Origin of the sequence: Saccharibacillus deserti (assembly GCF_013618475.1) — a bacterium.
Classification (GTDB): Bacteria; Bacillota; Bacilli; order Paenibacillales; family Paenibacillaceae; genus Saccharibacillus; species Saccharibacillus deserti.
The window spans coordinates 230686-288356 of the sequence record NZ_JABJVN010000004.1 but is presented as its reverse complement, the minus strand read 5'-3'; the positions used below and the strand labels follow the sequence as shown (position 1 = coordinate 288356).

General features: G+C 56.9%; 52 protein-coding genes and 1 pseudogene (2 of these 53 only partly in view). 33 read left to right on the top strand and 20 right to left on the bottom strand.

Features of this window, described 5'->3' with window-relative positions:
* The 7 genes from HOP44_RS13175 to HOP44_RS13145 all read left to right on the top strand — a co-directional run.
* Positions 1-113, top strand: partial view of a Bcr/CflA family efflux MFS transporter gene (locus HOP44_RS13175; RefSeq protein WP_172195885.1) — the final stretch only. 1093 nt of this gene lie to the left of the window's left edge; only the last 113 of its 1206 coding nucleotides appear in the window; its start codon lies beyond the left edge, outside the window; the stop codon is at positions 111-113.
* Positions 114-308: 195 nt separating this feature from the next.
* The gene (locus HOP44_RS13170; protein WP_172254047.1) at positions 309-1409 is read left to right on the top strand and encodes an acyltransferase family protein; all 1101 of its coding nucleotides are present in this window, start codon (positions 309-311) and stop codon (positions 1407-1409) included.
* 290 nt (positions 1410-1699) lie between these two features.
* Positions 1700-3082, top strand: a complete 1383-nt coding sequence (locus HOP44_RS13165; protein WP_172254045.1) for an amino acid permease — start codon at positions 1700-1702, stop codon at positions 3080-3082.
* A gap of 602 nt (positions 3083-3684) precedes the next feature.
* Entirely contained in the window at positions 3685-4326 is a 642-nt protein-coding gene (locus HOP44_RS13160) for a CBS domain-containing protein (protein ID WP_172254043.1), read from the top strand.
* Between the two features lie 18 nt (positions 4327-4344).
* Positions 4345-5148 carry a pyruvate, water dikinase regulatory protein gene (locus tag HOP44_RS13155; protein ID WP_172254041.1) on the top strand — a complete coding sequence of 268 codons (804 nt, stop codon included), beginning with the start codon at positions 4345-4347 and terminating at the stop codon, positions 5146-5148.
* A gap of 80 nt (positions 5149-5228) precedes the next feature.
* The gene (glpX, locus tag HOP44_RS13150) at positions 5229-6233 is read left to right on the top strand and encodes a class II fructose-bisphosphatase (protein ID WP_172254039.1); all 1005 of its coding nucleotides are present in this window, start codon (positions 5229-5231) and stop codon (positions 6231-6233) included.
* 330 nt (positions 6234-6563) lie between these two features.
* Positions 6564-7463 carry a cation diffusion facilitator family transporter gene (locus tag HOP44_RS13145; RefSeq protein ID WP_172254037.1) on the top strand — a complete coding sequence of 300 codons (900 nt, stop codon included), beginning with the start codon at positions 6564-6566 and terminating at the stop codon, positions 7461-7463.
* 217 nt (positions 7464-7680) lie between these two features.
* Here HOP44_RS13145 and HOP44_RS13140 read toward each other — a convergent pair whose 3' ends face one another.
* Positions 7681-8913 (bottom strand): MFS transporter, encoded by a 1233-nt coding sequence (locus HOP44_RS13140; RefSeq protein ID WP_172254035.1) that lies wholly within the window; start codon positions 8911-8913, stop codon positions 7681-7683.
* A gap of 158 nt (positions 8914-9071) precedes the next feature.
* Positions 9072-9677: a TetR/AcrR family transcriptional regulator gene (locus HOP44_RS13135; RefSeq protein ID WP_172254033.1), complete on the bottom strand. Its 606-nt coding sequence runs from the start codon at positions 9675-9677 to the stop codon at positions 9072-9074.
* A gap of 176 nt (positions 9678-9853) precedes the next feature.
* Between HOP44_RS13135 and HOP44_RS13130 the strand changes: the two genes are divergently transcribed.
* The gene (locus HOP44_RS13130) at positions 9854-10600 is read left to right on the top strand and encodes a spermidine synthase (protein WP_172254031.1); all 747 of its coding nucleotides are present in this window, start codon (positions 9854-9856) and stop codon (positions 10598-10600) included.
* Positions 10601-10857: 257 nt separating this feature from the next.
* On the opposite strand, the gene HOP44_RS13125 is transcribed toward HOP44_RS13130, so the two are convergent.
* From HOP44_RS13125 to sstT, 4 genes and pseudogenes are all read right to left on the bottom strand, one after another.
* A complete protein-coding gene (locus HOP44_RS13125) occupies positions 10858-12621 on the bottom strand; it encodes a TcaA NTF2-like domain-containing protein (protein WP_246369779.1) in 1764 nt (587 codons plus the stop codon).
* A gap of 105 nt (positions 12622-12726) precedes the next feature.
* A pseudogene (locus HOP44_RS23275) lies at positions 12727-12792 on the bottom strand (zinc-ribbon domain-containing protein); the annotation flags it as partial.
* Between the two features lie 30 nt (positions 12793-12822).
* Positions 12823-13668 carry a hypothetical protein gene (locus HOP44_RS13120; protein WP_172254027.1) on the bottom strand — a complete coding sequence of 282 codons (846 nt, stop codon included), beginning with the start codon at positions 13666-13668 and terminating at the stop codon, positions 12823-12825.
* Positions 13669-13888: 220 nt separating this feature from the next.
* Positions 13889-15118: a serine/threonine transporter SstT gene (sstT, locus tag HOP44_RS13115; protein ID WP_172254025.1), complete on the bottom strand. Its 1230-nt coding sequence runs from the start codon at positions 15116-15118 to the stop codon at positions 13889-13891.
* 649 nt (positions 15119-15767) lie between these two features.
* On the opposite strand from sstT, the gene HOP44_RS13110 reads away from it, so the two are divergent.
* A complete protein-coding gene (locus HOP44_RS13110; RefSeq protein WP_172254023.1) occupies positions 15768-16463 on the top strand; it encodes a hypothetical protein in 696 nt (231 codons plus the stop codon).
* 120 nt (positions 16464-16583) lie between these two features.
* Here the strand turns inward: HOP44_RS13110 and HOP44_RS13105 are convergent, their stop codons facing one another.
* Positions 16584-17237, bottom strand: a complete 654-nt coding sequence (locus HOP44_RS13105) for a TetR/AcrR family transcriptional regulator (RefSeq protein WP_172254021.1) — start codon at positions 17235-17237, stop codon at positions 16584-16586.
* Between the two features lie 202 nt (positions 17238-17439).
* Between HOP44_RS13105 and HOP44_RS13100 the strand changes: the two genes are divergently transcribed.
* From HOP44_RS13100 to rlmD, 5 genes are all read left to right on the top strand, one after another.
* Positions 17440-18198 (top strand): SDR family oxidoreductase, encoded by a 759-nt coding sequence (locus HOP44_RS13100; protein ID WP_172254019.1) that lies wholly within the window; start codon positions 17440-17442, stop codon positions 18196-18198.
* 208 nt (positions 18199-18406) lie between these two features.
* Entirely contained in the window at positions 18407-18889 is a 483-nt protein-coding gene (locus HOP44_RS13095) for a DUF2975 domain-containing protein (RefSeq protein WP_172254017.1), read from the top strand.
* A 10-nt stretch (positions 18890-18899) separates the two neighbouring features.
* On the top strand, positions 18900-19133 hold the full coding sequence (locus tag HOP44_RS13090) for a helix-turn-helix domain-containing protein (protein WP_172254015.1): 234 nt from the start codon (positions 18900-18902) through the stop codon (positions 19131-19133).
* Between the two features lie 179 nt (positions 19134-19312).
* On the top strand, positions 19313-19588 hold the full coding sequence (locus tag HOP44_RS13085) for a DUF7660 family protein (RefSeq protein WP_172254013.1): 276 nt from the start codon (positions 19313-19315) through the stop codon (positions 19586-19588).
* 914 nt (positions 19589-20502) lie between these two features.
* Positions 20503-21936, top strand: a complete 1434-nt coding sequence (gene rlmD / locus HOP44_RS13080) for a 23S rRNA (uracil(1939)-C(5))-methyltransferase RlmD (protein WP_246369808.1) — start codon at positions 20503-20505, stop codon at positions 21934-21936.
* A gap of 210 nt (positions 21937-22146) precedes the next feature.
* Here the strand turns inward: rlmD and HOP44_RS13075 are convergent, their stop codons facing one another.
* From HOP44_RS13075 to HOP44_RS13060, 4 genes are all read right to left on the bottom strand, one after another.
* Positions 22147-22899 carry an iron ABC transporter ATP-binding protein gene (locus HOP44_RS13075; protein ID WP_172254009.1) on the bottom strand — a complete coding sequence of 251 codons (753 nt, stop codon included), beginning with the start codon at positions 22897-22899 and terminating at the stop codon, positions 22147-22149.
* Positions 22896-23960, bottom strand: a complete 1065-nt coding sequence (locus HOP44_RS13070; RefSeq protein ID WP_172254007.1) for an iron chelate uptake ABC transporter family permease subunit — start codon at positions 23958-23960, stop codon at positions 22896-22898. The genes HOP44_RS13075 and HOP44_RS13070 overlap by 4 nt, the downstream gene beginning before the upstream one ends.
* Positions 23957-24880, bottom strand: a complete 924-nt coding sequence (locus HOP44_RS13065; protein WP_343059883.1) for an ABC transporter permease — start codon at positions 24878-24880, stop codon at positions 23957-23959. The genes HOP44_RS13070 and HOP44_RS13065 overlap by 4 nt, the downstream gene beginning before the upstream one ends.
* 118 nt (positions 24881-24998) lie before the next feature.
* Complete coding sequence (locus tag HOP44_RS13060) at positions 24999-26024, bottom strand: siderophore ABC transporter substrate-binding protein (protein WP_172254003.1); 1026 nt, start codon at positions 26022-26024, stop codon at positions 24999-25001.
* Between the two features lie 295 nt (positions 26025-26319).
* Between HOP44_RS13060 and HOP44_RS13055 the strand changes: the two genes are divergently transcribed.
* The 5 genes from HOP44_RS13055 (at position 26320) to HOP44_RS13035 (ending at position 31930) form a co-directional block, all read left to right on the top strand.
* Positions 26320-27282 carry a tRNA dihydrouridine synthase gene (locus tag HOP44_RS13055; RefSeq protein WP_172254001.1) on the top strand — a complete coding sequence of 321 codons (963 nt, stop codon included), beginning with the start codon at positions 26320-26322 and terminating at the stop codon, positions 27280-27282.
* A 164-nt stretch (positions 27283-27446) separates the two neighbouring features.
* Positions 27447-28862: an ATP-binding protein gene (locus HOP44_RS13050; protein WP_172253999.1), complete on the top strand. Its 1416-nt coding sequence runs from the start codon at positions 27447-27449 to the stop codon at positions 28860-28862.
* Between the two features lie 147 nt (positions 28863-29009).
* Positions 29010-29567, top strand: a complete 558-nt coding sequence (locus tag HOP44_RS13045) for a PadR family transcriptional regulator (RefSeq protein ID WP_172253997.1) — start codon at positions 29010-29012, stop codon at positions 29565-29567.
* Positions 29560-30315, top strand: coding sequence for a CPBP family intramembrane glutamic endopeptidase (locus HOP44_RS13040; protein WP_246369778.1), 756 nt, complete (start codon positions 29560-29562; stop codon positions 30313-30315). The genes HOP44_RS13045 and HOP44_RS13040 overlap by 8 nt, the downstream gene beginning before the upstream one ends.
* 91 nt (positions 30316-30406) lie before the next feature.
* Positions 30407-31930 (top strand): DEAD/DEAH box helicase, encoded by a 1524-nt coding sequence (locus HOP44_RS13035; protein WP_216667579.1) that lies wholly within the window; start codon positions 30407-30409, stop codon positions 31928-31930.
* A gap of 182 nt (positions 31931-32112) precedes the next feature.
* Here HOP44_RS13035 and HOP44_RS13030 read toward each other — a convergent pair whose 3' ends face one another.
* From HOP44_RS13030 to HOP44_RS13015, 4 genes are all read right to left on the bottom strand, one after another.
* The gene (locus tag HOP44_RS13030; RefSeq protein WP_172253995.1) at positions 32113-32994 is read right to left on the bottom strand and encodes an N-acetylmuramoyl-L-alanine amidase family protein; all 882 of its coding nucleotides are present in this window, start codon (positions 32992-32994) and stop codon (positions 32113-32115) included.
* Positions 32995-33006: 12 nt separating this feature from the next.
* Entirely contained in the window at positions 33007-34692 is a 1686-nt protein-coding gene (locus HOP44_RS13025; protein ID WP_246369806.1) for a VWA domain-containing protein, read from the bottom strand.
* 18 nt (positions 34693-34710) lie between these two features.
* Entirely contained in the window at positions 34711-35562 is an 852-nt protein-coding gene (locus tag HOP44_RS13020) for a hypothetical protein (RefSeq protein WP_172253991.1), read from the bottom strand.
* A 204-nt stretch (positions 35563-35766) separates the two neighbouring features.
* The gene (locus HOP44_RS13015; RefSeq protein ID WP_172253990.1) at positions 35767-36645 is read right to left on the bottom strand and encodes a prenyltransferase/squalene oxidase repeat-containing protein; all 879 of its coding nucleotides are present in this window, start codon (positions 36643-36645) and stop codon (positions 35767-35769) included.
* Between the two features lie 259 nt (positions 36646-36904).
* On the opposite strand from HOP44_RS13015, the gene HOP44_RS13010 reads away from it, so the two are divergent.
* The 8 genes from HOP44_RS13010 to HOP44_RS12975 all read left to right on the top strand — a co-directional run bounded on the left by HOP44_RS13010 (position 36905) and on the right by HOP44_RS12975 (position 46183).
* Positions 36905-38542: an ABC transporter substrate-binding protein gene (locus HOP44_RS13010; RefSeq protein ID WP_246369776.1), complete on the top strand. Its 1638-nt coding sequence runs from the start codon at positions 36905-36907 to the stop codon at positions 38540-38542.
* Positions 38539-39528 carry an ABC transporter permease gene (locus HOP44_RS13005; RefSeq protein WP_219915566.1) on the top strand — a complete coding sequence of 330 codons (990 nt, stop codon included), beginning with the start codon at positions 38539-38541 and terminating at the stop codon, positions 39526-39528. The genes HOP44_RS13010 and HOP44_RS13005 overlap by 4 nt, the downstream gene beginning before the upstream one ends.
* Before the next feature lies 1 nt (position 39529).
* The gene (locus HOP44_RS13000) at positions 39530-40396 is read left to right on the top strand and encodes an ABC transporter permease (RefSeq protein ID WP_172253989.1); all 867 of its coding nucleotides are present in this window, start codon (positions 39530-39532) and stop codon (positions 40394-40396) included.
* Positions 40393-41325: an ABC transporter ATP-binding protein gene (locus HOP44_RS12995; RefSeq protein ID WP_172253988.1), complete on the top strand. Its 933-nt coding sequence runs from the start codon at positions 40393-40395 to the stop codon at positions 41323-41325. Before HOP44_RS13000 ends, HOP44_RS12995 begins: the two co-directional genes overlap by 4 nt.
* Positions 41322-42095: an ABC transporter ATP-binding protein gene (locus tag HOP44_RS12990; RefSeq protein WP_172253987.1), complete on the top strand. Its 774-nt coding sequence runs from the start codon at positions 41322-41324 to the stop codon at positions 42093-42095. The genes HOP44_RS12995 and HOP44_RS12990 overlap by 4 nt, the downstream gene beginning before the upstream one ends.
* Positions 42096-42220: 125 nt before the next feature.
* A complete protein-coding gene (locus HOP44_RS12985; RefSeq protein ID WP_172253986.1) occupies positions 42221-43300 on the top strand; it encodes an aminotransferase class V-fold PLP-dependent enzyme in 1080 nt (359 codons plus the stop codon).
* The gene (locus tag HOP44_RS12980) at positions 43297-44523 is read left to right on the top strand and encodes an amidohydrolase family protein (RefSeq protein ID WP_172253985.1); all 1227 of its coding nucleotides are present in this window, start codon (positions 43297-43299) and stop codon (positions 44521-44523) included. The genes HOP44_RS12985 and HOP44_RS12980 overlap by 4 nt, the downstream gene beginning before the upstream one ends.
* 94 nt (positions 44524-44617) lie before the next feature.
* Positions 44618-46183: a WD40 repeat domain-containing protein gene (locus tag HOP44_RS12975; protein ID WP_172253975.1), complete on the top strand. Its 1566-nt coding sequence runs from the start codon at positions 44618-44620 to the stop codon at positions 46181-46183.
* A gap of 92 nt (positions 46184-46275) precedes the next feature.
* On the opposite strand, the gene HOP44_RS12970 is transcribed toward HOP44_RS12975, so the two are convergent.
* Together HOP44_RS12970 and HOP44_RS12965 are read right to left on the bottom strand one after the other, a co-directional pair.
* Positions 46276-47712, bottom strand: a complete 1437-nt coding sequence (locus HOP44_RS12970) for a sensor histidine kinase (RefSeq protein WP_172253974.1) — start codon at positions 47710-47712, stop codon at positions 46276-46278.
* The gene (locus tag HOP44_RS12965; protein ID WP_172253973.1) at positions 47696-49222 is read right to left on the bottom strand and encodes a hypothetical protein; all 1527 of its coding nucleotides are present in this window, start codon (positions 49220-49222) and stop codon (positions 47696-47698) included. The genes HOP44_RS12970 and HOP44_RS12965 overlap by 17 nt, the downstream gene beginning before the upstream one ends.
* A gap of 264 nt (positions 49223-49486) precedes the next feature.
* Here HOP44_RS12965 and HOP44_RS12960 point away from each other — a divergent pair, with 264 nt between their 5' ends.
* Both HOP44_RS12960 and HOP44_RS12955 read left to right on the top strand, forming a co-directional pair.
* Positions 49487-49669, top strand: coding sequence for a hypothetical protein (locus HOP44_RS12960; protein ID WP_172253972.1), 183 nt, complete (start codon positions 49487-49489; stop codon positions 49667-49669).
* 126 nt (positions 49670-49795) lie between these two features.
* Positions 49796-50263: a flagellar basal body L-ring protein FlgH gene (locus HOP44_RS12955; RefSeq protein ID WP_172253971.1), complete on the top strand. Its 468-nt coding sequence runs from the start codon at positions 49796-49798 to the stop codon at positions 50261-50263.
* A 272-nt stretch (positions 50264-50535) separates the two neighbouring features.
* On the opposite strand, the gene HOP44_RS12950 is transcribed toward HOP44_RS12955, so the two are convergent.
* Positions 50536-51528 (bottom strand): DUF4003 family protein, encoded by a 993-nt coding sequence (locus HOP44_RS12950; protein WP_172253970.1) that lies wholly within the window; start codon positions 51526-51528, stop codon positions 50536-50538.
* A gap of 253 nt (positions 51529-51781) precedes the next feature.
* Here HOP44_RS12950 and HOP44_RS12945 point away from each other — a divergent pair, with 253 nt between their 5' ends.
* Together HOP44_RS12945 and HOP44_RS12940 are read left to right on the top strand one after the other, a co-directional pair.
* On the top strand, positions 51782-52669 hold the full coding sequence (locus tag HOP44_RS12945; protein ID WP_172253969.1) for a fructose bisphosphate aldolase: 888 nt from the start codon (positions 51782-51784) through the stop codon (positions 52667-52669).
* A 297-nt stretch (positions 52670-52966) separates the two neighbouring features.
* Positions 52967-54670, top strand: a complete 1704-nt coding sequence (locus tag HOP44_RS12940) for a sensor domain-containing phosphodiesterase (RefSeq protein ID WP_172253968.1) — start codon at positions 52967-52969, stop codon at positions 54668-54670.
* Positions 54671-54812: 142 nt separating this feature from the next.
* Here HOP44_RS12940 and HOP44_RS12935 read toward each other — a convergent pair whose 3' ends face one another.
* Entirely contained in the window at positions 54813-55352 is a 540-nt protein-coding gene (locus tag HOP44_RS12935) for a pyridoxamine 5'-phosphate oxidase family protein (protein ID WP_172253967.1), read from the bottom strand.
* Between the two features lie 278 nt (positions 55353-55630).
* Between HOP44_RS12935 and HOP44_RS12930 the strand changes: the two genes are divergently transcribed.
* Both HOP44_RS12930 and HOP44_RS23005 read left to right on the top strand, forming a co-directional pair.
* The gene (locus HOP44_RS12930; protein WP_172253966.1) at positions 55631-56527 is read left to right on the top strand and encodes an SDR family oxidoreductase; all 897 of its coding nucleotides are present in this window, start codon (positions 55631-55633) and stop codon (positions 56525-56527) included.
* A gap of 378 nt (positions 56528-56905) precedes the next feature.
* Entirely contained in the window at positions 56906-57040 is a 135-nt protein-coding gene (locus tag HOP44_RS23005) for a hypothetical protein (protein ID WP_281367792.1), read from the top strand.
* Positions 57041-57098: 58 nt separating this feature from the next.
* On the opposite strand, the gene HOP44_RS12925 is transcribed toward HOP44_RS23005, so the two are convergent.
* A protein-coding gene (locus HOP44_RS12925) for a hypothetical protein (protein WP_172253964.1) crosses the window boundary here: on the bottom strand, positions 57099-57671 show its end. 963 nt of this gene lie beyond the right edge of the window; the window shows 573 of its 1536 coding nt (coding positions 964-1536); its start codon lies beyond the right edge, outside the window; its stop codon occupies positions 57099-57101.

The following is a 57671-nucleotide window of genomic DNA, read 5'->3' as shown; positions in this document are numbered from 1 at the left end:
TCGGCCTTGACGAGACGACGCCCGTGCCGATGGGGGCTCTCTTATTCGGGACGGCCCTGCTCGGAGCGGCTGCATTTTTCGCTTTGACCCGGGAGGACAAGAATCCTTTATAACGATCATTAAACCGCGCAGACTGAGTCTGTGCGGTTTTTTTGTGAAATCTTCCCGATTTTCTGAAAATTTCATTGACACTCGCCTTATCATACATTTACAATTCCTTCTAGGATTGATAGCGGAATCCAGTCGACCGGAGAGGGCTTGTCCTCGCAGCATGGCGGAACGAAAATGGGACACGGGGAGATGAAGAAATGATCGTAAGGAAAACGGAATACATACAAGAAGTAGGCCTGGTTCGGGTGGTCGCCTGCCTGAGCATCATTTTGCTTCATTCCATACAGTTTACGATCGGATTCGAATGGACCGAAGGCTCGCCCCTGTTGGATTATGCTTTGTTGACTGCAGCCGGTATTCTTGCTTTCGGCACGCCCGCTTTCGTTTTTATTTCGGAACTGCTGCTGTCCCGCTCCTATCCGGACCGCTTTCCCAAAGCTTTTTACAAAAAAAGAATCCTGATGATCCTTACTCCGTTTGTGTGTATGGCTGTTTTTTATGCGATTTTTGCGAATTATGACGATCCGGGCCGTCTCCCGTACGTCGTGGTGCTGAACTTGATGGGCGATTATCACGGTTGGTTTGTTCTGGTCGTCTTCCAGTTCTATGTGCTGCACCGGCTGTTCACGAAATTTCTGTCTCGGATCCCCGCCAAAGTCGTGCTGGCTGCGGCTTTTGTGATCAATGCGGCGTATCTGGCTTTCTTTAACTTCGTGAAACAGCCGTCCGGCGGCCGATTGATCTCGTTCGTCTGGGAGAGAGGCTACTGGGTTCCGTTTCTCGGCTGGATTTTCTATTTTTGCCTGGCTTATTACTGCGGGAGACGCTATGACGATTTTCTGGCGGCGCTCGACCGGTACAAGAGATGGATCGTAATCGGCACGCTGGTGGCCGCTGCGCCCGTGCTGTTCGTCAACTCCTTGAATGTGCTCGGTTTCGGTTCCAAAAGGGTCGATATGCTGCCGCTCAGCCTCATGCTGATTCTGCTGCTGTTTCTGATCGCTTTCAAAGTGAAGATCCGATCCAGGTGGCTTGATCTGATCGACAGCTGTTCATTTGGCATCTATCTGATCCATTACTTTTATCTGATGCTCTACAGCGGACTGCTGGATCGAACGGCCGACCTCGGCTACTTCGAAATCCCGCTCTTGTTTGCCGCCGCGCTGATTTCTTCGATCGTAACTGTTCTTGCGGTCAACAAACTTCCGTTCGGCAAGTATATCTTGGGCAGGGCGGGAGGAAGAACGGGTCGAAACGGTTCACCGGGTCTCGCAGCTCCTCAAAAGGCTCAAGGATAGCGGCGCGCCGGAAATATTTTTGTCTTTTTTTGCGGGACATGTAGGCTGAACGTTTTTTTGCGGGGTTTGATTTGAAAGGAAATCGGCTGAAGGTTTGTCTTTATTCAGTGTACAAATGTCCTTCTTACAGGCGATTCCGGGGCAAATGGCGTGATCTTTCCGGTTGTTTTTTCAAAATGCTTATCATAGAATTTGCTGGTGCGATTCGGCGGCGCTTTAGTGCATAATATCTCAAGCGCACGCCGGGTCCGGAGACATCGAAACAGCGAACTGACATGGGGGCATAAGGAATGGAAGAGAAACAATTGAGCCGGGGGCTGAAAGCCCGGCATATCGAGCTGATTGCGCTGGGAGGAACGATCGGGGTCGGCCTGTTCATGGGTTCTTCAAGTACGATCCAATGGGCGGGACCTTCCGTGCTGCTGGCCTACATGCTGGCGGGACTGGTCATGTTCTTGGTGATGCGGATCATGGGGGAGATGCTGATTGCCGAACCGGTGACCGGATCGTTCGCCACTTTCGCGCATAAATATATCCATCCGGTCGCGGGTTACCTGACAGCCTGGAGCTACTGGTTCCTGTGGGTGACGGTCGGCATGTCCGAGGTGACGGCGATCGGCATCTACTTCGGCTATTGGTACCCCGATATTCCGCAGTGGATTCCGGCGCTTGCCGGCGTAGGCATTATCGCGGCGGCGAACCTCGCGGCGGTCAAGTTCTACGGCGAATTCGAATTCTGGTTTGCGATGATCAAGGTCGTGGCGATCGCGGCGATGCTCATTCTCGGTACCGGCCTGATCTTCTTCGGCTGGGGCAACGGCGGCGTACCGGTCGGCTTCGAGAATCTGTATGCGCATGGCGGATTTTTCGCGGGCGGGTTAAAAGGGTTCCTGTTCGCGCTCTGTATCGTCACGGCGGCTTATCAGGGGATCGAGATGATCGGCATTACGGCAGGCGAAGCGGAGAATCCCAAAGTCACGCTGAAGCGCGCGATCAAAAATATCGTTTGGCGGATTCTTGTGTTTTACGTAGGCGCGATCTTCGTGATCGTGACCATCTATCCGTGGAACGAGGTCGGCGTGACCGGAAGTCCATTCGTGCTGACCTTCTCCAAAGTCGGCATCGTCGCGGCGGCGGGGATCATCAACTTTGTCGTATTGACCGCGGCGATGTCCGGCTGCAACAGCGGCATTTACAGCGCGGGCAGGATGCTGTTCACGCTGGCGGAGAACGGACAGGCGCCGAAATTTTTCGGAAAAATTTCCAACAGCGGCGTTCCGCGCAACAGTATCATGACGACGATTGGGCTGCTGCTGATCGGCGTCCTGCTGAACTATCTCATGCCGGACTCCAAGCTGTTTCTGTACATCTACAGCGCAAGCATTCTGCCGGGCATGGTTCCGTGGCTTGCGATGGCGATCGGACAGTTCCGCTTCCGGCAGGAGCATGCGGGCGAGATGGCCGGCCATCCGTTCAAGTCGCTCTTTTTTCCGGCGGCGAACTATTTCGTCATCGTCTTCCTGCTGCTGGTGCTGGTAGGGATGGTCATCAACACGGACACGCGAATTCCTCTTGCGGTCGGCGCGGGATTCATTCTGATTATGCTCGGCGCGTACTATTTGCTGGGGATGCGCAAGAAATACGGGAACGCGCACGGAGGTTCGGCCAAGTAACGGAGAAGTCCCCAACCACGGACATTCGCCGCTAAAGGAAAAAGATCTTATTCAGGATTATCGGGATCTGCCGATATTATTGCCGAGAGTACCGCGTATCAGCAGCAGGTTCAACGGACGATCTGGATTGTTCTGGCAGCAGCCATGGTTATTTCGGCTGCCGCAGGCAATGCATCCGATGTGCCGGGCGGCGTCCGTTCTTCGAAAGAAGGCGTCGAGGCGCTGGCGCGTTCGGCCGAGAAGTTCAAGCTGTAGAAATGATTCGGCTGCGGGGAACGGGGGAATCCGAAACCGGCAGTGACGGAAAAAGCGCCTTCGGGCGCTCTTTTTTGTGTAAACGGTTCATTTTGCTCTCACCAATCTTTTAAAGGCGTCATAATAGGTCTGATATAGTTGTATTTAGCGATAATATAGGTATAAAAAGACCTTTAAAAACGTATAAGTAAAATTAATATGATAATAATGCGTCATATATGTTTCATTTATATGATTAATGTCGTATTATATATCTACGCAGAGAGGCGCTCCGATTCTCCCGCAAGAACGGGAGCGGAAGTTCGAAGCCGCTTCTCGAAGCGAAAGCAGGAAAGCGGAGGGTAGCCGTGATTGAATTGACGGCAAGACAACTGAAGATCGTAGATATCGTCAAAAAGCAGGCTCCGATCACCGGCGAGCAAATCGCGGAGAATCTGGGGTCGTCCCGTCCGACGATCCGTTCGGATCTGTCGCTGCTGGTGATGCTGGAGTATATCGACGCCAAGCCGAAAGTCGGATATTTTCCGGGCCGTAAAGCGGCGGGCGGCGGAGACGGCGGCGACCGGATCAGGGAAGCGAAAGTCCGGGATATCCAGACCGTCCCGATCATCATCCGGGAGACGACGACCATTCAAGATGCGGTCGTTACGCTCTTTTTGCAGAATGTGGGGACACTCATCATCTGTGACGCGGAAGGCCGGCTGACGGGCGTGGCTTCGCGCAAAGACTTTCTCAAGGTGACGCTCGGCAATCCGGGTTCGGCTTCGATGCCGGTAAGCATGGTCATGACCCGTATCCCCAAAGTCGTGACCACGTCGCCGGATGAACCGGTGCTGGAAGCGGCGCACAAGATGATTATGCACGAGGTGGACAGTTTGCCGGTGATCAAGGTCGGCCCGGAAGAAGCGGGCGGCAGGCCGGCTATCGTAGGACGACTGACGAAGACGGCCATCGTTCAGCTTCTCCTCGACATCGAAATGACAAGGTAACGGGAGGATATGCACACGATGGGACAGGATGCGCCATTCATTACAATCTGCTCGGACTCCGTCGGCGACACGGCGGAAGCCGTCGTCCAGGCGGTTATTCACCAGTTCGAGCACCGGGACGTTTCGATCAAGCGCTACGGCAACGTCCGGCATGAGGACGAGCTGCGCAGGCTGATGGAAGAAGCGGCCAAGCACAAAGGCTTTGTGGCCTATACGCTGGTTCAACCGGAACTGCGCGAGACGATCCGGGAAGAAGCGGTCCGGCTGGACGTGCGCATCGTCGATATTATGGGGCCCATGATGCAGGCGTTTATCGATACCTTCAGCGGAGCGCCGCCGACGCGGCGTCCGGGCGTGCTGCGCCGAATGGACGAGAATTATTTCCGCCGGATGGAAGCGATCGAGTTTACGGTTGCCAGCGACGATGGGCGGGATCTCGGCGCGATGCTGGAAGCCGATCTCGTGCTGATGGGCATCTCGCGGACTTCGAAGACGCCGCTGGGCATTTTTCTCGCCCATCGGGGCCGGAAAGTCGTGAATTATCCCGTTGTCCCGGAGATCGCGCCGCCGCAGCAGCTGCTTGCGCTGCCGAGGGAGCGTCTGGTCGGTCTGACGATTGCGCCGGAAGCGATGCTTAAGATCCGTTCCGAGCGTCTGAAATCGATGGGTCTGCCGGTCGGTTCGCAGTACGACAGCCTGGAGCGGATCAAGGAAGAGCTGGAGTACGCCGAAGCGCTGTACGCCCGGCTCGGCTGCCTGGTTGTCGATATTACGGACAAAGCGATCGAAGAAACGGCCAGCCTGATTCTGGGCCATTTATAAACATTTATAAAGAAGAATCTATTTTTGAACGCGGGATACGGCCTAAGGCTGCCCGACGAACCGACTGGAGGGAATAGGAAATGGAACGTGAATTGACACTGGAAATTGTACGCGTAACGGAACTGGGTGCGCTGGCGGCGGCAAAGTGGGTAGGCCGGGGAGACAAAAACGCGGCGGACGGTGCGGCCACGACCGCGATTCGTTCGATGTTCGATTCCGTCTCCATCGACGGTACGGTCGTCATCGGCGAAGGTGAAATGGACGACGCTCCGATGCTGTATATCGGCGAGAAAGTCGGCAGCAAAGACGGCCCCGCCGTCGACGTCGCCGTCGATCCGCTCGAAGGCACGGAAGTCGTGGCCGCGGGACTGCACAACGCCCAGTCGGTTATCGCCATCGCGGAGAAAGGCAGCCTGCTGCATGCTCCCGACATTTACATGGAGAAGCTGGCCTGCGGGCCGGAACTGGCCGGCAAGTTGAGCCTGAACGATCCGGTCGAACTGACGCTGCAAAAAGCCGCGCATTATACCGGCCGCGCTTTGTCGGACTTGACCGTCATGGTGCTCGAGCGCGAGCGCCATGCCGATCTGATCGCCCGGCTGCGCGGCGCCGGCGTCCGGATCAAGCTGCTCGGCCACGGCGATGTGGCCGGCGCGATCGCGGCCGCGCTGCCAGGCAGCGGCGTGGACCTGTACCTCGGCTCCGGCGGCGCGCCGGAAGGCGTTCTGGCCGCGGCAGCCATGCGCTGCCTCGGCGGCGACATGCAGGGCCGTCTGCTGCCGGACGGGCCGTTCGAGAAGCAGCGCTGCGTCTCGATGGGGATCGAAGATCCGTCCCGCGTCCTGACGCTGACGGATATGGCCGGCACGGGCGATGTGCTGTTCGCGGCTACCGGGGTGACAAGCGGCGAGTTCCTCGACGGCGTTCGCCTGATCGGCAAAGACCGCGCCGAGACGCATTCCGTCATCATGCGCGCCAGCAGCCGGACGGTGCGTTATATCCGCAGCGTGCATTACCTGCCGCTCAAGCAGTTCCCGGCCGGATTGGCCGAACTGCCCGAGATCGGCCGGGCCGCTTCGCTGTAACGCTCCGCTGCCCTTTACAGGATTCGGGAGCGCTCGCATATCCTCTTCTTCCGCGGGGCTCCGCTTCGTGCGAAGCTCCGTCAAGCCGCCCGCGCGGCATCTCTGTGATCGACCTTATGGCCCCGCATTCCGATGCGGGGTTTTTTTTGGGATGAACCAAGGTATCGCTCCTTGCATCGTTGCCCAAGGTCAACAAAGTTTGGCCGCTAACAGACTATTAGACCGGGCTTACAACGTTCCCCCGCGGCTATAATGTTTCTCTAGACCCACTGCAAACCGGCTTGTTATGATGGAACAGGTTCAGGAGAAGCGGGTTTGGAGGCTGTGCGCATGGTAGATGTATACGAGAAAATCAAAGAAGGCGAGCGGGGGGCCTGGGTCAGTATTTTTGCTTATCTGATTCTGTCCGCACTCAAGCTGTCGATCGGCTATCTGTTTCTGTCCAGCGCGCTTCAGGCGGACGGATTAAATAATCTGACGGATATCGTGGCTTCGGTTGCGGTGCTGATCGGACTCAAGATTTCGCGCAAGCCGCCGGATGCCGACCATGCGTACGGCCATTTTCGCGCGGAAACGGTAGCGGCGCTGATTGCGTCGGTCATCATGGTTCTGGTCGGATTCGAAGTGCTGCTCGGCGCAGCCCGAACACTGACAGCCGGAAGCGGCGAAGCGCCGCAGGCCTGGGTGGCCGCCGTAGCCCTGGTGTGCGCGATCGCGATGTACGGCGTCTACCGGTATAACCGGGACCTGTCGCTCAAGACGGGCAGTCAAGCCTTGATGGCGGCGTCCAAAGACAATCTGTCGGATGCGCTGGTCAGTCTCGGTGCGGCGGTCGGGATTCTCGGTTCGCAGCTCGGCATGCCGTGGCTGGATGTCGTGACGGCGTTTGTCGTCGGCCTCATCATCTGCAAGACGGCCTGGGAGATTCTGCGCGATTCGCTGCACCGGCTTACCGACGGCTTCGACGAGAACGAACTGGCCGATATCCGAGGCACGATCGCAGGGGTGAGCGGCGTCGAAGAAGTCCGCGAAGTCAAAGCGCGTGTCAACGGCAGCCAGACCGTATTGGACGTTGTCGTCGAAGTCCCCCGCGATCTCAGCCTGGTCGAAGGGCACGATATTGCCGACCGGATCGAAGCGGAAATGAAAGACAAACACGGGATCAACTTTGTCAGCGTACATGTAGAGCCCATGGATAGGCGCACCGACAGAGAGGAAGCCGGCGAATAAGGACTTCTCCATCGCCGTGAGATTCTTGTTGGGCAGCCGTTTGGCGGTGCCAGGTGGCGCGGCCTAGCAAAAGGCTTCCGATTCCCCGCCGGGTTAATGGGGGATCGGAAGCCTTTTTGATTGGAAAAGCGGGGCAGCCCGCCGTAATTCGCGGCAGACCCTGCGCCGCAATCGGACCGGGTGCTGCCTGCGATCCGTCTTGACCGTCTGCTGGGTCTTACACATTCTCGACCGATTTGACTCCGGTCAACCGTTCGGCCCGTCTGCGGTCGCTTCGTCCGACGTACAGGACGAGCAGGAAGCAGAGGAAGAGCACGATCGCGGCGGATGCGTACGGATAATTGATATTCACATCGAACAGCGTACCGGCTACGATCGGCCCGGCGATATTGCCGAGACTGCTGTAGGAGGAATTCAATCCGGCGGCGAATCCCTGCTGATCGCCCGCACGGCGCGAGATTTGCGTGCCGATCGCCGGACGCAGAATATCGATTGCCAGGAATACGATAAAGGTCACCGTGACGATCAGCCAGTACTGATGAACGAACAAGGTCAGCAGCACGAACAGCGAAGCGGCGGCCAGACACAGCGAGATGACGAGCTGTTCGCCGAAACGGTTCAGCAGCCAGCCGAAAGCCGTGGCCTGGATAACTGCCCCGGCAATCGAACCGAACGTAATGATAATGGCGATGTCACGCGCGGTAAAGCCGAACTTCTGGTCGACGAACAGTCCGAATACGGTCTCGTAGTTGGCAAGTCCGAAAGCGCTGACGAATACGATGACAAGGCTCAGGAAATAAGGCGTCCGGTAGGAAGTCAGGAGCTGCTTGAGCATACTGTCGCGCGGACCGGCCGAAGAAGCGGCAATCTCGGCGCGGCGCTCCATGCTGAGCGACTCGGGAAGCACAAGCAGAGTGACCGCACCGGAGATCAGAGCGGCAATGCCGGCGGCGAAGAACGGGACGCGAATCCCGAATTCGACCAGAAATCCGCCGATGCCCGGGCCGATAATAAAGCCGGTCGTGATCGCGGCGTTGATGAAGCCCATACCTTTGGCGCGCTCTTCATCGGAGGTGATATCGGCCGTGTAAGCCATGACCGCGGGCATAATCAGGGCCGCGCCCACGCCGCCGAGAATACGCGAGACGAACAGCAGCCACGGCGCATTCGCCATGCCGAACAGGAATTCCGATATGGCGAAGATCAGCATACCGGCGATAATGACTTTTTTGCGGCCCAGTTTGTCGGACATGCGTCCGGCCATGGGCGAGCAGATCAGCTGCGAGACCGAGAAGGTGGCGACCAGCAGTCCCACGATACTTCCTCCGATATGGAGGGTGTTCATGTAGGTCGGCATGATCGGCACGACAAGCCCGATTCCGGTAAAAACGAGGAAAATATTGAACATGAGCAGCAGCAGGGCGGCCCGGTTGCGAAGCATTAAAGACATGAGAAAGGTTCCTCCGTATTCATTGTGTGGGTGAGGCAAGGATAATCAAGTCGGAAATTTGAAAGACTGAACGTTCGGTCTGTAAAAAAGCGGGCAACTGCGGACGGTGGATTCGATAGGCTCATGCGCTTTACTCCGACCTGTCGACCCGAGCCGCGCTACGTATGCGGAGCCTTGGCAAGACCGTTCAGCAGAACATCCACGGCGAGGCGGTACGTGCCCAGCGCTTCGTCGATGTTCGAATTCGAGCGCCGCGAGAGGCGGCTGAGCCCGATAACCAGTCCTTCGAGCACAAGCGCGAGCTTGGCAGAGTCGCCGGCTTTGAATTCGCCGCTGTCCATGCCGGACTGAATCAGATCCTGATTGAAGCGGAGATGGTCGGCCGTCATGACGGACAGCTTTTCCATAATGTCGCTCTCGATCTCGCCGCCAAAAAATTCGTCCGCCGCCTGGGTCAGCGGATGGTTGAGATCCTCGATCACGAGCAGCTCGGCGAAGCCGTGCATTTTCTCGGCGGCGCTCCCGTACAGATGCTGCTTGTCCCGCCATTTATCGAACCAGTCCCGATCCCACTCGTCGAGCAGGTACAGGAACAGACCTTCTTTGCTTTTGAAATGGTAATAGATATTGCCTTTGCTGCTTCCCGTCGCGGCGGTGATGTCTTCGATCGAAGTCGCCTTATACCCTTTTTGTACAAAAAGATGCCGGGCCGCTTCGGCGATGCGTTTGCGTGTCTGCTCGCTCTGAAGCTGTTTTTTATTCAAAATGACTAACCTCCGTTTACTGAACTTTCGTTCAGTATCTTATCATATCCGTTTCGGATTTGGCAATGGGCGAGACGTCTGCGCTTTTGCCGAACCGGAACTTTTTTTCTATAATGGACAGAATGGACGTACGGCCGTGCCGTGCAACAAGCGATTCAAACAGGAGGATGACGGAGATGAAGCTGCTGCACCGCGAACAGGACAGGGGAAGCGTCATTACGGTCCGCGAGACGGAAGAGTTATATGGAGAAAAAGGCCGCTTCCGCGTGCTGGAGTTCGCCAACGGAGACGCCCAGGGTGCGCTCGATCTGAACGACCCGGGGCGGATCGTGCTCGAATATCCGCGCGCGATCGTCCATCTGATGGCGCATAACGATCCTGCGTTCGGGCGGGCGTTCGTGATCGGACACGGGATCGGCACGATCTCGCGGCATTTTGCGGACAAGGCGATTCGCACGGCGGAGATCAGCGGGAAGATTGTCGAGCTGAGCCGTCTGTATTTTGGATATGAAGGACAAGCGGAAGTCGGCGACGGACGGAAGCTGCTGGAACGGGAACCGGACGGCCTGCTGGATTACGTGGTACTGGATGCCTTTACGGAAAAAGGCGTGCCGTGGCATTTGTTTACGCGGGGATGCTTCCAAACGGCGGCGGACAAACTGGATGAGCACGGCGCGATCCTGATCAACATGTTCGGCCGGGGGCGGCGCGATGTGCATACCGAAGCGGTCTGGGCGACGCTTGCGGACGTGTTTCCCCATATGAGGGGATTCGCGCTGCCGCAGGAAGATCCGCTCGATCCGATGAACCGGATTCTGGTCGGATCCAAACGGCCGATCGAAGCCAGAATGCGGCAGATGGCAGGCTTTGTCGAAGACGAGCCGGAGCGCGGGACGATACTGGATGACGATATGTTCGGCTGAAAGGAGGAGGAACCGTGACGAAGAAGCGGGAGAACCTTGTACGTGCCGGCAGGCAGGAAGGTTCGGTGTGGGAAGCCCTGCAGGCCGACACAGGCTGAAGGAAGCCGGAATAAGCGGCGCTGCGGGCGGAACCAACGAAAAAAGCGGGAAACCAAAAAGCCTTTACCCTCGGCAGGAGGGCAAAGGCTTTTGCCGGTTACGGCACGATATTGCGACCGACCGTGCGGCCGAGAGGGATTGCGGTGCCGAACTTCGGATTATTCGACTTCTTCGGTGCTGACCAGCTTGTGGGCTTTGAGCATACCGTCGATTACGCTCAGCGTGTAGACGGAATCGAAGCTTCTCGCCGTACCTTCCATATCTTTGTTGTAGATGATGTAAGATTCGCGAGTGTGCACGGTATAGGTTGAATCGCCGTTATCTTTGAATTCGTTTACGACGGCGCCTTCAAATGCTTCCGTAATCCCTTTCGACTCCAGATAAGGGATATAATCGGATGATTCTTTTGCGGCTGGCCCGTCTGGGTCCATATAAGGAGCGGCATAACTGAAATCTCGGTTATTGATGGCATCGACGGAAGAGGTTAGGTAATCGTTCATGAACGATTGGGCATCTTCCTGCGTAAACGCGGCAGATCCGGAAGCGGAGGCGTCTACAGGTGTGCTGCCGATCTCCGTGGAGCTGGGAGCGTCAGCTTTTTTGGCTGCGGCATACAAAGCGGAGCTTTCTTTTTTGAACTCGGCATTTTCCCGCTTGATATCTTGATCCGTTTCTTCAACATAAGCGGAGCTGTATCCGGTAATCCACCAGGATTTCTTGCCGCTTTGCGGAGCGATCTCAAGACGAATCGCATCGCTTCGCTCTTCGTCCAGATAGTCGCTATCCGCATACACATAACCCGCATCCACCGTCAAATAGTCTTGTTCAAAACGGATATTCGCCGGGTTGACAAAGACTCGGCCCAGCGCATAACGGCTGTCCGGATCGTTCTCCATTTCCCAGGTCAGATATTCGCCAAACCTTCCCTGCGGATCGTAACCGGTGAGCAGAGCCGGACTACCGGCATTTGTCGCTTTGACCCAACTTGTCATCGTCTTGAAGAACAGATCGGCCGCCTGCTCGGAAGCTGCCTGCTGCAGCATCGTGCCGACTTCATAATCCGTGTCTTGTGCGGCATCCACGGTCGCTTTACCGCTCAAGGCAACGCCGTAAGCATCGGTGGACGCCGTCAGTTCGATCTTCTGCGGAACCGGACGGAAGGTCGTATACTCGCCGGGTGTCCCGGTTACTTCTTTGCCGTTCAAAGTCACTTTCGTGTTTACAGAAGGAAAACGCAGCGTAAGGGCATTCGTCTTGGATACGTCGAATACGACATCGACCGGCTGTGGGTACTGATAGGCTTCTACCCGTCCGTCGTACTCTTGGCTGCCGTAAAGCCCGGTCAAAGCGCCACTGTAAGTGTAGGAAGACGGCCAGAGATTCTTAAGCATACCGTCTTCCGCTTTCAGTTCGCCGATCTTAATCGAACTTTTTGCCTCTTCGGCCGAATCGGAGCTTCGGGCGGCGATACTGACCGGAACGACATGCGCGCTCCAGCGGCTGCCTCTCCAGGAACGTTCTTCGGCAAACGTAATCCAATAAGGCGACAACTCGGCATCCGACGTTTCGAGTTCCTGTTTCAGACGGCTGCTAAACGAGTCGTCATCTCCGCTTTTTTTGGCGGTTTCTGCCAGCTGGATTGCATTCAAAATGCCTTCTTTGTAGTTTCTTCGCACGTCTTCATCTTCCAGCGAAGTCTTGAAGGTCTGTAGGCGGTCCGCGGCCAGAAGCGGAGAATTCGGATCGTCGAGATAAGCCGAGAACGCTGCCGTATCTTTTGCATCGAGAGCGACATTTAGCTTTTTGGCCAGCTCGTCGGGCGTGGACGGTCCATAGGTCATCCGCAGAATCAGATAGGCCGCGGCGAGCAGCAGTACGACTCCGCCGAGGCTGCCTGCAAGAATTTTGGTCTTTTTGGACATGGGGCGTTTCGGCTTCGCAGGCGGAGCCGGTTTTGGTTCAGCAGTGCTTCGCATAGCAGGCTGAACGATGGCTGGGGGCGGCGAAGCCGACTCCCATTCGAGCGTCGTTCCGCATTTTTCACAAAACTTCCATCCCGGCTCGGCCTTGGTTCCACATGTTGGACAATACATCAATCGATCATTCCTTTCGGTAAGGTGACATTACAGGAAATCGCCGAGAGTTGATCCCAGCATATTCTCGATTCCCGCCTGTACCTGAAGGTTGAAGGTGATGGCGATCGCGGCGAGCATAAGCAGTGTAAACAGAGCAACGAACGGAAGAATCCGCTCGGCTGAGACTCGGAACAGCTGTGCGGAAGCGAACATCGTAAGTGCCAGAGCGGACAGCATGACGACCGCCAGAAGAAGAAGACCCAAACGCATCGAGACGAACATCATCAGTGCACAGGCGATAAAGCCCGCACCTGCTGCAAGTTGGACCGAGCCCAGTTTGGTCAAACTTTCTTTGCCGGAAACTTTATGGGTGCCCAACCAGCTGCCGAGTAGGATGGCTCCACCTATCAATGCAGCCAGCGAGACCAGTCCGACTACAAACAGCGGGCTTATAATATTGAACTGCTCACCGGCTTCGCTGTAAGCGTCTCTCCACTCGGAGGGTGATCCTCCGCCCATCAGTTCGAACATGGTATGGACCAGATTGCGTTTGAACGACCAGGCCCACAGCATGAAGCCGATCAGTGAAGCGGCGAGTCCCATCAGACCGTAGCGCAGATCCGATTCTCCGTGCATGTGCAGAGCGGACATGGGGTTTTTTAGCAGACCGAGCAGGGTTCCTTTTTCAAACTTGGACAGTTCGCCTTTGACCAGAGTGCCGTAGTCTTTTGTGCCGGCATCACCGGGTGCGTAAGGCTGCTGCTGACCTGTCTGTGGCTGCTGTGAATCATAGAGTGGAGCAGACGTCGGCGGAGGCGGGGAAGAAGCTGGCGGCTGGCAGATGTGCGTTTCGCCTTCTTGGATTGGACTGCCGCATTTCGTGCAAAATGACATGAATTTTACCCTCCAAATGTTAGAGTACATAGACGGATGAATTTGCCTTTTTATATGTATTAAGGCACAATTTTTATACTATCATGTTGCTTGCTTGTAGACTAGTGCTTTATACACGTTAACCTGCCAAAAGTACGGGGCGAACGTCCCGAAAACGGGGCAAACACACATAAGGCTTCGGGAGGAAAACTCCCGAAGCCTTATGTGCTGGAAATTCGGCTCAGAATTTGCCGGTTGAAATTTTGCTGTCCTTGCGCTTGCGCGCCCGGTCGGCCGATGCGGTAAAGAGCACGTCCGAAGAAGAGTTCAGAGCTGTTTCGCAAGAGTCCTGCAGCACGCCGATAATAAAGCCGACGCCGACGACCTGAATCGCGATTTCGTTCGGGATGCCGAACAAACTGCAGGCCAGCGGGATCAGCAGCAGAGATCCGCCGGGAACGCCGGATGCGCCTGCGGCGGCCACCGCGGACAGAACGCTGAGCAGCAGCGCAGTGCCGAAATCGACCGGAATTCCGAGCGTATGCACCGCGGCAAGCGTGAGCACGGAGATCGTGATCGCCGCGCCCGCCATATTGACCGTAGCGCCGAGCGGAATCGAAACGGAATAGGTTTCTTTGTCCAGGCCCAGCTTCTCGGCCAGTTTCATATTGACCGGAATATTGGCGGCGGAGCTGCGGGTGAAGAAGGCCGTAATTCCGCTCTCTCTCAGGCAGCGGAGTACGAGGGGATACGGGTTGCTCCGGATCGTCGCATAGACGATCAGCGGATTGACGACCAGCGCGATGAAGAACATGCAGCCGATCAGCACGGCGAGCAGCCGGCCGTAATCGAGCAGGGATTCCAGGCCGTTCTCGGTGATCGAAGAGAACACCAGTCCCAAGATGCCGATCGGAGCCAGGTTGATAATCCATCCGACAATACGGACCAGGGCGTCGGAGAGACTTTCGATGACGTCTTTGACCTCTTCCCGCGAATGGCGCAGCGCCGCGCCGAGCAGTACCGCCCAGGCGAGAATCCCGATATAGTTCGCATTAATCAGGGCGTTGACCGGATTGTCGACGAGGTTGAGCAGCAGGGTCTGCAGCACTTCCGTGATCCCCTGGGGCGGGGTGAGGGCTTCGGAAGGTTTGACAAGCGACAAGCTGACCGGAAACAGGAAGCTGATGGCGACGGCCGTCAGTCCGGCCAGGAAAGTGCCTGCCATATACAAGACGATGATCGATTTCATATTGGTCCGCTGGCCCTGACGGTGCCTGGAGACGGCGGCCGTGACCAGGAGCAGAACCAAAATCGGAGCGATGCCTTTGAGTGCCCCGACGAACAGGGAGCCGAGCAGAGCAATCCATTTGGCGCCCGGGAACACCAGAGCGAGCAGGATGCCGACCGCCAGGCCGATCAGGATACGTTTTACCAGACTGATTCGATTCCATGTTGAGTACAAGCTGCGCATAAGTTCCCTCCGCTATCGAATAATGCCATGCCCCGTCTTTTTTCGGTTCGTTCCGAAAGAGAGCGAGTTATAGATTTTATAGTTTAACACGGAAAAGCGGTGGTGTCTGTATGCGAAAACGTTTCGACTGAAAAAAAGAGGGTCTGCCGCCTGCGATCAGTTCTTGAAAACGAAAAATCGCCCTTGTTCAAACGCGGCCAAGCCTGCGGAATGCGGGGATTAAAAGAAGAGATCAAAAGAAGAGATCAAAAGAAGAGGGCTGCGCTTCGCGGACTCCTTTTTTTTGCACACAGCTGTGAGGCCATAAAAAAGGAGTCCATTGTTCAGAAAATGTTCATTAGGGGGTGATACAGTGAAAGTGCTGTACCCGGTGGAGGAACGGCACGTTTCTCCGACGGTCCCCTCAAGGCAGACTTTTCCCCGCGATCCATCCTTTCGTTACAGCCGAAGGCATTCGCGTCTCCTTCTCCGCGCGGATGTCTTTTTGCTGTGCGGATTCGAAGATTCTTCCCGGATCGGCGATCTTTTTCCGGAAGCTTGCTTGCCAAGATGCGCAGATACGGGTAATGAGGAGTAGAGCCGCAGCCGCATAAGCGGGAACCGGCTGAGCCGACCCTTCCCCCCATTCCCAGAGAAAGGTGTGACCGCCATGACCCGCGTTTCCCGAGTGCTGCTGCTCGTCGTCTGGCTGGCCTTCATCGTGTACGCGCTGTTTTTTGCGCCCGGAGCGGACGGTGGGGAAGATCCGTGGCTCCGTTCCCTACTCAGACTGCAGTCCGATGAACCTTCGCTGCTGGCCGTGTTTACCCTGCTCGGTCTGTTTCCGCTGACGTTTGCCTGCATGCTGCTGCGCCACGATGACCGCAAGGTACCGGCCTGGCCGTTCGTACTGCTGTCTTTCGCATTGGGCGTGTTCGCACTGCTGCCTTATTATATTCTGACTTCGGCGACGCATGCCGGTTCGCACGATCTGCGTCTGCCCGAGAAGCTGCGCCGCACGGCCGAATCGTCGGTCACGCACGCCGTTCTCTTCGTGCTGACGCTGTCCGTCATGGTCTGGGGACTTGCCTTGGGCGACCTGGGCGTATATGCGGAAGCGTTCCGTACGTCGCATTTCGTTCATGTCATGACGATCGATTTCGGTCTGCTGACCCTGCTGTCCGTCTATGCGATCTATACGGGATCGCGCCGGCGTTCGCTGCCTCAGGCGATGGCGCTGCTCGGCTTGATCCCGATTCTCGGTCTGCTCATTTACGTCTGGATGACGCGCATGGATGAGAGCGTATCGCCGTATGTGCCGTCCGAGACCCGCATGAAGAACCGACGCCGCGCCAAGAGCGGATAAACGCAGCCGCTCCCGGGGCCGTAACGGCATCGATCGGATCCGAATCCGCCCTGCTTACGCCGGAACTTTTCCGGTGAAGCGGGGTTTTTGGCATGTCCGGATTCCATACACGCCTGCCGTTTACGCATCCGTTTCGCTTCGGCTGGCGCCGCCGGTGCGGTATACGACGTCCGTCGGCAGACTGCGGATATACTCCAGCAGCTGCCCGGCCATATACTCCGGCGTATAGGCGTAGCCGCCTTTGATCCACTCCAGAATCATGCCCCAGATCGCGTAGGCCTGATAACCGGCGTACAGTTCGCGGTCGATCCGGGGATTGTGGCCTTGGGCTTCCAGATCGTGCAGGCTCAGCTCTTTGATGACGCCGCAGATCCGGTCCGCCAGGCCGGGCAGCGCCTGCGATTCGACGATCAGCCTGTAAAAAGCGGCGTGGCGGTGCACATGTTCGAAAATTTTGATGCCCGGTGCGGTCAGTTCTTTCAAGGCAAAAGAATCGGATCGCAGATAGGGTTCCCGGAACGAGGCGATCAGGTCGACCATGGCGTCTTCGACCGTTTCGGCCAGCAGCTGTTCTTTGTCCCGGTAATGGTTGTAGAAGGTCCCGCGATTGAGGTCGGCGCCGCTTACCAGATCGGTAATCGAGATTTCCTTGAAGTCGCGTTCGTGCATCAGGGCGATCAGCGTTTCTTTGAGCGCCTGCTTGGACTTGCGAACCCGGCGGTCGGTCTGCGAGAGAGGCCCGCTGCCCGCGGAATCCGTGAACCGATTTTTCATCTTCGTGCCTCCTTGATTGTACGTACGCAATCGTGCCCGCCTTCTAATGAACATTTGCCTGCTGGCCTGTCCATTAATGTACAAAAGCGCTTTCTTTTACCGATTGTAGGTGCTGTCTATGATTGATTATACTAAATTTGCCGACATTTAATGAACATTTGTTGACGAACGATACTCAAATAAGGAAACGGGAGGCCAAACGATGAAACTTCAGGGCAAAACGGCAATCGTAACGGGCGCGGCATCGGGCATGGGACGCAGCATCGCGATCCTGTATGCGGCGGAAGGCGCCAAAGTGGCGGTATCGGACATCAATCTCGAAGCGGCGGAGACGGTTGCGCAGGAGATCAAGGATGCGGGCGGCGAGGCGTTTGCGATCAAAACGAACGTCACTTCCGAAGACGATATCCGGCAGCTGATCGACCATACGGTAGAAAAATACGGCACGCTCGATATCCTGGTCAACAACGCGGGCATCATGGACGGCTTCACGCCGGCGGGCGATCTGACCGACGAGCTGTGGGAGCGCGTCTTCGCGATCAATACGACCGGTCCGATGCGGGCGATCCGCAAAGCGCTGCCGATCTTCCTCGAAAAAGGCCAGGGCGTCATCGTCAACGTCGCTTCGGCGGGCGGATTGAACGGCTCGCGCGCGGGAGCGGCGTACACGGCGTCCAAGCACGCGGTGGTCGGCCTGACCAAAAACGTCGGCTTCCAATACGCGGTCAAAGGCATCCGCTGCAACGCGATCGCTCCGGGCGGCGTGGCGACCAATATCTCCGCGACCATGGGCCAGCCGAACGAATTCGGGATGGAGCGCGCCATGATCGGCATGGGCATCAACCCGCGGATCGGCGAAGCGGACGAGATCGCCAAAGTGGCGCTGTTCCTCGGCTCCGACGATTCGAGCTTCGTCAACGGCGTCACGCTGACGGCGGACGCGGGCTGGACGGCTTACTGAGTTTACGTTCGCCTACACTTTCCTTAAAAGCAGACTGCAAGCTAAACTTCTCTTTGATCCGGGCAGGAGCTCCGTACAGTTCTCCCTGCCAATCAAAGAGATTTTTTGTTTCAAAACAATATTATTCGATAATTATTTATTGCAAAACGATAAATAAAACGATAAACTCAAAGCAAATCCAATCCAATTGACAAGTGAGGGAAAGGTTATGCAGCGAGGAATCACACTTTTTCTGAAGGCGGCCGTCATCCTGATCGGACTGCCGATTCTGGCCATTTATATTTTCGTGGTGCCGGAGATCGGGAATTTTGCGGCGGAATTGTATCCGGAGAGTCCTTCGATCCGAATCTGGGTCTGGACCGACCTGTACGCAGCGTCCATTCCTTTCTACTGGGCGCTGGTCGAGTCGTTCCGGCTGCTGGTCCATATCGAGCGCAGGCGAGCGTTCTCGGATCTGGCCGTGCAGGCGCTCAAAAAGATCAAGTACTGCGGAATGGGCGTCGGCGGGCTGTTTACGCTGGGCATGCCGCTCTTCTATCTGATGGCGGAACGCGACGATGCGCCGGGAATCATCGTGATCGGGATGGTGATCGTATTCGCGTCGCTCGTCATTACCGTGTTTGCGGCGGTGCTCCAGAAGCTGCTTCAGGAAGCGATCGCGATCCAGCTTGAAAATGAATTGACGGTCTGAGGTGAAACCTATGGCGATTATTATCAATATCGATGTCATGCTGGCCAAGCGCAAGATGAGCGTCACCGAACTGTCGGAACGGATCGGCATTACGATGGCCAATCTGTCGATTCTCAAGAACGGCAAAGCCAAAGCGGTCCGGCTGTCGACGCTCGAAGCGATCTGCAAAGCGCTCGACTGCCAGCCCGGCGATGTGCTCGAATACCGGGCGGACATGGACGAAGAAAACGAAGAAGCGAAGTAACGACCGGGGCGGCTGCCCCGCAGGGCTTCGGCGCCCGGGCTTTTCCTGAAGGCAGACAAGTCCCTTTTCGCCAGATGGCGGAGGGGCTTTTTTTGCGGAATCCTTTTTTTACCTGCAATCCGTACATCTGTCAGCCGATAAGTGAAGTAGGACAAGCTCAAGCATCAGGAGGGTTAGAGATGAATATTCACGAGGAATTGGCGGCCGTCACGGGACGGGAAGGCTTTATCGAATTCGTACGCCGGCTGACCGGGGATCTGGAACGGAATTCCGAAGATTGGGCGAACCTCACACTGAAAGACTATCTGGCGGGGATCGCTTCCTGGGTCGAGGACGGTGCTCACGGGCAGGAGGAGACGGAGATCGGGGAGCCGGGATCGTCCGCAGCGCGCCGGTCGGAAGCGGAATGGGAGCGGTTGGCGTTTCTGCTATTTGCGGCGGGACGTTACGAGTAGGCACAACGGCGGCCGGGTCCGTGAGCGGTACGGGCAGCCGTTAACCGAGTAGAGCGCTTGGGGAATCTTTTTCGCAGGAGCACATACGCAAACGAACCGGACTTTCTCGGAAGGCGGGCAGCTTGGAGTTTGCGCATGTGCGGCGGAAACAGGTTCTTTTTTTGCGGTAAAATGGTATAGTGAACACGGAAACGATGCGGACGGACGTTGGACAAGCGATGCGAGCAGTATCCAATTTTAATATAGATGGAGAGTTAATGATAATGAGCGAAAAAAAAGAAAAATCGACGGCGCCAAGCCGTAAGGAACGCAGGATTCTAACGGCCAAAGAAGAGAAGAAAAACAGCGGCTCCGGCAAGAAGAAGAAACCGGCAGCCAAACGCAGCGCCAAACCGGAAAGCGCCAAAAGCGGCTCCGCTTCCGCGGGCAGCCGTCCGGCGCAGGGCGAGCGTACGGAATTGTCCGGCGCGCAGCGCCGATTGGCCGGGGGAGCGGGAAGCGACCGCGGCGCACGCGGCGGTTCGGCAGGCGGAAGCCGTTCTGCGGGGCCGCGCCCGGCCAAGCCGGCGGAATCGGGCCAGCGCCTTACGCCAAGCGAGCGCTACGAGAAGCGTCAAAGCGAACGGACCGCAGGCGCGCCGGTGACCGGCAGCACATCCGGCAAACCGTACGCGGGCGACAAAGGCAGAGGTCCGACATCGGGCCAACCGTATGCGGGCGGCAAAGTGAAAGAAGCCCGCAGCGCGGCGCAGCGCGGCGAGAAACCGTCGACGGCAGCGGGCACCCGTCCGGAAGCGAGCGGGTTCCGGGGTTCGGCCGGCGCGAGAGTCCAGGGCCTGCCCAAACCGGCGCAGCCGCACAGCGCGGCCGCCGTGCCGGGCAAGAAACCGTACGCAGGCGGGGCATCCAAACCGATGTCCGCTGCGTCGGATGCCGAGCAGGTGAAGTTGGGCGACGTCATCGTCGTCACGATCAAGCGGATCGGGATCAACGGCGAAGGCGTCGGCTACTTCCGCCGCAAAGCCGTGTTTATCGACGGCGCGATTACGAACGAAGTGGTCAAAGCGGAAGTGCTGGAGACGCACGAGAAATTCCTCAAGGCCAAGCTTGTCGAAGTGGAAAAGCAATCGCCTGACCGGGTAGAGCCGCCTTGTCCCGTATTCGGGATCTGCGGAGGCTGCCAGATCCAGCATATTTCGTATCCGGGCCAACTGCGCGCCAAGCTTGAAATCGTGCGCGAAGCGTTCAGCCGTTATGCCAATCTGAACGATCTCAAGATCAAGCCGACGCTTGGCATGGACCGTCCGTGGGACTATCGGAACAAGGCGCAGCTGCAGGTGGAGCGCCGCGACGTGAAGGGCTCCAAGAGCGAAATCGTCGCCGGTCTCTATGAGATCGGCAGCCACGAGATCGTCGATATCAGCGGCTGTCCGATCCAGCATCCGCAGGTCAACCGCGCGATCGACCGCGTCAAGGCCGTGCTCGGCGAGCTGAATACGCCGCTGTCCAAAGGCGACAGCCGCGGCGGGCGCAGCGATATCAAAGACAGCGGCACGCGCAAAGGCGTCCGCACCATCGTGGTGCGCAGCGGCTTCCAGTCCGGCGAGATCCAGGTCACGCTCGTCACCGAGACGGCGGATCTGCCGCGTCAGGACGAACTGATCGAGCGTTTGCGCCTCGAACTGCCGGAAATGAGCGGTTTGTCGATCAACGTGAATCCGCTCAAGACGCCGCTGGTCTTCGGCGAGCGCATGATCCATCTGTGGGGCAGCGAAGCGATGAACGAATCGCTCGGCGATCTGAACTTCACGCTGTCGCCGCGCGCGTTCTTCCAGCTCAACCCGGAGCAGACGGTCAAGCTGTACGAGACCGTCCGCGCCGCGGCCGCGCTCACCGGCAAGGAAACGGTCGTCGATGCCTACTGCGGCACCGGTACGATCGGTCTGTGGCTGGCGCCTTACGCCGCCGAAGTCCGCGGCATCGAAGTGCTTCCGGAAGCCGTCGCCGACGCGGCGCGCAACGCCGAGCAGAACGGCCGGGATAACGCGACCTTCTTCGAAGGCGAAGCCGAAGACCTGCTGCCGCGCTGGGCCAAAGACGGCCTGCGTCCGGACGTGATCGTCGCCGATCCTCCGCGGGCCGGCCTGGACCGCAAGTTCCTGGAGACGATTCTGCGCGCGAAGCCGAAGAAATTCGTCTACGTGTCGTGCAACCCGTCCACGCTTGCCAAAGACTGCAAAGTGCTGCTCGACGGCGGCTACGAGATCCAATCGGTACAGCCGGTGGATATGTTCCCGCAGACGAGTCAGGTGGAATGCGTGACGGTGCTGGTTCGAAGCGAAGCTTAAGGAGACTCGATCCTCTGTGCGCAGGCACCGAGGATCCGGAAGTATAAGCCAAAAAAGGAGCGTCCGCTAATGGACGCTCCTTTTTTGTTCATCTTCAATCTTTTGAGGGATTCTGATTCCGGCTAAAGCCTTTCGAAGAAAGGCACATCGGAAGCATCGGCTAACGAATTTCTCCCGCAGTCGCCATTCTTCCAGAACGAACAGATCTCCTCAATACACCGCAATCGGCCCATAAGGCCCCTGAATAATCTCGATCTTCGTCTCGAAAATATCCGTCAGAATCTCCGGCTGCATAATCTCCGCTACCGTTCCGTAAGCCGCGATCTGCCCGTTTTTCATCGCACAGATCCGATCCGAATATTTGGCCGCGAAGTTGATATCGTGCAGTACGGTCAGGATCGTCCGGCCAAACTCGGCGGCGGCGTATTTCAGATGCTCCATCATCTGGACGGAACGCGCGACGTCCAGATTGTTGAGCGGCTCGTCGAGCAGCACGTATTCGGTCTCCTGGCAGAGCACCATCGCGACATAGGCCCGCTGCCGCTGGCCGCCGGACAGCTCGTCCAGATACCGGTGTTCCAGCGCCGTCAGATCCAGAAAGTCGATATACTTGGAGACGATTTCTTCGTCCTGCTGCGTCAATCGGCCTTTGGAATACGGAAATCGTCCGAATCCGGCCAGCTGCCTAACCGTAAGCCGCGTCACGAAATGGTTCTCCTGCCGCAGAATGGTCAAGATTTTCGCCAGGTCCCGCGATTTGGAGGTGGCGATATCCAGATTGGCCACGCTGATCTGGCCTTCGTCCAGATCGAGCAGCCGGCCGATCATCAGCAGCGCCGTCGACTTTCCCGCGCCGTTCGGCCCGATCAGCGACGTCAGTCCCGCTTTGGGAATTTGGATATTCAGAGGGCCGATCTGCACGTCGGACGTATATGATTTTTTGACATTTTCTATCCGGATCATAGACTACCCCTTCTCAAGATCACGCTTAAAAACAGGATGCCGCCGAACAGCTCGATGATGATAGAGACGACCCCCTGCGCGTGGAACACGTGATTCATAATAAAGTATGCGCCCGTAATGATCACAAACGCGATCGCAAACGCCATCGGGAACACATAGCGGTGATCGTACGTCCGCGCGGCCTGGTAAGTCAGCGTGGCGACCAGGAATCCGTAGAACGTGAGCGGTCCGACCAGAGCCGTCGAGACCGCCATCAGAATCGAAACGAGGACAAGCGTATAGATGACGCCCGCTTTGTGCCGGCTTCCGAGAGAAGTCGATACTTCCCTGCCCAGCGACAGCAGATTCAGGCGTCTGGCGTGGGCCAGCAGCAGAGCAGCCGTGACGACGACAATCGGAATCGCAAGCGGGAAATAAGCGGCATCCGCGTTATTGACCGAAGCGAACAGCCGGGTCTGCAGCAGATCGAATTCGGATGGGGCCAGTACCCGCCGCATGAATGCGGAAACGGAGCCCAGACCGGTACCCAGAATGATTCCGACCAGCAGCAGAATCTGCAGGTTCCCGTACTTGCCGGACAGCAGCCAGCCGTACAGGATCAGACACATCACGACCATGGCGGCTACCTGATAGAGAAAAGAATCCACCCCGCTAAAATTCACGAAAGCCGCAGCGCCGAAGAAAAAAAGCGTGCCGGTATGGATCGCGGAGTAGAGAGCTTCAAAACCGAGCAGCGACGGCGTAATGATCCGGTTGTTCGTAATACTCTGAAAAGAAACGGTCGCAAGGCTCTGGCAGACGGCCGCGATCAGCATAGCGACGATTGCGACCGTTCTTCTGCGCACAACCGGCACAAAAGAAGGCGAGGTCACGGGAACCGGATTGTTATAGACCAGCAGCCCGTAAGCGGCAAGAAGGCCCAACAGCAGCAGCGTGACGAGCAGGATCCAATACTGCTTCGCTTCTTTGGGCGTACGAAAAGCTCCGGCCGCTCTTCGCCTGCGGGGCAGGGCGGCATCGGTTCCGACGAGAGGCGGATTGCTTGGTATGAGTTCGCTCATCGCGGGGTTTGGGGGGACCTCCTTTGCTTCAATAAGATCAAGATAAATACGACCGAACCCACCGTTCCTAGAATCAGGGAGACCGGAATTTCGAAAGGCATAATCAGCACCCGCGACAGGATATCGCAGGCCATGATCGTTCCCATCCCCAGCAGGCACACCCAGGGCAGGTTGCTCCGCAGGTCGTCGCCTCTGAACATGGACACGATATTGGGCACGATCAATCCCAGAAAAGGCAGATTGCCGATCACCGCCGCAACGATGCCGACCGCAAGCGAGATCAGGGCCGTACCAACGAAGATGATGCGGTTATAATTCATACCCAGACTGGTGGCTACATCCTGGCCCAATCCGGCGAGCGTCAAACGGTCGGCGCATATAAAAACCAGCACCGTGACCAGCACGATCAGCCATAGATACTCGTACCGTCCCATTTGAACATTCGAAAAAGAACCGATATACCAGCTCTCGATATTCTGGGTCATCTGGAACAGAAGTCCGATAAACGTAGAGACGGCGGAGATTACCGCTCCGAGCATCATGCCGATAATCGGCACGATCAACGAAGACCGCAGCCGGACTCTTCGCAGCAGCAGGAAGAACAGCATCGTCCCGATAAAAGAAAACAGGATCGCGCCCGTCATCCGCAGCAGCAGGCTTGGCGCCGGGAACAGCAGATACACAAACAAAAGGCCCAGGCCCGACCATTCGATCGTTCCCGTCGTCGTCGGCTCAACCAGGCGGTTCTGCGTCACCAGCTGCATGACGAGTCCGGCCATGGCCATCGCGGCGCCGGTCAGCATCAAGGAGGCCGTTCTCGGAACCCGGGTAGTGAAAAACATCTCCCGGCCGTCGGCTTGTCCCTGTATATCGTAAACGCCGGTAAACAGAGAAATCGCGCCCAAAGCGAGTACCGCGATCAGGGCAGCGACAAAAGGCCAAGTCCATAATTTGTTGGAAAGATGCCGGGTTTGAAAAGATTCAAACCCGGCCGTTTGGGGCGCTGCATTTTTTGCCACGAAGCCGTGCTCCTTTTGGTTACTTGGCTAAAGCTGCCGAAAGGTTGTCGAACAGCTCGATATAAGTCTGGATCGACTCGTTGACGTACGTGTCGTTCGGCGCGTATACGATATGTTTTGCCGTGATGGCTTTGGTGTTTTTGAGGGCAGGAGCTTGATCGATGACATCCTGGGCCGGAACGGCATCGGTTTCGCTGGAGATCGCGGCATCGCGGTCCAGTACGAAGATCCAGTCCGGATTGCTCTGCGCGATCGCTTCGACGGAAATGTCGTCCCCTTCGTGGTCGGAAGACGCGGCATCGACTTCCAGCGCCGGAACCCAACCGAACATTTCGTACATCGGTCCCCACACCCGTCCGGAATGCGGCGCCGAGAATCCGATTTCTCCGGCAGAGACGACAACGCTCATCACCGTGTCTTTTCCGTTGTAAGCCGTTTTGGCTTTTTCGATCGATTCGTCGAACGCGGCATTCAGCTGATCGGCTTCTGCCGTTTTGCCGAAAATTTTGCCCAGGCTGGCCGTCGAATCTTTGAGTCCGTTCACGAGGTTCGTTCCCGGCGATTCCGAAGCATCGGAGACGTCGAAGCTGAAGTCGACAACGGTCGCATCGGGCACCAGCTTTTTGATATCTTCGTAGTAGTCGGCGAATCTCTGACCCACAATGACCACATCCGGGTTCAGCGACGCCAGCAGTTCAAGATTGGGTTCCCGGTGATTTCCGATATTCTGCACGGCTTCGTCTTTGACATAAGACGAGTCGGCCGGCATGACGTCCTTGGGTACGGCGGCCAGTTTGACGCCCCAGTCGGACAGCGTTTCGAACGTGCGGTTATCCAGGGCAACGACCGTTTTCGGATTTACCGGAACCTGGACTTTTCCGTGGATATCCGTAATCTCGACAGTGGACGGAGTCTCGGCAGCCGGCGTTTCGGCAGCAGCCTTGGGCTGGGCGGCGGGGGTACTGGAGTTCGAGCAGGCGGTCAGCGACAGCATAAGGGCGGTGATCAGAACGGACATCAATTTCAATACGGCGGATTTTTTCATCATAAACCTCCAAAGGATAGGGTGTAAGAACGGCGGATCTCGATCAAATCGGGATCCTATGTATAGGCACGGATAAGCACAATCGGGACCGAAATGAATAACCCCCTCTATCGTGAAACAAAATGAAACAAATTACATATGATAACGATTATCATTATCACGATAGAATTTATTATAGCAAAATCTTTCCGCGAATCAACCGATCGGCGCCTATTATTTTTAAAAGGGGTGTATATTTTTTGCGGAATTGATATGATCGTTGAGTCAACGATCATACGATAGAGAGGTTTTTCACATGACATCGAATTTTTGGCAGAACCTGCCTCGTCCCTTTTTTATTCTGGCTCCGATGGAAGATGTTACGGACGTCGTATTCCGCCATGTGGTGAGTGCGGCGGCGAAGCCTGACGTTTTCTTTACGGAGTTTGCCAATACGGAAAGCTATTGTCATCCGGCAGGGCGCCACAGCGTGCGCGGCCGCTTGGCCTTTACGGAAGACGAGCAGCCGATCGTCGCCCATATCTGGGGAGACAAACCCGAATATTTCCGCCAGATGAGTATCGGCATGGCGGAAGACGGCTTCAAAGGCATCGACCTCAATATGGGCTGCCCCGTGCCGAATGTGGCGGAGAACGGCAAAGGCAGCGGCTTGATCTGCCGCCCGGAGCTGGCCGCGGAGATTATTCAGGCTGCCAAGGCCGGCGGTCTGCCGGTCAGCGTCAAGACGCGGCTCGGTTTCAGCTCGCTAGGCGAGTGGCGGGACTGGCTGACCCATATTCTGAAGCAGGATATCGCCAACTTGTCTATTCATCTGCGGACCCGCGACGAAATGAGCAAAGTCGACGCGCACTGGGAGCTGATCCCGGAGATCAAGCAGCTGCGCGACGAGATCGCGCCGCAGACCTTATTGACGATCAACGGCGATATCCCGGACCGGCAAAAAGGACTGGAGCTTGCGGAGAAATACGGAGTCGACGGCATCATGATCGGGCGCGGGATTTTTCATAATCCGTTCGCTTTTGAACCGATCGCGAGAAAGCACGAACCTCATGAACTGCTCGATCTGCTGAGACTGCATCTGGACCTGCACGACCACTATTCCGCAGAGCTGGAACCCCGGCCGTTCAAAGCGCTGCCGCGCTTTTTCAAGATTTATATCAAAGGCTTCCGCGGAGCGAACGAGCTGCGCACGAAGCTGATGGAAGCCAAGTCGACGGAGGAAGTAAGGGCGGGTTTGGCGGAGTTTGAGAGCCGATAAAGATATTCCGTTTCTTTTGTCCGACGATCCATAATTACCAAAAAAATGGTCTATGCGTTTGAATTTACATGGTATACTTGAGCCTAAGTAAACGGTAAATTTTAGGCGCTTTTTTCGTTCATGCACCAAAATACTTCACGAAGTGCAAGAGGAGGCGTATCCAAGTGATCGAATTCGACAGTCCGTTACGATCTTTGACACACTCGATCAGCGGCAGCCATATCCTGTATTTGTATGAAGATGTAGAGCATTATATTGACAGTGCCGCGGCTTATGCGATGACCTGCTTGAATCAAGGGCATCAAATCCTGATCATAGATAACGAGTACTGCATAAAGGCGATCGAACGCAAACTTGCGGAGTCGTGGATCGACGAAAAACTCGAGTATGTCCATTTTGTCGATAACTTTGATTTTTACCAGCTTCACGGCGAATTTCAAAGCTGTTTGACGCGCCGGCACTTTGAAGCGATTATGCAGCCTTTTCTGGATGACCGTCTGTCGATCCGGACCTGGGCTCATGTTCAATGGAAGCCGCAGCCGCATATTCAGGCCAAGCTGGAAGAGTTCGAAGTGATGGCCGATTGCAGCGTCAAAGAGCAGAATCTGATCTCGGTCTGTGCCTATGATGCCACCGAAATCTCCGCTTCCCTGCAAATGTCTTTGATGCGCTCGCACGAATATCTGATGACGGACCGGGAATTTATTGTCTCGGGGCTGTACCTGAATTCAAGCTCCGAACGGATCATTCATCCTTCCCTGGCTCTTCAGGAAAAGCTGCTGCTCGAACAAAAACAGCTGTTGATCGGCAAAGAAGCCGCCGAACGCGCCAACCAAGCCAAGAATGAGTTTATTGCTACAATGAATCACGAAATACGGACGCCCATGAACGGAGTGTTGGGCATGGCCGATCTGCTGGCCGAGACGGAGCTTGATGAGGATCAAGCGGTTTACGTCGAAGTTATTCGCCACAGCGGGGCGTCTCTGCTGCAAATCGTAAACGATATTCTGGATTTCTCGAAGATCGAATCGGGTCGTCAAGTGATGCTGGAAGAACCTTTACGAATCCGCGAATGTATAGCCGAAGTGGTCGATCTGCTTCAGGTTCCAAGGCTGGACAAGAATCTGGAAATCGACGTCGCAGTCGCGGAAGAGGTGCCCGAAATGCTGATGGGCGATTCGAATCTGATCCGGCAGATCCTGCTGAACCTGCTCGGAAACGGGATCAAATTTACGGAGCGGGGGCGTATCGGAGTGTTCGTCTCCGTAGTCCCGGGCAGCGAAGAGGAGAACCGGAAACGGCTTCAATTCCGAATCTCGGATTCGGGCATCGGTATCCACAAGGCCCATTGGCGAAAAGTGTTTCAGCCTTTCTATCAGGTGGATAAAGGTCTCAGCCGCCGGGCACAGGGAACAGGGTTGGGGCTTGCGATTTCCAAGAAACTGGTAGAACGGATGAATGGACAGATCGGGATCGAATCTTCGGCAGAAGCGGGCACGACGATCGTCTTCACGGTGGAACTGGACGAAACCTTTTCCCGCCTTCCGCACGAAGAACATCCGGGAGAGGCTATGCCGTAAAGCGTTACCCTTCTATAACGAATAGGACTTTCCAGGCAGTCCGAGGACCTTCAAGCGAAGGTCCTTTTTTTGTGTTGCGATTTTCGATGAGCTGATTTATGATGGATGTAATATATATCTCAAAGATACATTAAATGAGGAGGCCCTATGAAAAGAACCTCTACCACCCAATTCGCCATACTCGGCCTGCTTCGGATCAAGCCTATGAGCGCTTACGAACTCGTGAAATTTTCCAAGGAAAGTATCGGTTTGTTCTGGAACGAATCCTACGGACACATCCACAAAAGCATCAAGCAGTTGGAGGCGGAAGGTTCCGTGTCGATTGTCGAAGAGTCCGAGACGGGCAGGCGCAGGATCGTGTACGGCGTGACGCCGCGGGGATGCGGGCAGTTGGATGCCTGGTTGACCCAAACTCCGGAAGAGTCCGTAATGCGAAACGAGCTGTTGATGAAAATGTTCGTCTCGCAGGAGCGGCAGATTCCCCGGTTGACCGCTTTTCTCGAAGCGGAGTTGGAAGAAAGCGAGCGGTCCATTGCGATTCTTGCGGCGATCAAAGCAGGGGTTCCAAGCGGGCAGGGCAAATCATCGCAGCTCTGGCTGCTGACGCTCGATTACGGCGAACGGTATATGCGGATGACGATGGAATGGTGCCGGCATGCTTTGGAAGTCTTACAGTCTACGGAGAAGGAGGACGAACATGGATAAGAGGCTGAATTCGGGCGGCGAAGAAAGGTTGGATTCCAAACGGGTGGGCACGATTCCGATTCTGCTGATTACGCTTGTCGCGATTGCGTGTGCGCCGCTGCTGCTGTGGCTCAGAAGCGCTGCGCCGCTTGCCGTGGATCTGTTCCGAAACGAACGGTACAATCTGGAGGTTGGTTATCAAATCACGGTGCTGGCGCTGGCTGCGCTCATGATCGGGCTTGTATACGCGCTGACAGGGAGGGAAGGACTTGCCTACTTGAACCTGAACAGGCGGGACGGGGCGATCCGGCCCGAACCGTGGATCGGCATCAAACCGAAAGAAAACGAGTCGTGGAGACATCTGGGACTGAACTTTGCTGTCGTCATTACGCTGGTCACCGCCATCGTGATCTACTTCCAGGTCGTGCACGGAAAAAGCGTCAGTCTGGAGCTGTTTCCCGGCCTGCTTCTGATTCCCGCGTTTGCACTGGCGAACGCGTTCTCGGAAGAGATTCTGTTCCGGTTCACGTTCGTCGCCGTTGTGGGCAGATACCGCTTTTCTCCCTACTTGGCGCAGGGATTGGGAGCCGCCGTCTTCGGCACCGTGCATTACTTCGGCAATCCGGGCGGAATCGTAGGCGTGCTGATGGCGGCCTTTATCGGATGGTTTCTGGCCAAATCGATGCTGGAGACGCGGGGGTTCTTCTGGGCGCTGTTGATTCACTTTTTGCAGGATGTCGTGATATTCAGCGCTTTATTTGCGGGATAGCAAAACGCCAGTCCTCATTTTCCCCGATCTGTGGTACGCTTATCGGATATCCGCAACAGCACCAGGCGAGACCGAAGGAGTTAAATCAAACATGAACGAGAACCAACCGAACAACGAAACCGTAAACGGAACCCATACAGAGAACGAACAAACGGCTCCGGTCGAAGCTGCCCAAGTCCCTTTTTCCACTTACGGGCTCAGCGAAGAAATTCTCCGCTCGCTCGACACGCTCGGCTACCCGTCCGCGACGCCCGTGCAGCAGCAGGTGATCCCGCAGGCGCTGGCAGGCAAAGACGTAACCGTCAAATCCCAGACCGGCAGCGGCAAGACCGCGGCTTACGGGATTCCTTTGTGCGAGCTGCTCGACTGGGAAGAGAGCCGTCCGCAGGCGCTGATCCTGACGCCGACGCGGGAGCTGGCCGACCAGGTCAAGGAAGACGTCATGAATATCGGCCGTTTCAAACGGATCAAGGCGGCCGCGATCTACGGCAAGCAGCCGTTCGACCGGCAGAAGCGCGAACTGATGCAGCGCAATCACGTCATCGTCGGCACGCCGGGACGGGTGATGGACCACATCGAGAAAGATACGATCGATCTGGAACGCATTCAATACCTGGTGATCGACGAAGCCGACGAGATGCTGAGCATGGGCTTTATCGAGCAGTTGGAGAAGATCATCAAGCAGCTCCCTACGGAGCGCGTAACCATGCTGTTCTCCGCAACGCTGCCGAAAGACGTCGAGAGTCTGTGCCACCGCTATATGCGCAGCCCGGTCGATATCGAGATCGGTTCGGCCACGGACAAGCGGCAGACGCAGATCCAGCATAAGCTGTACCGGGTCGGCGAGAAATCCAAAGCGGCGCTGCTGCAAAAAGTGACGGTCGTCGAAAATCCGGACAGCTGCATGATCTTCTGCCGCACCAAAGACAATGTGGACGCGGTAGCGATCCAGTTGGAGCGTCTCGGCTATCCGGTCAACAAGATCCACGGCGGCATGGAGCAGGACGACCGCAACCGCGTGATGAACGAGTTCCGCGCCGGGCAGTTCCGCTATCTGGTGGCGACCGACGTCGCGGCGCGCGGCATCGACATCGACCGGATCACGCATGTCATCAACTACGATCTGCCGATGGAAAAAGAAAGCTACGTCCACCGCACCGGCCGTACGGGACGCGCGGGCCAGAGCGGCACGGCGATCACTTTCGCGACGCCGTTCGAAGACAAATTCCTCGGTTCGATCGAGCGCTATATCGGATTCGAGCTGCCTCTCGCCGAAGAGCCTTCCGCTTACGCGGTGTCCGAAGCGCAGGCGGCGTTCGACCGCAAGCTGCGCGACCGGCCGACAGCGAAGAAAAGCCGGGGCGAAGAGCTGAACGCGGACATCATGAAGCTGTATTTCAACGGCGGCAAAAAGAAAAAACTGCGTCCGGTCGACTTCGTCGGCACCATCGCCCGGATCGAAGGCATCACGGCCGAAGATATCGGGATCATCAGCGTCCAGGAGACGGTGACCTACGTCGATATCCTGAACGGCAAAGGCGCGAAAGTGCTCAAAGCGATGCAGGAGACGACGGTCAAAGGGAAACTGCTGAAAGTGCAGAAGGCAAGAACGTAAAGAAGAACACTGGGGGAGCATTTACAGTGCTCCTTTTGTTTCGAGATTAAGCTGCGTTTTCGCGTTTTTCTTACCTGCCATTAAAAAAGGCACCCCCATTCTCTTCAGAACAGATTGTCTGAAGGGAATGCAAGGGTGCCTTTTTGACGAAGCGACAAAAGAAAGAGACTTACTCCGGGGAGTTACGAACCTGGCGGCAATGTTTTGGCTGCATAGTAAGCATCCAGGCCCTTTTTAATACCGGTCGCTATTTTTTGCTGATAATCGTCTTGACTCAGCTTCAGATCTTCATCGTGGTTGCTCATGAATCCCATTTCGACAAGAACCGAAGGGATGCTCAGCCAATTAAATCCCGTCAAGTCGTCGCGCGGAACGAGACCGTTCGGCTTTACGCCCGTTTCCTTAACGATGGCGGACTCCAGAAAACGGGCGGCCGTCAGACTTTCATCCGAAATATCGTGCGTATACGGGCTGTCTCCCGATGGATACAGCAGCGATAAGCCGTGAATCGCCGGATTTCCGCTGCCGTCGGCATGCAGGCGAACCATCAAATCCGCTCCCGAGCTGCTGCAGAATCCTGCTCTTTCTTTATTCGACATATCCACTTTGTTTGTTTCCCGAACCATGATAACCTCGTAGTCTTCTTGAAGAACTTTTTTTAACTTCAAGGCAACTTCCAGGTTCAATTCATATTCCGGCTTTCCTGTTGCAGTGCCTCGGGTTCCGCTGGATACCTTCGCTTTCATCACGGAACTTCCGGGAGCGATCGGTTCTTTATCCGGATTCCCTGAGCCCTGGTGGCCGGCCTCCACGCAGAGAAGCGGGCGCTCGGCAGGGAGATCGCCCGAAATCCCTGTCGCGTTCTCGGGCTTTTCCGGGGAAAGGGGCTTAGGTTTTGCTTTTGATTCGACTGCAGCCGGGAAAGTTTGTTCCTGCTCAACCGAATCTTGGACAGCCGGCGCTTTCAGATCGGCTGACTGACGTACCGGAGCCGCACAGCCTGATATCGTCAAGGTCAGACTCAGCAGACAGAGGAAGGGAATAGATCTAAATTTTCTCAACATCGATACACGTCCTTAATTGAGAGTCCATGGATTTCCGCTGTACTTGCTTTGTTCTCCTTTACCGCATGCTTTTCCCGGATCATTCGCGTTTTCGTAAATCGAGCATTCGCCGCGAGTAAATTCGCTGACCTGCCACTGGGACGAAGAAGGATCTTGGGTCATGACATAGGTGTTCCGATCGGCTTCGTATTTCGATCGTTCTTTTTCTCTGAAGCTAAAAAATTTGAAGTATTCGATTTCGTAAGATCCGTCCGGGCGCTGATGGACCGATTCGATTCTCGCATTTTGGATAGGATCGACCTTTTTAGGGTTTTTGGTATAGTCGTTTTCGATCCTGTCTTTCAAATCCCGGTAAAAAGCAGAATCGAATTTCACATTGTCGCTGACCATCCCGAAGTCCGGTTCATTTACTGCGCGCGTATAGTTCGTTTGATAATCGGACAAAGCACTTTGGACAGCAATGAATGTTTGATCCAGTTTTCGAGTAAAGATTTGTTCGTCTGTTCGTGCTGTGTAGTCGTGAGATTTCATGTCCAGTACAAACGAAAATTCCTGTCCGTCGACTACCTGACGGGAAGGCGTATACGTTATTTTATACTGTCGGGTATAACGCTCGAAGACATCGGAATAAATATGCTGCAGTTCCTGCTGAAGATCGTCTTCTTCGGAAATGGAAAAAGATTGTCCGCCTGTCTGGAGAGCTATATCGGAGAGGTCCGTTTCGGCGTCTCCGAATCCTATGGTATAAATCGGAATGCCCAGCTGCTTGGACAGTTCGATGACGGAATAAGCCGAAGCTCCATAGCCGGAATCGTAACCGTCGGTGAAGGCGATAATATATTTTGGACCGGACACTTCGTTGGTACTATAGAGAGCTTCGGTCAGCGAATCGTATAAAGCCGTTTCTCCGTTATCCGATTCGTAGTAAGCCAGCTGATTTTCCACTTTCGCCAGATCGGAAGTGAAAGGAAGATCCGGTTCCGAAGGAGCGTAATTCGAGAAAGAAAGAATTTCGAACTGCCCATTAAATTCTTGGGGAACGCTTTGAATAAAGTTGATCGCCGCACTGCGCACTCGTTCGATCTTGGTGGCAGAGTCATACGCAGACGCCTGCTTGGCCATGCTGCCGCTCTTATCCAATACGAGATTTACGCTGACGTTGTCGCTCGGGCGGACAAAAGCAAAGTCGGAGACCGGTCTGTCGTCGATCTTGAACATTTTGGCGCTCAGTCGGTCGTCCCTCAATTCATTTTCAAAATTCTCGTCGGAAAACAATGAAAAATAAACATCGACTTTACCATTGGCATAATCGCCAGAGTCCACCTGATTGATCCGGATGTAGGCGGGAGCGGCAGATGTTTCGACCGCTGCCGTTTGTTCCGGCTCACGTTGGTCGGAGTCGGTAGAAGGGCTGGCCGAAGGAAGAGGTGCGGGTGCGGGATCGGGATCGCTTTTGCTTTCCGCTGCCGAAGAGACTTGGGGTCCGGCCGGGAGAAACGAAAAGTCGCTTTGCCACATCCATAAAAATGCACCTGCCAGAACAATTACGGCGGCTAGAGAAGCAATCAGCCACTTGAGCAGCGGTGACTGAGGGAGTCCAATTGGATCCGCAGATGCCGGTTCTTCTGTCGGTTTTCCACATTTCCCGCAAAAGCGGGCATTTGGCACCAGAGCGTCACCGCAGTTAAGACAAAACATCGCTGTCACTCCCTGTATTTAAGGTAAAAGGGACTCGAACTCTGAAAAAAGAGTGGATAAGCTGCCGAGTCTGAGATCTTCCAAAACGCCGTCGATATAGTAACCCGAAATGAAAATCAATGCCGTAATTTGAAGCAGAACGGCAGCCGTGACGAATAGCAAAACTTTTGCCGCAGGAACTTGAAACAGCTGCAGTGAGACATGGATCGTGATATACAACGCAACGAGCAGCAAGACTCCGAACAGAATTAGGCCGATTTTTAACGAAACAAACAGAACAAGTCCGGCTGCGATAAGCATGATTCCGGAGCTGAGCTGGGCGGCACCTATTTGGGCTACACTGTTTTTCCAGTTCGCTTTTCGTGTACCCATCCAGCTGCCGAGCGCAATCATAAAAATGACTAAGGCCAGCAGACTGCCTATGGAGATCAATAGCATCGGCTTGAGGATCGGCAGATTTTCGTCTAAGGTTTGTCGGATTGTCGATAATCCTTCTCCTAAGAAAGTTGTATTGAATAAGTCGCTTCGATTTAGACTGTAGCGATAAAGCAGCCAGTCGATCACATTTCTTTTCAAGGAAAAAGTCCAAAACAAAATCCCTGCCAAAAACAAGCCTATTCCAGTTAGCCCGTACGAAAGATCCGACTCTCCGTTTAACTCAAGAGCTCTCATAGGGTTTTTCAAAAGAGAAACCAACTTCCCTTTTTCCAGTTTGGGCAGCGGTTCGCGAGTGTAGGGGCGTGGTTCCGTTTGAAATGGCTGCTGGACGCTAGGTACAGGTGATGCCGTAACGACCTCAGCGGCCTGCGGCGTACAACGGTGCGGTTCGTAATCTTTCAATTCAACCCCGCAGTGAACACAAAAACCCATGTTATCCTCCTTTTTAGGTAAATATACCTAAGTGTTTATTTATTTCTTATATTGGGCTTTCTTATATTAGCATTTTATAGATTTGCTTGCTATATAATTCGTGACATTTGGAGCAGTTAATTGCCTGGAGGAGGAATAAAGCCCTAAATAGAGTGGATGGAAATAATAAAACAAGCCATTCCCTTTTAATGAGAATGGCTTGTTTCAATAGCGTTCACTGTTTAAAAAAGACGACACTTCGCCCACGCCCGCCAAGGCTTCCAGCAGGGCAAACGTCTCGCCGCCCCACTCGCCGTTTGCATCCCAGACCTGCCGTCCGATCCGGACCCGCCCTTCGTCCAGATAAGGCTTCATGCGTTCCAGCGCCTCTTCCGCGAATCCTGCCGGAAGGGGCTTATTGCGCTTGGCGGACCATTCCTTCAGGAAGGCCAGTCCGCGCAGCAGATCGTATTCGAAAAATCTCGGAAAACACGGCTTCAGCCAATCTTCGTTGATGACTTCTCCGCTTGATTTCGAACAGACCAGCCGATGCTCGATCAGGTAGCGTGCGCCTTCATCCAGAAACTCTTTTTCCCGCTCGGTAAACGGACGATCCGTGTATCGAAGAATCGCTTCGAGCGGAGGAAGGGAGGAGACGATAGAGCTTTTGCGGGAATGCAGGTAGGCGCCGGGATCGCAGTTCAAACCGCCGTCCGGCAGCTGATGCTTCAACAGCCATTCGCGAATCCAGGGCATCTCGTCGTCGAGATCGCAGCCGTAGGCCTGCAGGATCTGGTAGAATACGGCCAGCTCGCAGTGGCAGCAGTCCCATTTGTCCAGATCTTGGCTAAGAACCGGTCCGTCGCGGTCTTCGATCACAAACACCGGCCATACGCGGGTACGCAGCAGCGTTTGGGCTTGAACAATGGCGGATTCCGGAATAAGCCGGACTTGGCCCATCTCATAGAGGGCGGCCATATGCCACCAGGCGCCGTCCCACTTGTGTCGGCTGCCTTCGTCGTGCGGCGGTTCAAGAGATGAAGTCGTCTTCAGGAAACGGATCGAAGCTTCGGCTGCGGCGGAAACGGCGGGTCGTGCGGTCATGGGAATTCTCCTTTGGCGGTTGAAGGTTTTTTTCTCAGTATAAAGGATTTCAGCGGAACCGTTTGGGAAGCTTTGTTTTCCAGTCTCTGGATGGGTATGCCAGATGCTGGTTTGTTCTTGAAAATGCCGTATTCATGAAAAGGTTTTTATTTTTCATAGACGGCTTTTTTTGTTTGACAGGGTATGGAGTTTGGCACATAATCAATCCATACTAAATTCGTCAGAATTATGATGGGTACAGAAAAAAGGGGGATTTAAGATGTCTCGATTCAATCAAGCGGGAGGAAAAAGATTCGGGTTCGCGCTGCTGTTCATGCTGCTTCTGGCGGTGGTAGCCGGATGCTCGGGAGCGGGCGGGAATTCGACCGCGCAGACGGGCGGCGAATCTTCAACCGCAAAGCCCGCGGGCAGCGCGGAAACGGGGAAGACCGAGGCCGAACCGGCCCAGGCGGCGGAAGGCGGAACGTTCACTTATGCCCGTCCCGCATCGGTCACCTCGTTCGATCTGCACAACGAGATTACGGCGAACAACGCGTTTGCGATCGATAAAGTGTTCGAGCCGCTTGTCTCGTTCGACAGCGAAGGCAAGATCGTCGATTGGCTGGCGGAATCGCATGAAGTCAGCACGGACGGCCTCACGTACACTTTTGTATTGAAAAAAGGCCTGAATTTCTCCAATGGCGACGTGGTTACGGCCAAAGACGCCGTATTCTCGCTCAACCGTCATTTGACCGTCGGCGGGCCGCTTGCGATCTCGGCCAAAGTGGACAAAATCACGGCGAAAGACGACCGGACGCTGGTCGTTACGCTCAAAGAACCGTATACGCCTTTTATCTCGGAGATGTCCAACTTCTCCAACGGCATCCTGCCGGATAACTTCGGCGGCGTGCCGGAAACGGAATTTTTCAAAAAGCCGGTCGGAACGGGCCCCTTCGCGGTAGACAGCTGGGACCCGGCAGGCGACGTCACGTTCGTCAAAAACCAATATTACTGGCAGCAGGGCAAACCGCATCTCGACAAACTGGTGTACAAGCTGATCCAAGACGACAGCCAGGCGATCAACCAGCTCAAAGCCGGCGAAGTGGACGGCATTGAATCGCTGGCGCTCCAGAATGCGGAAGAGATCAAGAGCGGAGACGGCACCGGCGTGGTAACGAACGGCAGTTGGGTAACGGAGCAGCTGTTCTTCAATACGCTGGACGAACATTTCTCCGATGTCCATGTTCGCCGCGCCATCGCGCTGGCCCTCGATCGCGACGGACTGACGAAGGCGCTGACTTTCGGTTATGCGCAGACGGCGAACTCGCTGCTGCCGGCAACGATTCCGTACAACTCGAACGATACGCTCAAGCCGCTGAACTTCAATCTGGACGAAGCCAAGAAAGAGCTGGCCCTGTCCAAATTCCCGAACGGCTTCGAGACGACGCTTCTGGTCGCGTCGGGCAATGATACCCGTGCGCAGGAAGCGCAGATCATCCAGGCGGCGGCGCAGTCGATCGGAATCAAAATGAAGATCGAATCGGTCGAACTCGCCGCGTTCCGCGAACGGTTCTTCGCATACGACTTCTCCGCAATGCTCAACAGCGGACAAGCGGACTCGCCGGAAGCGAACTCGATTCTTGCGTTCCAGACCGATCCGGACGGCTTCAGCAAATCGTACTGGACCCATTACACGAACGGCAAAGTCACGCAGCTGCTGCGCGAAGGCCAGAAGACGGCGGACGGAGACGACCGCCAGGCCATCTACGGCGAACTGCTTCAGATTCTCGCCGATGACGTTCCGTATATTCCGCTGTACTACCCGGATATTCTGAAAGGCGTACGTTCTTCGGTGGAAGGGCTGACCGCTCTGCCGAACGGAAGCCTGCGCTTCGAAGACGTCCGCATCGCCCAATGACGAAGACAAGTCCGACAGCCCGCCGAAAGGCGGGCTGTCCGCCTTCTTATCGGTGGCTTGCGATCGCCGCGCTGCGCGCCCTGATCGTTATCGCATGCGTCACAACGGCGGTGTTCTTCCTGATCCGGATCGTACCGGGCGATCCGGCCAAAATGATACTCGGCGAATACGCCACGGCCGAGTCGATCGCCGCGCTGCGCCGTACGCTTGGGCTCGACCTGCCGCTGTGGGAACAGTTCGTCCGCTTTCTGCACACGCTGCTGACCCGGGGCGATACCGGCCTTTCTATCGTATCCGGCGTTCCGGTCCGGCAGCTGATCGCCGAACGGGCACCGGTGACGCTGCTGCTGATCGCCCTGGCCTGTCTGTTGGCTGCGGCCGTATCGCTTGTACTTGCGGTGGTCGCGGCTACGAACAAAGACAAACTGCTCGATCATCTGATCCGTATTTTCCCCGCGATTACGCTTGGCATGCCGGTATTCTGGGTCGGGCTGCTGCTGATCCTGCTATTCGGCGTACACCTGCGCTGGTTCCCGGTCGGCGGAATCGGCGAAGGCTGGACCGGGATGCTGTACAGTCTGGCGCTGCCTGCGATTACGGTCGCTTTTTCCCAGATCCCGACGCTGGTTCGCTCGCTGCGCGCCCAGATGCTTGAGGTGCTGGAGTCCGACTTTGTCGTTACGCTGCGCGCCGCCCGGATTCCGCGCCGGGTCATCTTGTTCAAACACGTGCTGCGCAATTCCGCACTGCCGACGCTCATGCTGTTCGGCGTGAACTTGTCTTATCTGATCGGCGGAACCCTGGTGGTCGAGCAGGTATTCGGGATCAAAGGCATCGGGAGTCTGCTGTTCACATCCATTTCAAGCCGGGATTTCCCGGTCATTCAGGGTATTGCGCTGTACTGCGCGTTCGCCGTCGTCGCGATCGGTCTGCTGATCGAGATCGCCGCCTGGCGGCTGGACCCGAGAACGAAGGAGAAGCGATAAGATGAGCCACCGTTCGATATCGCCGGAAGCCGGCCCGCTGCCCGCAGGCCGGGGGTGGAGCCGGGTGCGCCGGACTCCGGCGCTGCTTGCGGGCAGCTTCATGATGCTTGTCCTGATTCTGCTGGCGGTTTTCATTCCCTGGATCAGTCCCTACGATCCGATCGCCCAGGACTTAAGCGCGTTTCTCCGTCCGCCGTCCGCCGACCATTGGCTGGGCACGGATCAGCTCGGACGCGATCTGTTTACCCGTCTGATCTACGCCGCCCGGACCGATCTCGGAATCATGGTACTGGCGGAGATCATTCCTTTTTGCCTGGGGATTACGGTCGGTATGCTGGCGGGCTATTACGGCGGTTGGGTCGACACGATCGTCTCGCTGGTAACGGATACTTTCATTGCGTTTCCGTTTTATCTGATCGTGATTATTGTCGCTTTTGCCAGCGGGGCGGGCGCGCAGGGGATCTATATCACGTTCATGCTGGTCGGCTGGATCGTGTTCGCCCGCGTATCCCGGGGGCTTGCGGCTTCGCTGAAAAGGCAGGAATGGATCGCGTCGGCGCAGACCCTGGGATTGCCCGGCTGGCGGATTCTGCTGCGCCATCTGCTGCCGAATATTCTGCCGCAGGCCGTCGTGGTGCTGATGACGGACATGGTCGGCGTGCTGGTCGCGATCGTGACGCTGGGTTATCTCGGTATCGGAATCGCGCCGCCCACGCCGGACTGGGGAACGATGGTTGCCGACGGCCAATCGTTCATGACGACCGCCTGGTGGCTGTCCGCGATGCCCGGCTTGGCCGTCGTTTATACGGGGATCGCGCTGTCGCTGATCGGCGACGGCTTGGCGGACCTGTGGAGGAGGAAATCATGAGCGAACGCGAAATTCCGGCTCGGGCAGACCAAGCGCCCGATCGCAACACAGCCGCGGCGGAACATGCAGGTACCGCAGAGAACAAACCGGGAAGTCCCGAGAACGGTGGGGGAAAGGAAACCCCGACAGCTTCAGCCGCCGATCCGATTCTGGTGGTCGATCGGCTGACGCTCTCGGTCGCTTCCGGACAGAATCCTGTTCAGGACGTCAGCTTTTCGCTCGGACGGGGCGACAGTCTGGGAATCGTCGGAGAGTCCGGATCGGGCAAGTCGCTGACGCTGCGCGCCGTTCTGGGCCTGCTGCCTTCCGGCGTGAAGCGGACAGGCGGCGAAGTGCGGCATACCGTGCGCAGCGCCATGGTCTTTCAGGACCCGAGAGGAGCGCTCGATCCGCTGTGCCCCGTCGTCAAGCAGGTGGCGGAAGCGGTCCGCTACCGGCAGGGCAAGAACCGCCGGGAAGCCCGGGCAGAAGCGCTCAAGCTGCTGGGTCTGCTCGGGCTGCCGGATTCGCTGAAACGGGAAGACCGTTATCCGAATCAGCTGTCGGGGGGGCAGTGCCAGCGGATCGTGATCGCGTTGGCGCTGGCCTGCCGGCCGGATATTCTGCTCTGCGACGAGCCGACGACGGCGCTCGACGTAACGGTGCAGCGGCAGATCATCGATCTGATCGTACGGCTTCAGCGGGAGCTGGGCTTTGCGCTGGTCTTCGTGACGCACAATCTGGCGATCGCGGCGGAAATATGCACCCGGATCGCCGTAATGCGGCAGGGGCGCATCGTGGAGGAAGGAGCGGCGGTTGACGTTCTGGTCCGGCCGCGCGATCCCTATACGCAGATGCTGATCGAAGCGGTGCTGCCGCTGCCGGAATTTGCATCCGAATCTGAACCCGAAGACCGGACCCGCGATTCCGGAGAAGGAGGCACGCGATGAGCACGGATTTGAAGTTGGAAAAGGTAAGCGTTCGCTATGGGACATTCACCGCGCTGGATACGCTCGATTTGGATCTGCCCGCGCGTACGACGCTCGGACTTGTCGGCGAGTCCGGTTCCGGCAAGTCTACGCTTGCCCGCACAGTCGCGGGCCTCATCGTTCCCGACGAAGGCGTGATGCGTCTCGGCGGCCGGATCCTGGCAAAGCGCAGAAGCCGCGAGCAGCGCAAACAGATCCAGATGATCTTCCAGAATCCCGATGCTTCGCTGAATCCCCGGCATTCCGTCCGGCAGATTCTGTCCGAAGCGCTGACCTTTCACCGGATGACGCGGGGACGGACCGATACGGAGCGGCGCTGCCGGGAACTGCTCGAGCGGGTGCAGCTGGTACCGGGTTCGCTGGACCGTTATCCGCACGAGTTCTCGGGCGGACAGCGCCAGCGGATCGCGATCGCCCGCGCTTTGAGCGTGGAACCGGAGCTGCTGATCGCGGACGAGCCGACAAGTGCGCTCGACGTTTCGGTGCAGCGCAGCGTACTCGGATTGTTCCGCGAGATCCAAGCCGAGCTGGATCTGACCCTGCTGTTCATCTCGCACGATCTGGGCGTTATTCACGCGGTCAGCGATAACGTTGCCGTGATGCGGCAGGGTTCGCTGGTCGAGATCGCATCCAGGGAACGGTTCTTCTCCCGGCCGGAAACGGCTTACAGCCGCGAGCTGCTGGCGGCGGTGCCGAAGATGCCTGCGGCCGCTGCGGGAGCGACGAAGTAAGGCGGCAAGGCGAATAGGGCCGCAGAATGACTTGGCCGAAAAAGAACGGAAAAGAAATCGATTCGACCAGGTGCTTGTTGAAGAAGATACGTCTCAGAGAAGCAAAGACAGAACGGGGGAGAATGATGGATACTTTACAACCTTCAAACGGCGGTTCTTCGGGTTTTGTGCCGCTGTCACGCGCCGAATACGACACGCTGACGACGCAGCTTGCGAAGCTGCTGCATACGGAATATCCGCCGGTCATTGTGCCGGGCGAAGCGATTTTGGGTATCGAGGCGATTGCGGCAGGCATCGCGGCGCCGGGCAGGCGTTTTCTGAATGTGGTTACGGGGCCTTACGGAACGCTGTTCGGCGAGTGGCTGGAGCGCGGCGGAGCCGACGTGGAAGAACTGCGGGTGCCGTTCGATGAAGTCGTGACGGTCGAAGCGGTAGAAGAAGCGATCAAGCGGACTTCGCCGGACGCCATTTCATTCGTGCATGCCGAGGTGATCACCGGAGGATCGAATCCCGCCCGTGGGATTCTGGAACTGGCGCGCCGTTACGACCTGATCACGGTCAGCGATTCCGTGTCCGCGGTCGGCGGCGAAGCGCTGCGCATCGACGAATGGAGCGCGGATCTGGTAGCGATCGGAGCGCAGAAAGCGCTCGGCGGGCCGAACGGCGTCAGTGCCGTCGCGGTTTCTCCGCGCGGATGGGCGTTTATCGAGTCCAATGCCCGCGCGCCGCGCAGCTCGATCCTGTCGCTGCTCGACCTGAAGCCGCCGCGCGAGGGCGAAGCGTTCCGCGTGCCGCCTTATATTCCGACGCTTGAAGCACGGGCTTTGATCGCGGCGCTGGAAGCGGTCGAAACGGAAGGGCTGGAACAGGTCATCGGCAGGCATGAGCGGGCCGCGGAATCGGCTGCCGCCGGACTGCGGGTTCTTGGGCTGGAAGGCTGGCAGCGCAGTCCCGAGCGGCGCTCGACGCTGACGACGACGGTACGGATCGGCGGCGAACCTCGCCTGCAGATTCCGCGGCCGATCGGTATTGTCGCTCCGGGCGACGGCGAATTGAACGGGCAGCTGCTGCGCCTCAATCATTTCGGAGCGAACGCTTCGCAGGCGGCGGCGGAAACGGCGATCTCGGCGCTTGCCGGCCTGCTGGAACTCGAGGCGTCCGAAGCGCTGCAAGCCGTGCGCCGCGTATGGGAGAAACGGCCATGATTCTCCAGCGGCCGGTCCGCAAAAGCTTCCGGAATATCGCGATAGCCGGTATTTCCGGCCGGCGGTTCGATATCGGAATCGAACGCGGCCGATTCGTATCGGTCCAAGAAGCCGCCGCGCAGGCTCTGGCTTCAAGCGGCTCCGAATCCGGCATCGCAGCTCGATCCTCGCACGAAGAGCTTCGGCTTCGGACTGCCGCCGAAGAAGTCGACGGTACCGGCCTGTGGATCTCGCCGGGGCTGATCGACCTGCACACGCATATGGCCTGGACCGATTTCGATCATGCCGACCAGGCGAAGCGCGATTCCGCCGAGGTCGAAGCGATGCAGGCCGACGCGTTCGAAGCGACGCTTCGCACCGGCGTCACGACGGTGCGGGACGCGGGCGGGCTGCTGCCGGCAGCGGCGAAGCGGCTGATTCGCAAGCATGGGCATCCGCTGCGCGTGCATAACGGCAGCCATATGTTCGGCGCGGCCGACGCGCAGGGCCTCGATTACCTGAAACGGAAGATGGACGAAGTATTGGCTTCCGGTGCGGATTGGATCAAGATTATGGCGACAGGCGGCCTCGGATCGCCGACGGAGCAGGTGACCGATCCTACTTTGTCGGACAAGGAATTCGCGTTCCTTGTCCGGTACGCCCACGAGCACGGGCGCAGAGTCTTCGTGCATACGTGGGGAGGGGTTACGGTGGATTGGGCTGCGGAAGCCGGAGTCGAATCGATCGAACACGGCATGTTTGTGACGCGGGAGCAGGCGGACCGCCTGGCAGCGCGCAATGTGGCGTGGGTACCGACCGCTTCGATCTACCGGATTGCCGCCGACCCCGGCGGGGTACTTGGGCTGCCGCCCGTTATTCGAGAGCGGGCGATGCGCGCGGTGGAAGCGCATGCCAAAGCGGTCGGGTACGCCAAGCTTGCGGGTGTACGTCTGGGCTTCGGTACCGATTATGCGACGCCGGCCCTGCACGGACGCAACCTGCAGGAGATGGACACGCTTGCTTTGTACGGCCTGTCCCGCGCCGAGATCTGGGAGTCGGCGACAACCGGGGCCGCCGAGATTCTCGGCCGCGCCCACGAACTCGGCCGGATCGGCGAAGGCCTGCTCGCCGATGCCGTCCTGTTCGCCGCCGATCCTCTGGCTGCGCGCGGCGAAGAAGAGCTTCGGGGCAGTATCGTATGCGTACTGACCGCTGAAGCCGCGGATGAACTGGCCGGCGGTTGACCGTTCTTCCGGGAAGCGCACGAACACTTGATTGTGCGATAGGAAGCCGATTGCCGCGGAATGGAAACCTGTGAAACGGAGGATATTTTTGCTTATGAGCCAGGATGCAAGAATAGGCAGACTGCCGGCTTACTCGGAAACGAAAACACAAACCGAATACGAAACGCTGCTGGGGCAAATTCCCGGTCTGAAAAGGTTGTCGGAGCGCCAATGGGTGTACGAGCAGGAAGATCGCTGGATGGCGATCGACGTCTCGCTTATCGGAGAGGAAGGGGATATCCTCGACGGCGAAGGCTGCAATGTACTGGATACGCATGTGCCGTGGAGCTCTCTGCGCGGACACGGCGCGATGTGGGCGTACACACAGCTGCGGCTCCGTCTGGCGGCCGTCTTCGGCTGGAAAGTGCTGGACTCGCAGAGCGGCGACGTCTACAATCCTCTGCCGCTCGAATATCCGCTGCCGCTGCCCGTGCTGTCGGGCACCGCCGCCAAAGGAACAGTGCCGACAGAGCCGATCTCGTGGATGGCGGACAAAGCCGCTGTGCAGTATCGCAAAAAAGACCGGATCGCCGCCAAGTCGGAGCCCCGCTCTTCCTATTCGGCTCTGGTACCGCTTGACGGGGAACGGGTGCTGCACGGCTGCAAGGGCGGCTCCTACGTGAGCAGTGTGCCGGGCATCCAGATTCGCGGCGGAGAGCAGTTGGACTGTCTGGAGGAAGTGACAGGAATCGGACGCGTGTTTGCGCTGCGAGAAGACGGCCGCCGGCTGCTGGCCGACGGACCGCTGTCGCAGGGAAGAAGAGCGCATATCGCGATCTGCGGATTGCCGCCGCTTACTGTACTGACTCCGGTGCCCCTGCCGCTCTCGCCGCCTTTTGCCTGGATCCCGGACACGCCTGCATTCATCGCGGCAGTGCCGAGACCGAACCTGGGCGAAAGCGACATCGGATACGGACCGCCTTCCGCTCTTGTCGGGGGAAACCGGCTGCCGATCTCCGCCGAAGCGGTGGATAGGCATGCCTGGCTGCGCGATGCGCTGAATCCGGCGGTGCACCAACTGATCGAAGTCGACCCGGAGCGGCAGGAATGGCGTCCGCTGCTCGGCCGGGCGCTGTTTGCCGAAGTGTTCGGGAACTATGCAGGTTCCACCGCCGAAGAGCTGGCCGTCTCGCCGGACGGCCAAAAGATATATATGACGGACCATTATCATACGGTCGCGTGTTTCGACAGAACCGGGAACCGTTTCGTCTGGACCGCCGGGCTGCATGACAGTATGCGCGTGTACAGTCTCGCGCTCAGTCCGTGCGGACGATATCTGGCGGTCGGCGGGTTGGCGGACGACCGGCACAGTCCGGAATCGTTCTCGCTGCTGCACGCGGAGACCGGCGAATTCGTATACCGGCTGCCCGTGGCCGAGACGTTTCGCAGTGCGGTCTATGCCATCGCATGGCACCCGGAAAGCCGTTACCTGGCACTGGGTCTGGCGAATGGCAGAGTAGTCGAAGTCGGCCTGGACGGAGACAGCCGTTCTTTTAAGGGACTGAAAGGCGGCGTCCGGGCGATCTGCTTCCAGGGAGAACACATGCTGGTGACGGGAGCGGAAAAAGCAGTGCGAATATGGAATACGGAAGAATCGCGCGGAGATTCCGGACAGCTTTGATCGAGGTAGAGATCGGTTGAATTGAGATCGGGCTCTGCCGCATATTGCGCAGCAAAAGAAGCGAACCCGCCGATCGGGTTCGCTTCTTTTTGTTAGAGGAGTGACCGGTGCTCGGCCGGGTCGGCCGGATCCAACGGATCTGCGACCGCCAGAGGCAGCGTCACCGTCACGGTCGTGCCGATGCCGTATTCGCTTTCGATCTTGATCCGTCCGCCGTGCAGCCGGACGATCTCTTTGCTGATCGCAAGGCCCAGACCGCTGCCGGACATCTTGGAACTGCCTTTGTAGAAGCGCTGGCCGATGCGTTCGAGATCGGCGGCCGGGATGCCTTCGCCGTCATCCTGCACGCATACATGGACCTGAAGATCCGAACAAGCCGCGGTCAGCCGGACTTCGCCGTTCAGGTCGGAGAACTTGATGGCGTTGTCCAGCAGATTGACGAAGACTTGTTTGAGCCGGTTCAGATCGGCATGCATCGGCATCGGTTCTTCCGGCAGCAGGGTATGCAGCTTCACGCCGCGTTTGTTGCCGGAGTGGGTGTACTGCAGATCAAGCTGCCGCAGCAGGCTGTTCAGGTCGACGGGAACGGAACGCATCCGGATTTCGCCGGACTGGTATTTGGAAAAATCGAGCAGGTCTTCGACCAGACCGATCAGCCGGTCGGTCTCGCTTGTAATGACGCCAAGGCCGAGCATCGTCGTCTCTTCGTCGTCCAAACCGCCGACAAGCGTCTCGCCCCAGCCTTTGATCGAGGTCAAAGGCGTGCGCAGTTCATGGGAGACCGTCGAGATGAAGTCGTTTTTCATCTTCTCGCTTTTGGACAATTCGTCGTTCATATGATTGAGCGAGTCGGCCAGGGTTCCCACTTCGTCGTTATATTTGCGAATGGCTTTTACGGTGAAATCGCCGGTTGCCATCTGCCGGGAGATCACCGTCAGCTCCTTGACCGGACCGACGATCCGGCGGGCGATAATCAGGCTGAGCGCGACGCCGAGCGCGAGCACGGCCGCTCCGATTCCGATCGACCAGCCGATCAGCTTGACCACTTCCCGGTACAGCGGCTCGGCCGAAACCGAGAAGCGCAGGGTGCCGATCACTTCGCCGTAGCTGACCAGCGGGCTGGAGATCGCCATGATCCGCTGCCGAAAAGCCTGGGAGTAGCCCGAGTAGCTGCCGACGCCGCCCTGCTGGGCGACCCGTACATCCGAGGTGCGAATACGCTGGTTCGAAGAGAACCCGTAGGAGTCGACCACGGTCCGGCCTTCGAGATCCAGCACCTCGACCCGGCTGCTCTCGCCCGGAACCAGGTTTTCGAGAATGTAGCGGGCCCGCTCCTGCAGCGTGTAACCTTCCATGAACTGGTTGGACAGCGTAGCCGCCGTAACGGCTCGGGATTGGACGATCTGCCTGGCACTGTCAAAATAGTAGGTCGAAACCGCTGCGGCGAAGATGGCTTCAAGCAGCAGAATAATGGTCAGCAGCAGAAGGCCGATCTGGAGCAGGAGACGCCCTCTAATGCTTTTCAACATGGCTGTACGCCTCCTCTTCCGTTTCGCTGTCGGCATCCAGCCCGGCCAGCGATCCGACTTCGGCTGTACTGAGCCGAAGATTCTCGTAGATCTCGGCCTGTTCGCCCGTTAGCTCGGGATCGGAGTCCGGGAGCAGGGCGATCGTGATCGGCGACGAGCGGCCGGGGACGACGGAACCCGTGCCGGCGCCTCCCAATACGACGTAGGGGGTCTGGCGGCTCTCCAGCATAGGCTGCAGGCGGCCCCATTCTTCCGTCGAGAGCTGGCGAAGCGTCAGCAGCACGGCTTCGCCGCCGATCGTCTCTTCGGCGTTGCCGGAGTCGGGTTCGCTCTGCGGCGCATAGACGAATCGCACTTCGTCTGCCGCATCCGGATTGCCCTGAGGAAATTCGATCCGGTACTTGCCCTGCCAGCGATTCGGGATACGCAGGTCGTATCCCCACTGCCAGAAACGGTCTTCGACGAATATCATCCGGCGCTTGCCGTCCCAGCGGTAATAGGAATCGCTCCACAGCTGCGGCGTGCCCGCCTTCTCATCGGACACGGGCATCTCGTTCGGCAGAGCGACTTCCAGGATTCCGTCGCTGTCGAGATCCCGATTGGCCGCCGGATAATCGATCCACCATTTTTGCCCGGTGGAAGCGAGGTTGGGGGTGGGATCGGGTTCTCCAAGCTGCAGATCCTGTCTCGATGCGCGCGTATCGTATGTCTTTTTGGAGACGGAGAGGATATTCGCCAGACGTCCGTCGTCCCAGGCCAGCAGCAGGGTATAGCCGGAACGGGTGGTGCCCAGCACCTGGGCGAACAGCCCGGTCCGGGTCTCGGACGCGAGTTCGATCCGCATATTCAAGATGGCGCCTTCCGTCCGGCGTTCCGCGATTTCGACCAGCTGCCCGTCTTTTTCTCCCAAAATTTCAATTCGGGAGCGGGCATTCTCGATATTCTCAGAGGGAGGGACGAGGGCAATCTGACTTAAACCGTTTCCGATCAGATCGCCGGCCGCAATCTGGTCGTAGGATCGGTGCAGAATCGCTTCGCTCTTCGGGCCGGAGAACGAATAGACGTACAATTCCTTGGGCAGCCCGGTTCCGCCTCCGTCGTAGCCCAGCAGCAGCTGCGCAGAGGACTCGTTTAGCAGAGGCTTGATCGCCAGGTAATCGAGGTTGATTCCGCTTCCGGTAATCAGGTCGGCTTTTTTCCAGGCTCCGTCTTGCTGGCTGAGAATGAGAATATTGACTTCATAGTCCGTATCGGGTTTTTTGTAGGAAACGATCAGTTCCTTGGCTCCGTCGCCGTCCAGATCGGCAAGGCGGATAGCGCTGCCCTGATCGGACTGTCCGGGGGTCGTCAGCTGGTAGCCGGCCGGTAGAAAAGGCTGCACGGCACGATACAGCGACTGTTCTTCTCCCGCGAGGTTGGGCGCATGCAGCAGATCGCCCGGCGAAGCGATCCGGCCGCAGCCGGCAGTCAGCAAAATCAGCAGCAGGCCGGCGATTTTGAGTGCATTCATAGGCGGTTCTCCTTACGATAATGAGGCTATTCTTGTTTATCGGCATATAGGCCGGAAATACGACAGGTATAAGGGTCGGCGGTTCATTTTCGCAGTTAAAAGGGGTCAGGTCAAGAGGAAGCCGAGAAAAAAACGGCAGCGTAAGAAAAGGAGAGGAGAAGCGGTAAAAAGAAGGCCGAAAAAGGCTTGAAACAAAGAAACGGAACAGGGGGTCAAACGGACAGCGGCCGAGAATCCTCCGATCGGATAGGCAGGGGGAGCGATTTGATATTCGAACCCGAATCGCAAAGGTTCGAAAGCCGGCTGGAGCTTGGAGAACGCAAGGTCGGAGCGAGCCTCTATTTCTCCGAGCGGGAAGAAGCGCCGAAGCTGCTGCCCGCTTTGGGCGAACTCGCCCGCGATCTGGCGTCGCTGGATGAATCGGCCCGTTTGTCTCGGCGGATATGATGGGCTGAACAAAAAAACGAATAGCAAAGTCGCTGTCCGATTCGTTTTTTTTACCCTCAAAACGGTTAAAAGAATTGAAGAGGCAAGACGTTCGGCAGCAAAGCCGGCGTAGAGGGGGATACCGATATGTACAGAATGAAGATGACAGCCTTGATCGTTATGCTCCTGCTCGCCGGCTGCGCCAGCGCACCGGAGAACACCGGCGCGCCCGCCCCTAAGGCGGCTTCGTCGAATCCGGAAGTCCCGCCGGAAGTTCGCGAATACGCGGGTTCCGGCGACGCCTGGGCAGCGGAATATTCGATGTATGTACCCGAACAGGGCGGCAAGCTGCGCGCCCGGTTGACGGCCCGTTATGAAGGCGGCGGCCCTTCTCCGACCGGCGAAGTGAAATATTCGTATTACGGAGCGGATATCGAAGCGGGCAGCGGCGGCACGGTCGTCAAGCGCGTGCCGGAGAACGGCGTCTATCTGCTGCGGGATCTGGTCACGACCGAATATGTACAAGAAGATGCGGGGACGGTGGAATTGCTGCTGATCTGGGACGGGGGAGACCGTTCCGAGACGATCCGGCTCGAACCCGCGGATGAATTTTGAACAGGCAGGTCGGTCCGGCAAAAAGAACGAGCCGGAGGCAGAGCTCGGTGGCTATCCGCCAACACGCAGACCATCCAGCACCTTTCCCGGCAGACCGGGAGGTGCTTTTTTTGCGCGGCGTGCGGGTCCCTGTTTTCAGCTTATTTTCAGAAGGCTTCTTTTAACAAGGGGCGCAGGCCTTTCCGGCAGGAAGGAATATGCCGCGGAGGAGCCGAACCGTGCCGCAAGCTTGGAACCAAATGTTTTATGGGATTCTGCCCGTCCTGCCAAGGTCAGCTTGAAGAAGAGGAAGTGTTGATCGCCGCGATGGCGGCGGTGCTGGCAAGCAGGGTCGCCTGTTGGGCGATGACCAGATTCGTAAGCGCAGCGGAGATCGCCGGCGCTGTCAGGTTCCGCCGCGCTTCCCCGACGCTGCGCGAGATTACGACGCCGGAAGCGAGCAGCAGCAGTTCCTGCTGCAGGACGGACCAACTGCCGAATCCTTTTTGATCGCGCAGATACGTGCAGGCTTCTTCGATTTCGTCGACGATCGCACCCGTTTCGGCCGGAAGCAGCGCCAGCAAGCCAAGCGAAGGCAGCAGATACTCTCTGTCCATTCGCAGTTTGCGCCCGCGCAGTCCTTCCCGCAGCTCGGCCAGGCGCCGCGTCGTATCAAGGCCCGCATCGCCCAGAACAAGGACCTGGGTCAGTGCCTGCAGCCGGTTGCTGGCATGGAATTCCGGCTTCAGTTCGGTATAAAACTGCTCCATGCGCTTCAGTGCGGGACCCGGTTCGAGTGTCGACAATCCGAGCATGGCGGCAAAGATGTAATCGTCGTGCGACGTCAGAAAAGGATGGTTTTCTTTCATGCCGTCGTAGAAAGTTTTCGCGCGCCCGATCGTTTCGGCACGCCGCGAAGGTTCCGTATTCCTGGCAATTTCGTAGGCGGCGACCACCAGATAATCGGAAGCCGTGAATTTATGGCTTTTCATTTCCTCATAGACATCAAGCGTTTCGTTCAGCAGAGCCTGCGGGTCATTCTCCAGCGACAGCATGGCGGCAATGCCCGGCGCGAGATTGCCCCGGAACATGGAGAACACCCCGGTACTCTGCTTGATTTGTTCCTGACAAGCACGGATGGCGGCCGGATCGGCTTCTTTTTCCTCGGCGGCGTACAGCATGGCGGCCAGACGGGAAATATTCGCGCTCTGCCAGGCAAATTCCTTTTTGATCGCGTGCATGTTCGACACAAGCAGTTGAAGACGATTCTCATCGATTGGATTCATTATGGCACCTCTCTTGACAAAAATAGGATCGGGACGAACCCTCGCCTAAAGTGTACCATATTCCGCCCGAAGGAAAAGCCGGAGGCTTGGCATGGAGAAAGTCTTTCCCTACCGGCGCTCCGCTGCGCAGGGGAAACGGATCAATCTTCGGAAAAAGTTTGGCTTCCCCGCGACCGCTGCGGAGTCTTTCGGGTAATGAATAAGTGGAACTGCGGATAGAAGCTTGGCATTTTACGGAGAAAGGAAGATGGAGATGAACGAGAAACAGCTGGAAGTGATGCGCAGCGGCAAAGGATTCGTGGCGGCGCTCGATCAGAGCGGAGGCAGTACGCCAAAAGCCCTGCTGCAGTACGGAGTCGCGGAAGATACCTACTCGGACGAGGAAGGCATGTACAGCGCCGTACACACGATGCGCACGCGGATCATCAAGAGCCCGGCCTTCAACTCGGAGCGTATCCTGGGTGCGATTTTGTTCGAGAATACGATGGACCGCGAGATCGACGGCAAAAAGACCCCGGATTATTTGTGGGAAGAAAAAGGGATCGTGCCTTTTCTCAAAGTCGATAAAGGACTGGACACGGAGCAAAACGGCGTGCAGCTGATGAAACCGATGCCCGATCTGGACGGACTGCTGGAGCGTGCGGTTGAACGGCATATTTTCGGAACCAAAATGCGTTCGGTCATCCACCATGCAGACTCAGCAGGCATCAAGCAGGCCGTCGAGCAGCAGTTCGAATTCGGACGCCGGATCTTCGCGGCCGGGCTTGTTCCGATTATCGAACCGGAAGTCGATATTCTCAGCGCCGACCGCGAAGAATCGGAACGTCTGCTCAAAGCGGAACTGGTCGAACAGCTGGCGAAACTGGAAGACGGCGTGCTCGTGATGCTCAAACTGTCGATTCCGGCCGTAGACGGCTTCTACGGCGATCTGATGAACGATCCGCATGTGGTGCGCGTCGTTGCGCTGTCGGGCGGATATACGCGCGAGGAAGCGAACGAACGTCTGACCCGGAACCCGGGGCTGATCGCCAGTTTCTCCCGCGCGCTGGCAGAAGGCGTCAGCTTCGGACAAACCGATCAGGAGTTTGACGAAACGCTGGCGCGTTCCATCGAATCGATCTACGAAGCGTCGATCAAGTAGCAGAGAAGAACAGCGTCCGGGGACCTCGGACGGATTCGTTTTAGGCGGCCGTGTCCGCCCCGTTTATCCAAATGGGGCAGATGCGGTTTTTTCGGTTTTATTTATAGTTATCCGCAAAATTTAGTTGAGGGAAATTGAATTTTGGAGCATTTAAACGCAAGAGGTAAAAAACGCAGGAAAACAAGCGAATAAAGTAGGAATATTTGCTTACAGACGATGTGACAGCTGCTTACTTATTGTTTATAATGGGCTCATATATCCACCACGAACGCAACCCAAGACCTATGGAGGCTTATTATGAAACCGATGAAGGAACAGCGGGAAGACCTGATCCGAATCACATCCAAGACGCTGTTCTCGCTTCTGCACTCCGTCATCGACGCCAATACCTTTTTCACGGCTTATAACAACGGCAAGCAGAATATGATTCTGAGCGCCTGGAACGCCGAAGAACAGCTCGTTCAAGAAGGCAGCGTCATTCCTTATTCGATCTCGTACTGCAGCCTGGTGGGTCATCTTGCAGGCCCGGTCATTATCGAAGACACCCTGCTGTCGCCGCTGACGCGCGAAATGCCGATCACGTCCAACATCGGCAGCGTCAGCTTTGTCGGTGTGCCGATCCGGTTGGAGAACGGCGACCTGTACGGGACGATCTGTGCTATGGATCGGACCCATATATTTACCGCGGAAGATGCCGAACGCCTGATGCATGTCGCTTCGGTCGTTTCCGGCCTGATTCAACTGGAAGAAACGACGTATTTCGACGATCTGACCGGATTTTTGCGGTACAGCGCCCTGGAATCGATTTATGAACGGGAACTGGGCGGAGCGCCGAAGTCGGTGATCTTCATGGACCTGGATAATTTCAAGGAAGTGAACGACGATTACGGACATACGGCCGGAGACCTTGTCCTTCAATCTCTGGCGGAAGCCATTCGCAAAGCGGCGGACGAAGACTGGCTGCTGTGCCGGTACGGGGGAGACGAGTTTGTGATCGTGCTGCCGACCGACGATCCGCAGCAGGTTCGGGCGGCCGTAGAGCGCCTGGTATCGGCTTTTCGCAGCGAAAATATGCCGTTCTCCGCTCAGGAAGAACCGCTCACACTGTCGATCGGGGCTTGTCTGGAAGCCGGATCGCTGCGCGAATATATCGAGCGGGCGGATACGGCCATGTACCGGATCAAGAAAGGCGGCAAAGCCGGAATGGTCATCTTCCGGATCGAGGACCAGCAGGCGGAACTGGATATGCGTCAGGCGCTGCAGGGCGGTGAACTTGAGCTGCATTTCCAGCCGATTGTCGGAGCGGAAGACGGGATTGCCCGGTCTTACGAAGCGCTGCTGCGCTGGAACCATCCGCAGCGGGGCATGATCTCTCCGGCCGAAGCGATCGCGGCGGCCGAAGAAGCGGGTTTGATCGAGCAGGTCGATCTGTGGGTGCTGCGCCAAGCTTGTATCGCCCAGCGGATTCTGCAGCCGGAGAAACGGATCCATGTCAACATTACCGTCAGATCGCTGCGGGATCCTTATTTTGTCGAGCTTGCGGCCGAAGTGTTTGCGCAGACCGGCTGTCCGCCCGGCAAAATCGAAATCGAATTGAACGAGACTACCCAGCGTTTGGACGCTTCGCATATTCTGCCGCAGCTGAATACGCTCACCCAGTGGGGCGTCACTTTCTCGCTGGACGATCTGGGCAGCAGTTCTTCTTCGGGAATCGGCCTGCTGCAGGAACTGCCGGTTCATACGCTCAAAATCGATCGCGGACTGATCCAGAACGCGCAGACGAACCGGATCAGCCGCGCGATGATCCGCGGCGCGGTCGCGATGGCGAAGGAATTGGGATTGTCCGTCATCGCGGAAGGCATCGAGACGCAGGAGCAGCGGGAAATGCTGCTGTCTCTGGGCTGTTTGCAGCTTCAGGGCTATTACTTCTCCCGACCCCAGCCGCTGGACAAGCTGCTTCAAGATGAAGCGCCTTTCTGGCAGACAGCCTGCGGGGAATAAGAGCCGAGGCCGCACCGGCGTCGGTCGGCGTTTCGCAGAATCGGCAGCAAAAAGGATTCCCGTATTCGGCGGGAATCCTTGTTTGACGTTTCGTGATCGCCTATCCGGCTGCGTTATCGCTCGGCGGGAGTTGGGTAATCCGCTATCGGCCTTGCGGAGAGTGGGGGGCGGATTCCAGATCGACCGTTTCGTTGAGGCCGGGTTCGGACTTGGGATCGGAACCTTTGCCAACCGCTTTTTTGAGCAGATGGGTCATCATTTTCACCGCGCTGCCGCTTTCCCAATACTCCGCGGTTTCCGTTTGAACGCGGATCAGTACGAGATTGGGATCGTCGTACGGCGTACCCAGAATCTTCTCGTACATTTTGTTCCAGAGTACTTTTTTGCGGGCATCGTCTTCCACGAATTCCGCTGTTCCGCTGATCGAGACATAAGATTTGCCGGCATACGCGAGATTGACGCGGGGATCCTTGAGAATCTCGTCGTATTTGGACGTATCTTTTTTCGTCAGAAACCACAGGTCGCCGTCGAATTCGATATGCTGCGTCTTCATCGGACGGGATACCAGGCCGGTATCGGACACGGTGGTCAGCATGGCCGTTTCGATATCTTTGATGAGATCCCGTACGGTCTCGATCGCTTTCGGATCCGAAGTCGGCGTGTGCTCGTTCAAGTTGGACATGGGGGTTCGCTCCTTTCCCGATTGCGTTCCGGGTGTTTGCTAAACCCTTAAACGCGATGTGCGGCCGGTAAACGTTTATCGGCCTGCGATTTCGAATTGTTCACACAGGATTGAAATTTTGCCAAACAATTTACGCGGTACCCGAAGAACCCTCGTTTAAATCGGAATTATGGCGGTTACATAAGTGACGAGTACGGCGGTGCCGAGCGGGACATTCCGCTGCATCGGCCGTTCGTTCAATCCCAACCATTTTCGTATACTCGAGGAGGCATTCAATCATGAGCGATTTCTACAAGATGCAGGACCCGACGACGCAGTATCCGAAAGCCGGACCGGAATATGAACAGCAGCAGGAAGGCCCGGGCCTTCAACAGGAAATGAATCCGATTCCCGACTCGGGCGAGACGACTTATGTCGGCAAAGAGCGTCTGGTCGGCCGCAAAGCCGTCGTGACCGGAGCGGACAGCGGCATCGGCCGCGCCGCGGCGATCGCTTACGCCAGAGAAGGCGCCGACGTGGTGCTGTCGTATCTGCCGGAAGAAGAAGCGGACGCCAAGGAAGTCGTGAAGCTGATCGAAGCCGAAGGCCGCAAAGCGGTCGCGATGCCGGGTGACGTGAAGGACGAGAGCTACTGCGTAAACCTGATCGAAACGGCGGTCAAGGAACTCGGCGGCATCGACATTCTGGCAATCGTGGCGGGCAAGCAGCAGTTCCGCGAGAGCATCGACGAGATCACGACGGAGCAGTTCGACGAGACGTTCAAGACGAACGTCTACGCCATGTTCTGGCTGTGCAAAGCGGCGATCAAGCATATGAAGCCGGGCAGCTCGATCATCAATACGTCGTCGATCCAGGCATACAGCCCGTCCGAGATCCTGCTGGACTATGCCACGACCAAAGCCGCGATCAACACGTTCAGCAAAGCGCTGGCGCAGCAGGTCGGCGAGAAGGGCATCCGCGTCAACGTGGTCGCACCGGGTCCGGTCTGGACGCCGCTGCAGGTCGCAGGCGGACAGCCGCCGGACAAACTGCCGGAATTCGGCGCCCAGACTCCGCTTGGACGTCCGGGACAGCCGGTCGAAATGGCTCCGGCTTACGTCTTCCTGGCCAGCCAGGAATCGAGCTACGTGACAGGCGAGACGCTTAATGCCAACGGAGGCATGGTTTCGCCGTAAGGGGAAGCCGCTTGGATGCGTAGATAAAGCAAGGCCTGTACGGGCGGCTCGCCGCCCTACTTAGTGCAAGAACCCTGGCCGATTTCCGGCCGGGGTCTTTTCGTATTTTGCAAACCTTGGAGGCGGACGAAGAACCGAAGGTTGTACATACCGACTCCAAAAAGGAGGCGCAGCATCGTGAAAAAATGCAGGTGGTTCTGGCCGGTTTGTTAATGGGTGTCACGGCCGGAAGAGGCGCGCAGGTGGGGATGACCCGAACCGAGCTGATCGATTCATACGGAGATGCTTATATGAAAGAGACGGGGCCTGGGCATCTGGACTATTTACTGCGGTATCGACGCCAAGAAACTGCTTCAAGATCCCAAAAAGGATCTGGCTATGGGCAGCGAGGAAGACCTGCAGAAGACGCATCTGATCTCGGTCCAATTGGACGGCGACGAAAAAGCGGGGTTTATCTCGGTCATGGACCGGCGGCGGGCCGTCAGGGTGGATCGAGGAGACAGGCCGCTTTGAGCGCGAAAGTGAAAAAAGGCTGTCCCGGAAACCGTGCAGCGGTTCGGGACAGCCTTTTTTAAAACTTTTCAATCCATTTATCAATGTCTTCTACATCAAGATCTTTTGGTTTGATATTGGCGAAATCTTTGAATGCTTGATCGAAAGGTTCCATTGCGTGAATCAGATTATAAGCTGTATTGGATTGATTATGCCTGCTTTGAGTAAGAAGTTGGCGGCTGGCTTTTCGGAACAAGGATTTTTGTCGGACTTCCTTGTTGAAGTGATAAGTCCATTTGTACAGGCTGCCGAACAAATTGTCGGAATCCGGCGCCGGATCTGTCGAAGACAGGAAACCGGAGTACTGTTCCAACAGCGCAGACTGCTCTTTCCAATAGGCACCGCGCAGCATAACAACAGGTATCAAACGAAGTTTTAATCGCTTCAGCTCTTCTTCATCGCCTTCTTCAATCTCCTGCGAAGCGTCGATTCCTTTATGTCCGAAATATAGGCCGACTTCATTTAGCTTGATGCGCAAAAATGGCTTCAATGTAAACTCCGCAATCAATAGAATAATCAGATACAAAGCGGTTCTGCCTTCTTTTACATCTTCTTCTTCAAGAAAAAAGTCTTTGTAATCTGCATAATCCAG

Coding starts and splice junctions, on each gene's coding strand:
- rlmD (WP_246369808.1), top strand. CDS start 20,503: ATGTCCGCTGCGTCGGATGCCGAGCAGGTGAAGTTGGGCGACGTCATC.
- HOP44_RS13110 (WP_172254023.1), top strand. CDS start 15,768: ATGACCCGCGTTTCCCGAGTGCTGCTGCTCGTCGTCTGGCTGGCCTTC.
- HOP44_RS13055 (WP_172254001.1), top strand. CDS start 26,320: ATGACATCGAATTTTTGGCAGAACCTGCCTCGTCCCTTTTTTATTCTG.
- HOP44_RS13035 (WP_216667579.1), top strand. CDS start 30,407: ATGAACGAGAACCAACCGAACAACGAAACCGTAAACGGAACCCATACA.
- HOP44_RS13070 (WP_172254007.1), bottom strand. CDS start 23,960: ATGAGCGAACTCATACCAAGCAATCCGCCTCTCGTCGGAACCGATGCC.
- HOP44_RS13170 (WP_172254047.1), top strand. CDS start 309: ATGATCGTAAGGAAAACGGAATACATACAAGAAGTAGGCCTGGTTCGG.
- HOP44_RS13045 (WP_172253997.1), top strand. CDS start 29,010: ATGAAAAGAACCTCTACCACCCAATTCGCCATACTCGGCCTGCTTCGG.
- HOP44_RS23005 (WP_281367792.1), top strand. CDS start 56,906: ATGGGCAGCGAGGAAGACCTGCAGAAGACGCATCTGATCTCGGTCCAA.
- HOP44_RS13040 (WP_246369778.1), top strand. CDS start 29,560: ATGGATAAGAGGCTGAATTCGGGCGGCGAAGAAAGGTTGGATTCCAAA.
- HOP44_RS12985 (WP_172253986.1), top strand. CDS start 42,221: ATGGATACTTTACAACCTTCAAACGGCGGTTCTTCGGGTTTTGTGCCG.
- HOP44_RS12945 (WP_172253969.1), top strand. CDS start 51,782: ATGAACGAGAAACAGCTGGAAGTGATGCGCAGCGGCAAAGGATTCGTG.
- HOP44_RS13015 (WP_172253990.1), bottom strand. CDS start 36,645: ATGACCGCACGACCCGCCGTTTCCGCCGCAGCCGAAGCTTCGATCCGT.
- HOP44_RS13020 (WP_172253991.1), bottom strand. CDS start 35,562: ATGGGTTTTTGTGTTCACTGCGGGGTTGAATTGAAAGATTACGAACCG.
- glpX (WP_172254039.1), top strand. CDS start 5,229: ATGGAACGTGAATTGACACTGGAAATTGTACGCGTAACGGAACTGGGT.
- HOP44_RS13010 (WP_246369776.1), top strand. CDS start 36,905: ATGTCTCGATTCAATCAAGCGGGAGGAAAAAGATTCGGGTTCGCGCTG.
- HOP44_RS13075 (WP_172254009.1), bottom strand. CDS start 22,899: ATGATCCGGATAGAAAATGTCAAAAAATCATATACGTCCGACGTGCAG.
- HOP44_RS12950 (WP_172253970.1), bottom strand. CDS start 51,528: ATGAATCCAATCGATGAGAATCGTCTTCAACTGCTTGTGTCGAACATG.
- HOP44_RS13060 (WP_172254003.1), bottom strand. CDS start 26,024: ATGAAAAAATCCGCCGTATTGAAATTGATGTCCGTTCTGATCACCGCC.
- HOP44_RS13130 (WP_172254031.1), top strand. CDS start 9,854: ATGAAGCTGCTGCACCGCGAACAGGACAGGGGAAGCGTCATTACGGTC.
- HOP44_RS13120 (WP_172254027.1), bottom strand. CDS start 13,668: ATGTCATTTTGCACGAAATGCGGCAGTCCAATCCAAGAAGGCGAAACG.
- HOP44_RS12930 (WP_172253966.1), top strand. CDS start 55,631: ATGAGCGATTTCTACAAGATGCAGGACCCGACGACGCAGTATCCGAAA.
- HOP44_RS12990 (WP_172253987.1), top strand. CDS start 41,322: ATGAGCACGGATTTGAAGTTGGAAAAGGTAAGCGTTCGCTATGGGACA.
- HOP44_RS13005 (WP_219915566.1), top strand. CDS start 38,539: ATGACGAAGACAAGTCCGACAGCCCGCCGAAAGGCGGGCTGTCCGCCT.
- HOP44_RS12935 (WP_172253967.1), bottom strand. CDS start 55,352: ATGTCCAACTTGAACGAGCACACGCCGACTTCGGATCCGAAAGCGATC.
- HOP44_RS13090 (WP_172254015.1), top strand. CDS start 18,900: ATGGCGATTATTATCAATATCGATGTCATGCTGGCCAAGCGCAAGATG.
- HOP44_RS13085 (WP_172254013.1), top strand. CDS start 19,313: ATGAATATTCACGAGGAATTGGCGGCCGTCACGGGACGGGAAGGCTTT.
- HOP44_RS12965 (WP_172253973.1), bottom strand. CDS start 49,222: ATGAATGCACTCAAAATCGCCGGCCTGCTGCTGATTTTGCTGACTGCC.
- HOP44_RS13165 (WP_172254045.1), top strand. CDS start 1,700: ATGGAAGAGAAACAATTGAGCCGGGGGCTGAAAGCCCGGCATATCGAG.
- HOP44_RS13145 (WP_172254037.1), top strand. CDS start 6,564: ATGGTAGATGTATACGAGAAAATCAAAGAAGGCGAGCGGGGGGCCTGG.
- HOP44_RS13140 (WP_172254035.1), bottom strand. CDS start 8,913: ATGTCTTTAATGCTTCGCAACCGGGCCGCCCTGCTGCTGCTCATGTTC.
- HOP44_RS12975 (WP_172253975.1), top strand. CDS start 44,618: ATGAGCCAGGATGCAAGAATAGGCAGACTGCCGGCTTACTCGGAAACG.
- HOP44_RS13105 (WP_172254021.1), bottom strand. CDS start 17,237: ATGAAAAATCGGTTCACGGATTCCGCGGGCAGCGGGCCTCTCTCGCAG.
- HOP44_RS13095 (WP_172254017.1), top strand. CDS start 18,407: ATGCAGCGAGGAATCACACTTTTTCTGAAGGCGGCCGTCATCCTGATC.
- HOP44_RS12980 (WP_172253985.1), top strand. CDS start 43,297: ATGATTCTCCAGCGGCCGGTCCGCAAAAGCTTCCGGAATATCGCGATA.
- HOP44_RS13030 (WP_172253995.1), bottom strand. CDS start 32,994: ATGTTGAGAAAATTTAGATCTATTCCCTTCCTCTGTCTGCTGAGTCTG.
- HOP44_RS13025 (WP_246369806.1), bottom strand. CDS start 34,692: ATGTTTTGTCTTAACTGCGGTGACGCTCTGGTGCCAAATGCCCGCTTT.
- sstT (WP_172254025.1), bottom strand. CDS start 15,118: ATGCGCAGCTTGTACTCAACATGGAATCGAATCAGTCTGGTAAAACGT.
- HOP44_RS12955 (WP_172253971.1), top strand. CDS start 49,796: ATGTACAGAATGAAGATGACAGCCTTGATCGTTATGCTCCTGCTCGCC.
- HOP44_RS12995 (WP_172253988.1), top strand. CDS start 40,393: ATGAGCGAACGCGAAATTCCGGCTCGGGCAGACCAAGCGCCCGATCGC.
- HOP44_RS13100 (WP_172254019.1), top strand. CDS start 17,440: ATGAAACTTCAGGGCAAAACGGCAATCGTAACGGGCGCGGCATCGGGC.
- HOP44_RS12940 (WP_172253968.1), top strand. CDS start 52,967: ATGAAACCGATGAAGGAACAGCGGGAAGACCTGATCCGAATCACATCC.
- HOP44_RS13125 (WP_246369779.1), bottom strand. CDS start 12,621: ATGTCCAAAAAGACCAAAATTCTTGCAGGCAGCCTCGGCGGAGTCGTA.
- HOP44_RS13000 (WP_172253989.1), top strand. CDS start 39,530: ATGAGCCACCGTTCGATATCGCCGGAAGCCGGCCCGCTGCCCGCAGGC.
- HOP44_RS13155 (WP_172254041.1), top strand. CDS start 4,345: ATGGGACAGGATGCGCCATTCATTACAATCTGCTCGGACTCCGTCGGC.
- HOP44_RS12970 (WP_172253974.1), bottom strand. CDS start 47,712: ATGTTGAAAAGCATTAGAGGGCGTCTCCTGCTCCAGATCGGCCTTCTG.